Origin of the sequence: Synechococcus sp. UW179B, from assembly GCF_900474245.1 — a bacterium.
GTDB lineage: Bacteria > Cyanobacteriota > Cyanobacteriia > PCC-6307 > Cyanobiaceae > Synechococcus_C.
Genome location: NZ_UCNZ01000019.1, coordinates 57672 through 111570 on the forward strand (window position 1 = coordinate 57672; position 53899 = coordinate 111570).

At 57.5% G+C, this 53899-nt stretch carries 59 protein-coding genes and 1 tRNA gene (2 of these 60 only partly in view); 26 read left to right on the forward strand and 34 right to left on the reverse strand.

Translation table 11 applies throughout. The features are described 5' to 3' along the window. Nucleotides 1-163, reverse strand: partial view of a UDP-N-acetylmuramate--L-alanine ligase gene (gene murC, locus DXY38_RS07670; protein WP_115071135.1) — the beginning only. 1289 nt of this gene lie to the left of the window's left edge; only the first 163 of its 1452 coding nucleotides appear in the window; its start codon is at nucleotides 161-163; the stop codon falls past the left edge of the window. Between the two features lie 167 nt (nucleotides 164-330). On the opposite strand from murC, the gene gap reads away from it, so the two are divergent. Next, the gene (gene gap / locus DXY38_RS07675) at nucleotides 331-1356 is read left to right on the forward strand and encodes a type I glyceraldehyde-3-phosphate dehydrogenase (protein WP_006854984.1); all 1026 of its coding nucleotides are present in this window, start codon (nucleotides 331-333) and stop codon (nucleotides 1354-1356) included. A 65-nt stretch (nucleotides 1357-1421) separates the two neighbouring features. Here gap and thiL read toward each other — a convergent pair whose 3' ends face one another. Both thiL and DXY38_RS07685 read right to left on the reverse strand, forming a co-directional pair. Beyond that, the gene (gene thiL / locus DXY38_RS07680) at nucleotides 1422-2402 is read right to left on the reverse strand and encodes a thiamine-phosphate kinase (RefSeq protein WP_115071136.1); all 981 of its coding nucleotides are present in this window, start codon (nucleotides 2400-2402) and stop codon (nucleotides 1422-1424) included. Between the two features lie 7 nt (nucleotides 2403-2409). Next, a complete protein-coding gene (locus DXY38_RS07685; protein WP_115071137.1) occupies nucleotides 2410-3483 on the reverse strand; it encodes a peptidylprolyl isomerase in 1074 nt (357 codons plus the stop codon). Between the two features lie 65 nt (nucleotides 3484-3548). On the opposite strand from DXY38_RS07685, the gene efp reads away from it, so the two are divergent. Both efp and accB read left to right on the forward strand, forming a co-directional pair. Then, nucleotides 3549-4112: an elongation factor P gene (gene efp, locus DXY38_RS07690; RefSeq protein WP_006854987.1), complete on the forward strand. Its 564-nt coding sequence runs from the start codon at nucleotides 3549-3551 to the stop codon at nucleotides 4110-4112. Nucleotides 4113-4114: 2 nt separating this feature from the next. Then, nucleotides 4115-4594 (forward strand): acetyl-CoA carboxylase biotin carboxyl carrier protein, encoded by a 480-nt coding sequence (gene accB, locus DXY38_RS07695; protein ID WP_115071138.1) that lies wholly within the window; start codon nucleotides 4115-4117, stop codon nucleotides 4592-4594. Here accB and pdxA read toward each other — a convergent pair. After that, entirely contained in the window at nucleotides 4581-5609 is a 1029-nt protein-coding gene (pdxA, locus tag DXY38_RS07700; RefSeq protein WP_115071139.1) for a 4-hydroxythreonine-4-phosphate dehydrogenase PdxA, read from the reverse strand. The genes accB and pdxA overlap by 14 nt on opposite strands. Here pdxA and DXY38_RS07705 point away from each other — a divergent pair. Continuing rightward, on the forward strand, nucleotides 5608-5802 hold the full coding sequence (locus tag DXY38_RS07705) for a hypothetical protein (RefSeq protein ID WP_038014960.1): 195 nt from the start codon (nucleotides 5608-5610) through the stop codon (nucleotides 5800-5802). The genes pdxA and DXY38_RS07705 overlap by 2 nt on opposite strands. Here the strand turns inward: DXY38_RS07705 and DXY38_RS07710 are convergent. After that, a complete protein-coding gene (locus tag DXY38_RS07710; protein WP_115071140.1) occupies nucleotides 5765-6694 on the reverse strand; it encodes an SDR family oxidoreductase in 930 nt (309 codons plus the stop codon). The genes DXY38_RS07705 and DXY38_RS07710 overlap by 38 nt on opposite strands. Nucleotides 6695-6724: 30 nt before the next feature. Here DXY38_RS07710 and DXY38_RS07715 point away from each other — a divergent pair, with 30 nt between their 5' ends. After that, on the forward strand, nucleotides 6725-6958 hold the full coding sequence (locus DXY38_RS07715) for a serine protease inhibitor (protein WP_244279052.1): 234 nt from the start codon (nucleotides 6725-6727) through the stop codon (nucleotides 6956-6958). On the opposite strand, the gene DXY38_RS07720 is transcribed toward DXY38_RS07715, so the two are convergent. Continuing rightward, entirely contained in the window at nucleotides 6959-7390 is a 432-nt protein-coding gene (locus tag DXY38_RS07720; protein ID WP_115071142.1) for an HNH endonuclease, read from the reverse strand. 300 nt (nucleotides 7391-7690) lie between these two features. On the opposite strand from DXY38_RS07720, the gene DXY38_RS07725 reads away from it, so the two are divergent. After that, nucleotides 7691-9199: a DEAD/DEAH box helicase gene (locus DXY38_RS07725; RefSeq protein WP_115071267.1), complete on the forward strand. Its 1509-nt coding sequence runs from the start codon at nucleotides 7691-7693 to the stop codon at nucleotides 9197-9199. Here the strand turns inward: DXY38_RS07725 and DXY38_RS07730 are convergent. The 3 genes from DXY38_RS07730 to DXY38_RS07740 form a co-directional block, all read right to left on the reverse strand. Next, on the reverse strand, nucleotides 9154-9540 hold the full coding sequence (locus tag DXY38_RS07730) for a hypothetical protein (RefSeq protein WP_115071143.1): 387 nt from the start codon (nucleotides 9538-9540) through the stop codon (nucleotides 9154-9156). The two genes, DXY38_RS07725 and DXY38_RS07730, sit on opposite strands and share 46 nt — an antisense overlap. 11 nt (nucleotides 9541-9551) lie before the next feature. After that, nucleotides 9552-9992, reverse strand: coding sequence for a DUF6554 family protein (locus tag DXY38_RS07735; protein ID WP_115071144.1), 441 nt, complete (start codon nucleotides 9990-9992; stop codon nucleotides 9552-9554). Between the two features lie 62 nt (nucleotides 9993-10054). Then, a complete protein-coding gene (locus DXY38_RS07740; RefSeq protein ID WP_006854995.1) occupies nucleotides 10055-10570 on the reverse strand; it encodes an AbrB family transcriptional regulator in 516 nt (171 codons plus the stop codon). 84 nt (nucleotides 10571-10654) lie between these two features. On the opposite strand from DXY38_RS07740, the gene DXY38_RS07745 reads away from it, so the two are divergent. The 3 genes from DXY38_RS07745 to DXY38_RS07755 all read left to right on the forward strand — a co-directional run bounded on the left by DXY38_RS07745 (nucleotide 10655) and on the right by DXY38_RS07755 (nucleotide 11469). Continuing rightward, entirely contained in the window at nucleotides 10655-10945 is a 291-nt protein-coding gene (locus tag DXY38_RS07745; protein ID WP_006854996.1) for a hypothetical protein, read from the forward strand. Between the two features lie 38 nt (nucleotides 10946-10983). Beyond that, nucleotides 10984-11187, forward strand: coding sequence for a hypothetical protein (locus DXY38_RS07750; protein WP_115071145.1), 204 nt, complete (start codon nucleotides 10984-10986; stop codon nucleotides 11185-11187). Between the two features lie 87 nt (nucleotides 11188-11274). Next, nucleotides 11275-11469, forward strand: a complete 195-nt coding sequence (locus DXY38_RS07755) for a hypothetical protein (protein ID WP_006854998.1) — start codon at nucleotides 11275-11277, stop codon at nucleotides 11467-11469. A gap of 3 nt (nucleotides 11470-11472) precedes the next feature. Here the strand turns inward: DXY38_RS07755 and DXY38_RS07760 are convergent. Next, nucleotides 11473-11544: transfer RNA gene (locus DXY38_RS07760), tRNA-Gly, on the reverse strand. A 51-nt stretch (nucleotides 11545-11595) separates the two neighbouring features. Next, complete coding sequence (locus DXY38_RS07765; protein ID WP_115071146.1) at nucleotides 11596-12750, reverse strand: alanine--glyoxylate aminotransferase family protein; 1155 nt, start codon at nucleotides 12748-12750, stop codon at nucleotides 11596-11598. Nucleotides 12751-12804: 54 nt separating this feature from the next. Here DXY38_RS07765 and cbiD point away from each other — a divergent pair, with 54 nt between their 5' ends. From cbiD to mrdA, 5 genes are all read left to right on the forward strand, one after another. Continuing rightward, nucleotides 12805-13995 (forward strand): cobalt-precorrin-5B (C(1))-methyltransferase CbiD, encoded by a 1191-nt coding sequence (cbiD, locus tag DXY38_RS07770; protein ID WP_371410998.1) that lies wholly within the window; start codon nucleotides 12805-12807, stop codon nucleotides 13993-13995. 48 nt (nucleotides 13996-14043) lie between these two features. Beyond that, entirely contained in the window at nucleotides 14044-15630 is a 1587-nt protein-coding gene (guaA, locus tag DXY38_RS07775; protein ID WP_115071148.1) for a glutamine-hydrolyzing GMP synthase, read from the forward strand. Nucleotides 15631-15694: 64 nt separating this feature from the next. After that, on the forward strand, nucleotides 15695-16306 hold the full coding sequence (locus DXY38_RS07780; protein WP_115071268.1) for a hypothetical protein: 612 nt from the start codon (nucleotides 15695-15697) through the stop codon (nucleotides 16304-16306). Between the two features lie 14 nt (nucleotides 16307-16320). Then, nucleotides 16321-16716 carry a hypothetical protein gene (locus tag DXY38_RS07785; RefSeq protein WP_115071149.1) on the forward strand — a complete coding sequence of 132 codons (396 nt, stop codon included), beginning with the start codon at nucleotides 16321-16323 and terminating at the stop codon, nucleotides 16714-16716. A 5-nt stretch (nucleotides 16717-16721) separates the two neighbouring features. Next, nucleotides 16722-18527 carry a penicillin-binding protein 2 gene (mrdA, locus tag DXY38_RS07790; protein WP_115071150.1) on the forward strand — a complete coding sequence of 602 codons (1806 nt, stop codon included), beginning with the start codon at nucleotides 16722-16724 and terminating at the stop codon, nucleotides 18525-18527. A 1-nt stretch (nucleotide 18528) separates the two neighbouring features. On the opposite strand, the gene DXY38_RS07795 is transcribed toward mrdA, so the two are convergent. The 4 genes from DXY38_RS07795 to DXY38_RS07810 all read right to left on the reverse strand — a co-directional run bounded on the left by DXY38_RS07795 (nucleotide 18529) and on the right by DXY38_RS07810 (nucleotide 22079). Then, nucleotides 18529-19674 (reverse strand): glycosyltransferase family 1 protein, encoded by a 1146-nt coding sequence (locus DXY38_RS07795; RefSeq protein ID WP_115071151.1) that lies wholly within the window; start codon nucleotides 19672-19674, stop codon nucleotides 18529-18531. 12 nt (nucleotides 19675-19686) lie between these two features. Continuing rightward, on the reverse strand, nucleotides 19687-20883 hold the full coding sequence (locus tag DXY38_RS07800; RefSeq protein WP_006855006.1) for an NAD-dependent epimerase/dehydratase family protein: 1197 nt from the start codon (nucleotides 20881-20883) through the stop codon (nucleotides 19687-19689). Between the two features lie 58 nt (nucleotides 20884-20941). Beyond that, a complete protein-coding gene (gene psb34, locus DXY38_RS07805) occupies nucleotides 20942-21109 on the reverse strand; it encodes a photosystem II assembly protein Psb34 (protein ID WP_006855007.1) in 168 nt (55 codons plus the stop codon). A gap of 157 nt (nucleotides 21110-21266) precedes the next feature. Further along, a complete protein-coding gene (locus DXY38_RS07810; protein ID WP_115071152.1) occupies nucleotides 21267-22079 on the reverse strand; it encodes a thiazole synthase in 813 nt (270 codons plus the stop codon). 93 nt (nucleotides 22080-22172) lie between these two features. Here DXY38_RS07810 and DXY38_RS07815 point away from each other — a divergent pair, with 93 nt between their 5' ends. Further along, nucleotides 22173-22694: a hypothetical protein gene (locus DXY38_RS07815; protein WP_115071153.1), complete on the forward strand. Its 522-nt coding sequence runs from the start codon at nucleotides 22173-22175 to the stop codon at nucleotides 22692-22694. On the opposite strand, the gene DXY38_RS07820 is transcribed toward DXY38_RS07815, so the two are convergent. From DXY38_RS07820 to rpmI, 3 genes are all read right to left on the reverse strand, one after another. Further along, nucleotides 22662-23237, reverse strand: a complete 576-nt coding sequence (locus DXY38_RS07820; RefSeq protein ID WP_115071154.1) for a hypothetical protein — start codon at nucleotides 23235-23237, stop codon at nucleotides 22662-22664. The two genes, DXY38_RS07815 and DXY38_RS07820, sit on opposite strands and share 33 nt — an antisense overlap. Before the next feature lie 36 nt (nucleotides 23238-23273). Further along, the gene (gene rplT / locus DXY38_RS07825; RefSeq protein WP_006855011.1) at nucleotides 23274-23621 is read right to left on the reverse strand and encodes a 50S ribosomal protein L20; all 348 of its coding nucleotides are present in this window, start codon (nucleotides 23619-23621) and stop codon (nucleotides 23274-23276) included. Between the two features lie 72 nt (nucleotides 23622-23693). After that, nucleotides 23694-23891 (reverse strand): 50S ribosomal protein L35, encoded by a 198-nt coding sequence (gene rpmI / locus DXY38_RS07830; RefSeq protein ID WP_006855012.1) that lies wholly within the window; start codon nucleotides 23889-23891, stop codon nucleotides 23694-23696. A gap of 99 nt (nucleotides 23892-23990) precedes the next feature. Between rpmI and DXY38_RS07835 the strand changes: the two genes are divergently transcribed. Together DXY38_RS07835 and DXY38_RS07840 are read left to right on the forward strand one after the other, a co-directional pair. Then, entirely contained in the window at nucleotides 23991-25580 is a 1590-nt protein-coding gene (locus tag DXY38_RS07835) for a SpoIID/LytB domain-containing protein (RefSeq protein WP_244279053.1), read from the forward strand. 6 nt (nucleotides 25581-25586) lie between these two features. After that, nucleotides 25587-27029: a glycosyltransferase family 2 protein gene (locus tag DXY38_RS07840; protein ID WP_115071155.1), complete on the forward strand. Its 1443-nt coding sequence runs from the start codon at nucleotides 25587-25589 to the stop codon at nucleotides 27027-27029. 11 nt (nucleotides 27030-27040) lie between these two features. Here DXY38_RS07840 and DXY38_RS07845 read toward each other — a convergent pair whose 3' ends face one another. The 5 genes from DXY38_RS07845 to tig all read right to left on the reverse strand — a co-directional run bounded on the left by DXY38_RS07845 (nucleotide 27041) and on the right by tig (nucleotide 33646). Beyond that, nucleotides 27041-28999: a DNA polymerase III subunit gamma/tau gene (locus tag DXY38_RS07845; protein ID WP_115071156.1), complete on the reverse strand. Its 1959-nt coding sequence runs from the start codon at nucleotides 28997-28999 to the stop codon at nucleotides 27041-27043. Between the two features lie 23 nt (nucleotides 29000-29022). Then, entirely contained in the window at nucleotides 29023-29718 is a 696-nt protein-coding gene (locus tag DXY38_RS07850; RefSeq protein WP_115071157.1) for a lecithin retinol acyltransferase family protein, read from the reverse strand. 392 nt (nucleotides 29719-30110) lie between these two features. Beyond that, complete coding sequence (gene clpX, locus DXY38_RS07860) at nucleotides 30111-31472, reverse strand: ATP-dependent protease ATP-binding subunit ClpX (RefSeq protein ID WP_115071159.1); 1362 nt, start codon at nucleotides 31470-31472, stop codon at nucleotides 30111-30113. Between the two features lie 88 nt (nucleotides 31473-31560). Then, nucleotides 31561-32250: an ATP-dependent Clp endopeptidase proteolytic subunit ClpP gene (gene clpP, locus DXY38_RS07865; protein ID WP_006855018.1), complete on the reverse strand. Its 690-nt coding sequence runs from the start codon at nucleotides 32248-32250 to the stop codon at nucleotides 31561-31563. 46 nt (nucleotides 32251-32296) lie between these two features. Further along, nucleotides 32297-33646 carry a trigger factor gene (gene tig / locus DXY38_RS07870; RefSeq protein WP_115071160.1) on the reverse strand — a complete coding sequence of 450 codons (1350 nt, stop codon included), beginning with the start codon at nucleotides 33644-33646 and terminating at the stop codon, nucleotides 32297-32299. Nucleotides 33647-33831: 185 nt separating this feature from the next. Here tig and DXY38_RS07875 point away from each other — a divergent pair, with 185 nt between their 5' ends. From DXY38_RS07875 to DXY38_RS07885, 3 genes are read left to right on the forward strand one after another with little or no spacing between them, the layout of a single operon-like run. After that, nucleotides 33832-34863: an aspartate-semialdehyde dehydrogenase gene (locus tag DXY38_RS07875; protein ID WP_115071161.1), complete on the forward strand. Its 1032-nt coding sequence runs from the start codon at nucleotides 33832-33834 to the stop codon at nucleotides 34861-34863. Between the two features lie 5 nt (nucleotides 34864-34868). Beyond that, nucleotides 34869-35777, forward strand: coding sequence for a 4-hydroxy-tetrahydrodipicolinate synthase (gene dapA, locus DXY38_RS07880; RefSeq protein ID WP_115071162.1), 909 nt, complete (start codon nucleotides 34869-34871; stop codon nucleotides 35775-35777). A gap of 58 nt (nucleotides 35778-35835) precedes the next feature. Further along, nucleotides 35836-37884, forward strand: coding sequence for a ribonuclease J (locus DXY38_RS07885; protein ID WP_115071163.1), 2049 nt, complete (start codon nucleotides 35836-35838; stop codon nucleotides 37882-37884). Here the strand turns inward: DXY38_RS07885 and DXY38_RS07890 are convergent. Both DXY38_RS07890 and tilS read right to left on the reverse strand, forming a co-directional pair. Further along, nucleotides 37870-38712, reverse strand: coding sequence for a hypothetical protein (locus tag DXY38_RS07890; RefSeq protein ID WP_115071164.1), 843 nt, complete (start codon nucleotides 38710-38712; stop codon nucleotides 37870-37872). The genes DXY38_RS07885 and DXY38_RS07890 overlap by 15 nt on opposite strands. A 9-nt stretch (nucleotides 38713-38721) precedes the next feature. Then, entirely contained in the window at nucleotides 38722-39717 is a 996-nt protein-coding gene (gene tilS / locus DXY38_RS07895) for a tRNA lysidine(34) synthetase TilS (protein ID WP_115071165.1), read from the reverse strand. A 99-nt stretch (nucleotides 39718-39816) separates the two neighbouring features. Between tilS and DXY38_RS07900 the strand changes: the two genes are divergently transcribed. Next, nucleotides 39817-40590, forward strand: coding sequence for a DUF561 domain-containing protein (locus DXY38_RS07900; RefSeq protein ID WP_115071270.1), 774 nt, complete (start codon nucleotides 39817-39819; stop codon nucleotides 40588-40590). Between the two features lies 1 nt (nucleotide 40591). On the opposite strand, the gene DXY38_RS07905 is transcribed toward DXY38_RS07900, so the two are convergent. Together DXY38_RS07905 and DXY38_RS07910 are read right to left on the reverse strand one after the other, a co-directional pair. Then, on the reverse strand, nucleotides 40592-41029 hold the full coding sequence (locus DXY38_RS07905; protein WP_115071166.1) for a TA system VapC family ribonuclease toxin: 438 nt from the start codon (nucleotides 41027-41029) through the stop codon (nucleotides 40592-40594). Further along, complete coding sequence (locus tag DXY38_RS07910) at nucleotides 41029-41277, reverse strand: hypothetical protein (RefSeq protein ID WP_115071167.1); 249 nt, start codon at nucleotides 41275-41277, stop codon at nucleotides 41029-41031. Before DXY38_RS07910 ends, DXY38_RS07905 begins: the two co-directional genes overlap by 1 nt. A gap of 105 nt (nucleotides 41278-41382) precedes the next feature. Here DXY38_RS07910 and DXY38_RS07915 point away from each other — a divergent pair, with 105 nt between their 5' ends. The 3 genes from DXY38_RS07915 to DXY38_RS07925 all read left to right on the forward strand — a co-directional run bounded on the left by DXY38_RS07915 (nucleotide 41383) and on the right by DXY38_RS07925 (nucleotide 43248). Beyond that, entirely contained in the window at nucleotides 41383-41805 is a 423-nt protein-coding gene (locus DXY38_RS07915; RefSeq protein WP_115071271.1) for a phage holin family protein, read from the forward strand. Beyond that, complete coding sequence (locus DXY38_RS07920) at nucleotides 41762-42340, forward strand: hypothetical protein (protein ID WP_244279054.1); 579 nt, start codon at nucleotides 41762-41764, stop codon at nucleotides 42338-42340. The genes DXY38_RS07915 and DXY38_RS07920 overlap by 44 nt, the downstream gene beginning before the upstream one ends. Nucleotides 42341-42441: 101 nt before the next feature. After that, nucleotides 42442-43248 (forward strand): hypothetical protein, encoded by an 807-nt coding sequence (locus DXY38_RS07925; protein WP_115071169.1) that lies wholly within the window; start codon nucleotides 42442-42444, stop codon nucleotides 43246-43248. A 131-nt stretch (nucleotides 43249-43379) separates the two neighbouring features. On the opposite strand, the gene DXY38_RS07930 is transcribed toward DXY38_RS07925, so the two are convergent. Continuing rightward, entirely contained in the window at nucleotides 43380-43946 is a 567-nt protein-coding gene (locus tag DXY38_RS07930) for a hypothetical protein (protein ID WP_115071170.1), read from the reverse strand. A 399-nt stretch (nucleotides 43947-44345) separates the two neighbouring features. Here DXY38_RS07930 and uvrB point away from each other — a divergent pair, with 399 nt between their 5' ends. Further along, nucleotides 44346-46385, forward strand: coding sequence for an excinuclease ABC subunit UvrB (gene uvrB / locus DXY38_RS07935; protein WP_115071272.1), 2040 nt, complete (start codon nucleotides 44346-44348; stop codon nucleotides 46383-46385). Between the two features lie 143 nt (nucleotides 46386-46528). Here the strand turns inward: uvrB and DXY38_RS07940 are convergent, their stop codons facing one another. The 3 genes from DXY38_RS07940 to holA all read right to left on the reverse strand — a co-directional run bounded on the left by DXY38_RS07940 (nucleotide 46529) and on the right by holA (nucleotide 50497). Further along, complete coding sequence (locus tag DXY38_RS07940) at nucleotides 46529-47170, reverse strand: hypothetical protein (RefSeq protein ID WP_115071171.1); 642 nt, start codon at nucleotides 47168-47170, stop codon at nucleotides 46529-46531. A 500-nt stretch (nucleotides 47171-47670) separates the two neighbouring features. Further along, nucleotides 47671-49467: an aspartate kinase gene (locus DXY38_RS07945; protein WP_115071172.1), complete on the reverse strand. Its 1797-nt coding sequence runs from the start codon at nucleotides 49465-49467 to the stop codon at nucleotides 47671-47673. Between the two features lie 49 nt (nucleotides 49468-49516). Continuing rightward, nucleotides 49517-50497, reverse strand: coding sequence for a DNA polymerase III subunit delta (gene holA / locus DXY38_RS07950; protein ID WP_115071173.1), 981 nt, complete (start codon nucleotides 50495-50497; stop codon nucleotides 49517-49519). 133 nt (nucleotides 50498-50630) lie between these two features. Between holA and DXY38_RS07955 the strand changes: the two genes are divergently transcribed. After that, a complete protein-coding gene (locus DXY38_RS07955; RefSeq protein ID WP_371410999.1) occupies nucleotides 50631-51233 on the forward strand; it encodes a precorrin-8X methylmutase in 603 nt (200 codons plus the stop codon). Here the strand turns inward: DXY38_RS07955 and DXY38_RS07960 are convergent. The 3 genes from DXY38_RS07960 to mutS all read right to left on the reverse strand — a co-directional run. Continuing rightward, nucleotides 51202-51549 carry a type II toxin-antitoxin system PemK/MazF family toxin gene (locus tag DXY38_RS07960; RefSeq protein ID WP_115071175.1) on the reverse strand — a complete coding sequence of 116 codons (348 nt, stop codon included), beginning with the start codon at nucleotides 51547-51549 and terminating at the stop codon, nucleotides 51202-51204. The genes DXY38_RS07955 and DXY38_RS07960 overlap by 32 nt on opposite strands. Then, nucleotides 51546-51788 (reverse strand): AbrB/MazE/SpoVT family DNA-binding domain-containing protein, encoded by a 243-nt coding sequence (locus DXY38_RS07965; RefSeq protein ID WP_198410371.1) that lies wholly within the window; start codon nucleotides 51786-51788, stop codon nucleotides 51546-51548. The genes DXY38_RS07960 and DXY38_RS07965 overlap by 4 nt, the downstream gene beginning before the upstream one ends. Before the next feature lie 105 nt (nucleotides 51789-51893). Continuing rightward, nucleotides 51894-53899, reverse strand: the 3' portion of a protein-coding gene (gene mutS / locus DXY38_RS07970; RefSeq protein ID WP_244279055.1) for a DNA mismatch repair protein MutS. It continues 421 nt past the right edge of the window; only the last 2006 of its 2427 coding nucleotides appear in the window; its start codon lies off the right edge, out of view; the stop codon is at nucleotides 51894-51896.

The following is a 53899-nucleotide window of genomic DNA, read 5'->3' on the forward strand; positions in this document are numbered from 1 at the left end:
CGAGTGCTTTCCTCTCAAGCGCCTGCATGGCAGGTGTGAGTTTGCGATCGGATCCGCTCACGGAATGACCTCGTTCCGCAAGAATCAGGGCCAAGGCCGACATGCCGATGCCGCCCATCCCAATGAAGTGAATGTGCTTCTGGGATTGGATCGAATCGGCCAAGGGGAGTCAACGTGAGGACAAACGATAATCCAGCTTTTCCTTGTGGCCAACTGCCCGAAGCTCATTCGCTTGAATTTTTTGGCAGATCAATAGGAGGATTTTCCAAATAAATTCTGTATGATCTGCGGCCAAAACCCCCTACGCGGTAAGACCGCTTTATTTCTGCCATGACCTTGCGCGTTGCCATCAATGGATTCGGCCGAATTGGTCGCAATGTGCTGCGAGGTTGGATCAGTCGCGGTGCTGACACTGGTCTGGAAATCGTGGGCATGAACTCCACGTCTGATCCCAAGACCAGCGCACACCTCCTGACCTACGACTCGATCTTGGGTCGTCTGGATCCATCAGTGGACATCAAAACCACCGATGACTCCATGTTCATCAATGGTAAGGAAATCAAATTCTTCGCCGATCGCAACCCCCTCAATTGCCCTTGGAAGGAATGGGGAGTGGATCTGGTGATCGAATCCACCGGTGTGTTCAACACCGATGAGAAGGCCAGCATGCACATCCAGGCTGGTGCCAAGAAGGTGATTCTCACCGCGCCTGGTAAGGGTGCTGGGGTCGGCACATTCGTGGTTGGAGTCAACGACGATCAGTACCGCCACGAAGATTGGGACATCCTTAGCAACGCCAGTTGCACCACCAACTGCTTGGCGCCCATCGTCAAAGTTCTGGATCAGAACTTCGGCATGGAATGGGGTTTGATGACCACCATTCACAGCTACACCGGTGACCAGAGAATCCTGGACAACAGCCACCGCGACTTGCGTCGTGCCCGTGCAGCGGCCCTGAACATGGTGCCAACCACCACCGGCGCAGCCAAGGCTGTTGCCCTGGTTTACCCCGAAGTGAAGGGCAAGCTCACCGGCTTCGCCATGCGCGTTCCCACTCCCAACGTGTCCGCTGTTGACCTCACCTTCGGAACCTCCAAGGGCCCATCGGTTGAAGATGTCAAAGCAGTGATGAAGAGTGCCTCGGAAAATGGCATGAAGGGAATCATCAAGTACAGCGACTTGCCCCTCGTTTCTACCGATTACGCCGGCACCAACGAATCGACCATCTTTGATGCCGATCTCACCTACGCCATGGGTGACAAAGCTGTGAAAATTCTTGCTTGGTACGACAACGAGTGGGGCTACAGCCAGCGCGTCGTCGACTTGGCTGAGGTTGTTGCCAAAGGTTGGAAGTAACCCTCAGCTTCAAGATCGCCTTCATCTCCAGCCCTCCCTTTTGGGAGGGTTTTTTATGCGCCTGATTAGCCGTAATGGGAGAACCCTGATGGCTGGAGCGGCGCACCATCGTCGGCCCAGAGGATCTTGCCTTTGTCGGCCGTGATGGCTCCGAAGCAATGACTTCCAGGCTGATGCTGTGTCCAGGATTCAGCCCACTCAGGAGGCAGGCTCAGCACGAGTTCGAAATCTTCCCCTCCACTGAGGCACCAGCGATCCCATGGGCCGTCACAGGGCCAGGCAGCGGCGCGTGGGAGAGCCTCTCTGCGCAGAACAGCGCCGTAGCCACTGCTTCGACAGAGACCGGTCACGGCAGCAAGCAGGCCATCGCTGCTATCGGTCCCACCGGCTCGCCAGGGAAGGTGGTCGGGTTTGCAGGCGATCAGGGTCTGAAGGGCATCAAACCTTGGCCATGGGCGCTGGTGGCATCGAATCGCTTGCTCTTTCAGCGTGAGTGGAAGGGATTGTGCGCTGGGGAGAGGTGTGTCTTGCAGGATTGCCAGGCCAAGTCGGCTCAGTCCATGGGGGCCGCTGCTCATCAGCAGATCACCCGGTTGGGCCTGTGCTCGATGCAGTCGCAACGGTCCGACCCGTGCAAACGCACTGATGGAGAGCAGTCGTTGGTTGCCGGTGCTGCAGTCACCTCCCAGCAGAGTTCCACCAAAGTGCCCGAGAGCTTCTGAGATGCCTTGATACACCTGTTCGACCCACCACCAGGATGTGGTTCCTGGTGCTACCAAGCCCACCGTGATCCCCTCCACCTGCTCGGAGCCGCTGGCCGCTAGATCAGACAGGTTGGCGACAACGGCACGCCAACCCACATCGGCTGGGGCGGTGGTGGCATCGCTGAAATGAACACCTTCCACCAGGACGTCGGTGTTCACGAGCAGAGCCCTGGAATCAGGTGGCAGCAAGGCTGTGTCGTCGTTGAGCTGGCCGGGGGGAGCAAAGCGGGCCAGACGGTCCAGCAGCTCCGCTTCTCCGAGTTCGGCCAGCGTGATGCTCACGGCAGCATCAGGCGTGATCTTGCAGGCGATCGGCGCCTTCGATCACTTGGATGCGTTTAATTCCATCGTCAACGCCCAGCTCTTCGAGAACGTCAAAGCCATCCACCACGTAGCCAAAGGCGGCATTGCGCCCGTCCACGAGGTTGAGGCCAGCAGGTGTGAGTTCTGCTTCGTAAAGGAACAGGAAGAATTGCGACGACCCATCATCAAGGGCTTGGTCGGAATGGGCCCAGCCCAGAGTCCCGAGGGTGGAAAAAGGAAGCACGGCTGCTGCTTTGAACAGACCAACGTCCTCGAAGGTTTCGTTGTAGAGGGTGTCGGTTTCGCCTGGAACGCGAATTTCTAGGGGAACGTGGCGTTCCTCTTTGGTTTTTGGGTCGACGTAGCCGATGTCTGGACCTTCCGGGTCTCCGGTTTGAAGGATGTAGAAATCTTCAGCGCGGTTGAAAGGGAGACCGTCATAGAAGCCTTTCAGGCTGAGATCGATAAAAGCGCCTGCTGTGAGAGGGGCGTTGTAGCCGTCCACAACGGCGGTGAGGTTTCCCTGGGTGGTTTCGATCACCACGGTTGCCCGACCAGCAAGCCTTGGTAGGGCATCGAATTCGGAGGGGATGTCAGGCAGACGATCGTCGATCAGTAGGGCTTCGAGATCACCGACTCGGCTCAGAGTGTCGCGACGGATCTGGATGAATCCATCTCTGTCGTTGGCATCTGTTTCGTCTTGAAGCTTGATCAGGTCAGCGCGCACCTCATTGAGGAGCAACTCAGCCTGACTGCGTTGCTCGGCAGGAACGGCTTCAAGAATGCTGTTGCCTCTGGTGGCCACCAGTTTCTGGGTGCGGCTCACCGTGCGTCCCAAAGCACTCCAGCGCTTCGCACGTAAATCGTTACTCGTGGATTCCAGCCGATGTTGAAGCTCGCGGAGATCCTCTTGATTCATCGGCAACGAATCGCGCAGGATCGCCGCAGGATCCTGTACGGCATTGCCTTGAGGGAGGTCTGCCCATACCGGTTTGGCAAGCCAGAGGCCAAAGGCGGCTAGCCAGGCAAGAAGCAGAGCGGTCAGACGGCGGTGAGCCAAGGAGAACCCCAGGTGCTATCAGGACTTTGGCACAGCCGTATGATCCACTGAACCGTTCAGCGGGAATGATCTCCAGCAACGACTTTCGCACCGGCACCACGATCGAGCTGGACGGAGCTGTCTGGCGCGTAGTCGAGTTTCTGCACGTCAAGCCAGGCAAGGGATCTGCGTTTGTACGGACCAAGCTCAAGGCTGTCCAAAGCGGCAGTGTGGTGGAGAAAACTTTTCGGGCTGGAGAGATGCTTCCCCAGGCTGTGCTCGAGAAGTCGAAGCTTCAACACACCTACATGGAGGGCGAAGATTTCGTCTTCATGGACATGTCCTCCTATGAAGAGACGCGCCTAACCGCCAAACAGATCGGAGAGAGTCGTAAATATCTCAAGGAGGGCATGGAGGTGAATGTCGTCACCTGGAATGACAAGCCCTTAGAGGTTGAATTGCCGAATTCGGTTGTGTTGGAGATCGCTCAGACCGACCCCGGTGTGAAGGGAGACACGGCAACCGGCGGGACGAAACCTGCCATTTTGGAAACCGGTGCGCAGGTGATGGTTCCCCTGTTTTTATCGATCGGCGAAAAAATTAAGGTTGATACTCGCAACGACACCTATCTGGGACGGGAGAACGGTTAATCATGCAGCTCGACCACGATCAGCTTCACACCCTGCTTGCCGCTCTCGTCGAGAGCGATATCCAGGAATTTCGCCTCGAGGGAGACGACTTCCGTTTGGAAGTGCGTCGCAACCTTCCTGTCACCACGGTGGCTGCACCCCTTGCGCCAGTGGCGTCTGCACCGGTTGCCCCCCCCCAGGACAGTCCTGCTGTTGAGTTACCCGCAGGAACCCCTCCGCCGGCGGCTGGATCTCGCTCAGACCTCTTGGAGGTGACGGCGCCCATGGTTGGCACCTTTTACCGAGCTCCGGCCCCAGGAGAACCTTCTTTCGTTGAGATCGGAACCCGCATCGGTGTAGGCCAAACGATCTGCATCCTTGAGGCCATGAAGCTGATGAACGAGCTCGAATCTGAGCTGGCTGGTGAGGTGGTCGAAATCCTGGTGGAGAACGGCACCCCTGTGGAATTTGGTCAGGTGTTGATGCGCGTTAAACCCGGCTGAGGTCCCAGGCGGCCCGAATCGCTGCCACCATGCTCGTCGATCTGGCTACCCCTTGTCCTGCGATGTCGAAGCCGGTCCCATGATCTGGCGAGGTGCGCAAGAACGACAGTCCCAGAGTGGTGTTGACGGCCTCATCGAAGGCCATCAGCTTCATGGGGATCAAGCCTTGGTCGTGATACAGCGCAAGGATCCCATCGGGTGATTCAGGTTGGCCTCCCCGCTGCCAGGCCATGGCTGCGCTCAGCCAGCAGGTGTCGGGAGGCAGCGGTCCGCTCAGATGGATGTGGGGATGGTTCTGCTGCCACTGGTGGAGTGCTGGGATCAGCCAGGTTGTTTCTTCGCTGCCAAGACGGCCCTGTTCTCCAGCGTGGGGATTCAGGCCAGCGACGAGCAGGCGTGGGTTGGGATTGAACCTCAGGCAGAACGCGCTCAGCACGTCCAGCTTGCGGAGTACGAGCTCGGGAGTGAGCGCAGCGGGAACGTGTTGCAGGGGAATATGCGTTGTGGCGAGAAGGGTGTTCAGCCGCCAGCCATGATTGGGTGAGACGGCTGTGAACAGCATCGAAGCTTGAGGCGCGCCGTCGAGTTCTGCCAGGCGTTCTGTTTGGCCCGGATAGTCATGTCCTGCGGCATGCCAGGCATGTTTTGCAATGGGTGCTGTGACCAGAGCGCTTCGGTGCTCCTGTTTCACACGCGAGACGGCATGGCTCAGCCAGCGAAAACTGGCTGCCCCGCTTTCAGGGCTCGCTGCCCCAGGGGTGATCTCGTCATGGATCGGAAGGTCGTCCATGTCGAGATCGCTGGGATCGATCAGTCGGGGGCACTGTTGGGTTTTCAGCCTGGCGTACGTTTGCTCCAAACTTTTTCGGCAGCCCACAACGAGGGGGTTCAGTTCCTCGGGCAGTCGCGGATCGGCGAGGGCTTTCAAGGTCACCTCCATGCCGATTCCAGCAGGATCACCGAGAGCAATCACCAGGCGGTCGGTAGCGTCAGGGGAGGGTTGAGAGAAGGACATGCTGCGCTGGTTGCTCCTGGGGTTATTGCTTTATGGGTTGGGAACGGCGTTGCGGAAGGGTTGGATTGAAGTGCAATGGCAGCGGTTGTTCGAGGATGCGGGACTTACGGAAACCGATTCAGACAAGCCGATTCCGTTGCACGAATTGCCGATGCTTAAGGCTCCACCTCGGGTTCAGGATTCATCGCGTTGAAGCCTTCCGCATCGAAACAATCCTTGAGCCCGCATGAAAAATCGGGATGCAAAAAGGTGTACCCCAGCTCGTCCCGCAAGAGCGCATTGCTCACTTTGCGGTTGTCTGCCCAGAACGAGAGTGCCATGGGGCTCATGCTGGCTTGGGCTTCTTTGAAGGGGATCGCTGCTGGGAGGGTGCATCCCAAGAGTTCAGCGGCAAACCGTTGAAGCTCGTGCCTGGAGGCGGGTCTGTTGTCGCTGATGTTCACCACCGTTGGTCGCTGTCCTGCTGCGGCGCGATGCATGAGATGCCAGCAGGCTCCAGCGAGGTCATCCACATGGATTCGGCAGAACATCTGCCCTGGTTGATCCACAGGTGTCAGGTTGCCTGAGCGGATGGCAGCTAGGGGGGAGCGGCCAGGCCCATAGATCCCTGGTAGGCGCAGGATCTGGATTGGCAGGCCGCTGTTGCGCCAAAGCTGCTCACACTCCAACCGCTTTTGGCTCCGGAGTTGAGTGGGTTGGGGCTCGTGGGTTTCATCCACCCAGTTGCCATGGCTATTCCCATAGACGCCTGTGGTGGAGAAATAGCCCACCCATTGCAGGGGCAGCTGTTGCAGCTGCTCTCCCAGGCACGACAGCACGGGATCCGTTCCCTCTTTGCTGGGTGGGATGGTGCTGATCAGATGGGTGACGGAGGCGAGCGCGTCGTGGCTTGGCACGATTCCGTTGGCGCTATCAAAGGCCAGATCATCGCTGCCGGATTCTGGGCGGCGGCGCGTGCAGATCACTTTCGTTCCAAGCGCTTTGGACAACTGGGCCAGATGGCCCCCGCTGAATCCAGCGCCGAGGATGCACAACGTGGCATCCGGCGGGAGTGGAACACAACGGTTGACAAGAGCGTTCAGCATCAGTACAAACGTATTAATTGCAGTTTCGTTGTGGCTGATTCTTCCTTTTCACTGGTCCCCTCACGGGATTCCATGCTGCCCCAGAGTCGGCTGTCGCGTCGTGATCGTGCCCAGGCCCAAGACACTCCAAGGCTTCGCACGGCCTCAGCGCTTTTGGCGGCGGCTCTGGTGACAGGCGCCTTCTTGCTGGCTCCAGATCGGCCTGAACAAAGCGCCTCGATCTGTGAGCACTATCACTCTGAGGCGGCCTGTCGGGTGTGGTGATCAGGCTGTACGAAGCCCCCAGTTCTGTTCGTCATCCTCATGGGGGTGGGAGCTTTTTGGCCGTGCAGAGCGGGGTGGGTGGTCGTGTTCAGGCTGAGCCCATTGCAGCAATTTCATGGCGAGGCTCAGATCGCTATCAATCCAGGCACGAATCGCCATGGCGCGGCGAGGATCATAAAAGCGTTGACGCCGGTACCAATCAAAAACATCGGCGTCAGATTTCTGTCCGTTGCACGACAGGCAAGCCGGAACACAATTTTCAGTCACGCTCATCCCCCCACGGCTCAGGGGGAACACATGGTCGATCGATTCAGAAGGTTTGCCGCAATAAATGCAACGGTTGCTGGTGTGGAGATGGATCGATTGACGCCAGCGTCGATTGCGCAGCTTGGGACAGAGATCCTCTAGGAAAACCGCATCCCGGCTGTGCATCCCTATACCTCAGCTATGGGGAGTCTGACGTGAGGGCAGGGTTCGTCAACGTGTCGAACGCTGCATTTTCACGGTCATGCAGTTTTTGATTGATCTATCGACTGTTCAATCGACCAGTGAATAAATCAGTGATCAGTGAGGGTTGTGTCAGCTAGCGCACTTCAGAGCTGTTGAGAGGATTAGCGTCTGAATCCTTGAATCTGAATCACGGCTTCATCACCATCAGCGTGCACGCTGGGATTGACTCCGTCTGGATTGGTGCAGGCTCGTTACCCCTTCGATGCGGTAACCCATGCGGAGATGCGCAGAATTCGTCCCCGCGGCGTATGGCGTGGTTCTCGGCTGGGTTGGGAATTTCCGCTTGCGGCAGCTGAGGCTCTGTTGCAACGGTTTGAACGGCGCTTCCGGGTGGATGAGGAGCTGATGCGTTGGTTGCATTGGCATCGTCATCCGCTCCCCCCTCTGCCGCCTCATCGAGAGCTGATTGCGCACGCTGATCTGGATCAACGCTTGCGTGACGGCCGCTTACCAATGCCTCATCAGCGCTCTGGTGCTCGCTGGTTGCTAGCGCGGCGCGGGGCGGTGCTGGCCGATGAGATGGGTCTCGGTAAAACCCTCACCGTGTTGCTGGCGGCGAGAGCTTTGCTGCGCGCCTTGCCGCTGCGTTTGTTGGTTGTGGCCCCTGTGGGGTTGCATTCGCATTGGCGCCGTGAGGCCGCGGCCCTTGAGCTCATGCCGGAGCTTTGTAGTTGGGCGCGACTTCCGTCTGAGCTCCCGGAGGCGGGCACCTTGCTGCTCGTCGATGAGGCCCATTACGCCCAAACTCTGCGGGCGCAACGCACCCAGGGTTTTTTGCGTCTTGCCCGGCATCCCCGCCTGCGAGCCATTTGGATGCTCACGGGCACACCCATGAAGAACGGCCGGCCTGATCAGCTGTATCCCTTGCTCGCTGCGATGGACCATCCCATTGCTCGGGATCAGCACTCCTATGAGGAATTGTTTTGTCAGGGGCATTTCCGCGAGCAGGGCGGACGGCAGCGTTGGCAAACCGCAGGCGCCAGTCGATTGGACGAGCTGCGACGTTTGACCCGACCGCTGGTTTTGCATCGTCGCAAGCAGCAGGTTTTGGATCTCCCCCCCAAAGAGAGGATGTTTGAAGGGATCGACCTCGACGCTGAGGAGCTGAAGGGTTTTGATTACCGCCTGCGGCTGGTCATCGATGACTATCGCCAGCGGGTGGCGGAGGGATTGGTGCGCTCTGATGCTGAATCGTTGGCGGTTCTAACAGCTTTGCGGCAAATTGCAGCCGAATTCAAGTTGCCGGCTGCGCAACAGTTGATTCAGCGTTTGCGGCAGCAGCACAAGCCGATCGTCTTGTTCAGCAGCTTTGTGGATCCGTTGCTGCTGCTCCACGAACGCCTGGGAGGCGTTTTGTTGACAGGCCGGCAGAAACCTGAGCAGCGGCAGTTGGCTGTCGACCGCTTTCAAGCTGGGGAGACCGACTTACTCCTGGCCACCTTTGCTGCCGGTGGGCTTGGGTTTACGCTCCACCGCGCTCAGCATGTGGTGCTCTTGGAACGATCTTGGACGCCTGGAGACATCGATCAGGCGGAAGATCGTTGCCATCGCATTGGTAAAGAAGGAGGCCTGATCAGCCATTGGCTTCAGCTTGGCCTTGCCGATCAGCTTGTGGACGGTTTGGTGGCTAGCAAAGCGGAACGGATTGAACTGCTGCTGGGTCCGCGTCGCGTCACGCTCGAGCGTCAGCCGTTGCCCACGATGCTGTCCCGTTGTTTGCAGGATTTATGACGCACATTCAGTTCATGCACCACCATCGGATCCGTGGATCGCTTGTTTTGGCGCAGTAGCGCCATGGCTTGGGTCACATCTGCGCAGGCTTGGTCGGTCTTGCCCATCAAGGTGAGCAACAGCGAGCGATCGGCGAGCGCTGCTGGTTTGTCTCCATGCGCGTCCACAACCTCGTTGCAGCGTTGGAGTGCTTGATCAAGCTTGTTCAGATCAAGATCTGACATGCAATCGGCAATGGACGTCTCAGCTGAAACGCTGGAGGGCTTCGGTTCGGATCGGCTGCGGCAGCCCAAACCTGTGAGAAGCAAACCGCCAATCATCAGGATGGGAATGAATCGCATGGAAGGGAAAGTCAATAGCTGTAGCGGTCGTCCTCGCTCCAGTCGGAGGAGGTGGTTGTGTTGGAGGAGCTTGATGGAACGGAAGTGTTGATCCTGCTGTCGATGGTGCTTTGCGGGCCATTCGAACCTTGGGATGAACCAAAGAGATCGCCGAGATATTTGCCGCAATCTGGGTAGGTACCCGGTTCTTTCACCACAGCTTCTGTAATCATCACTGCCGCATGTTCGGGTGATGTCTTGAACATGCCGCTTTTTTGGCGTTTGATCAGGGCATAAGCCGCTTCCCAACTCACTTTGTGACCATTTCCATTGCTGCGCATGAAGCAGTAAATCTGTGCTCCTTTCGCGGCTGAATCAACGGCGCTGGAAGCGGTAGGTGGAGCGATGAAAGTCAGTCCTGCCAGTCCAGCCAGGGGCAGTAAAAGGGCGAGGCGCTGGCGCAGACGAACCATGGCAGAACCAATGAAGCGATCAGGCCAAAGTATCGATTGATAGCGTTCTGTCTAGGTCTTCGTCAGGAATCACCAAGCCCAAGCGGAGTGAGCAATTTCACCACAACAGGGATGACCAGCAAGACCGTGATTAAGCGAACGGCATGCAGGGCAGCAACGGCTGCTCCAACGCCGTAATCAGCTCCCACCAGGCTCATGCCGCTGATTCCTCCAGGCGCTGCACCCAGCAGGGTGACAAGAGGATCAACGCCCAGCAGCCTGCTGCTCCAAAGTCCCACCACAATGCCGGTGAGCACGAGGGTGAGCGTGATCAAGACGGCAGGCTTCCACAACTGCTGCAGTTGATCGAGTGAGGCTTTGGTCAGGCCTGTCCCGATGACGGTGCCAATGGCAATCTCAAGACAGGTCTTTGTGCCTGCTGGCCATTGGGCGACTTCGAGACGCCCACTCATGCTCACCATGGCTGCTCCGATCAGTGCGCCTGCCAGTGGAGCAGCAGGAATTCCGGTGCGAGTGGCCAGCAACCCCATGCTCGTTCCGGCCAAGAGGTAGAGGAGCACCGTTGTGAGTGGGGGCATGAACACCACGCTGCAGATTGATCCTTAGTCTGGTTCGCACGGTTGTGATGTGCTGTTATCGGGGCACAACTGTTTGTTGGGGCGATGACCCAGTCCGTTTCCTTCCGCATTACGCGTACCGCTGAGGACGTGGCGCAGACTCTGAACGCTTTATCGCAACGGCTGATCAAGCTCGAGAATCGGCTGGAGAGCTTGGAGCTGCAGCTGGAACGCCAGTCCTCTGAGGCCAACGCCATGCCCAAAGACGAGTTGGAACGTCTTGATGGGGTGGATCGCTTGCTAACCGACTGCCGAGATCTCTTGCTGCGTTCTGAACCTCAATGGGTGGATCACCCCAACCCTGTTATGTGCTCGGAGCAAGACTTGGCTGCCTAACGCCTTTCATGGGTGGCACAATTTGAATAAAGCCACGTATGGCTCATCCATCTGTCAATTATGCAGCGACTTGCAAAGTCCTGCCGCGCAACCATCAAAGTTTTTTTGAAGGTGGTCACCAGCTTGAAAAGTTGGAATTCGCTCTTGCTATTGCAATCACCCGTGGTGATGCCAGCAGATGTGAGTTGCTTCGAGGTCAGATTGAAGAACTTGGAGGCAACATCGAAGAGCCTGGTACTTGAGTTGAGATTGATGTTGGATTCATTCGTTAGACTCTTGTCATTAAAGTGAAGTTAGTGTTGACTTCGGTCCTCGATAGAACTCCAACGATGGTGCAATCTGCTCCCAATCAAAAACAGGAGCATCTTGCTAAAGCTGATGTGTTATTTCAGCAAGCACAATCTGCAGCTGAAGCCGGCGATGTTTCGTCTTCAGGGTCCTTAATTTTGAAAGCATTAGAACAGGAGCGGCGTGCAGGCACCGTCGGTCCTCAAGTGATGCAATTGATTAAACCAAGATCTTGACCAAGCGGGTGACCGGATTCGAACCGGCGACGTCCAGCTTGGGAAGCTGACATTCTACCGCTGAATTACACCCGCATAGACGTGATTCTATCTCACGCCCGTTGCTGCATCTGATGAATTATTCCTCTAATTATTGCTTAAAACGGCAGATGCAGCACTCAGCCCAGCACCCATCTGGCCCTTATGCAAGCCGAGGGAATGCAACACGGCTTCAATGGCAGCGACGGCCGTCAAGACATCTCGATCGCAGACAAATCCGAGATGGCCAATGCGAAAAACTTTTCCTTTGAGGTGGTCTTGACCGCCAGCTAACAGGATGTCGAAGCGATCTTTGATGGTTTTACGCAGCAATTCCGCATCCATTCCTTCAGGGGCGACTGCCGTAATGGCCGGACTTCCATGTCCTTCGGCTGCAAACAGTGCCAAGCCGATCGCTTTCATGGCCGCTTGTGCTGCATCGCGGTGACGCGCATGGCGGGCAAAAATTGCTTCAAGACCTTCTGCTTGCATCATCTCCAGGGCAGCATCAAGTGCGAAGTACAAATTCACGGCCGGCGTGAACGGATTGCTGTTTTTCGCGGCCGTTTTTCGATAGGGACCCAAATCCAAATAGAATTTGGGCAGATCCGAGCGCTCGTAGGCAGTCCAAGCCCGCTCACTCATGGCGACGAAGCTGAGTCCTGGAGGCATCATGTAGCCCTTTTGGGATCCAGACGCGACCACATCCAGCTTCCAGTCATCCATGGGCACGTTGGTTGCGCCGAGGCTGGTGACGCAGTCGGCGATGGTCAGCGCTGTGCCATGGGCTTGGACATGGCGGCTGATCGTTTCAAGATCGTTGATCACCCCTGTGGAGGTTTCTGAATGGGTCAGGATCACCGCGCGGATCGTTTTGTCGCTGTCGGCTTCCAACGCGGTCCGGAAGTTGTCTGGGTCGAGGGGTTGTCCCCAGTCCGCCTTGATGACGTCCACCTCAAGGCCATAGGCACGCGCCACCTTCACCCAGCGCTCGCCGAACTTGCCGTTGTCGCCACAGATCACCCGATCTCCGCGGCTGAGTGTGTTGATGATTCCAGCTTCCATCGCCGCTGTGCCGCTACCGGTGATCACCAGCACGTCGTTGTTGGTCTGATGCAGCCAGCGCAGTTGAGCCGTTGTTCGTTCCACCACCGCTTGAAACTCACCGCTGCGGTGCCCGATGGGATGGCGTCCCATCGCTTTGAGAACCGTTTCTGGCACCGGGGTGGGTCCGGGGATCATCAGGGTGAGCTTGTCCTGCACGTCCGGAAGAGCGCCAATCGTTCATTCTAAAAAACGATCCGCTTGCAATTCGGTATCACGCAATCCCTCACAGATCCCCCTTCAGGGCTGACTCTCCCCGTCTGGGTTGCCGCTGCAGCTCGCGCGGCCACGCAGGTGTTGTGTGGGCAGACGTTTGAAAATCCACAATCGCTGCAGATTCCAGGTCGCGATCAGGCTCTAGGCGTGCCCGTGCAATCGGCAGCACCCTTGCAAGAGGGTGAGCAAGCGTTGGCGATCAGCCACTGCGACCCAGGTCCAGGTCTTGATCTCACGCGAGATTTAGAAATTTGGGTTCAGGCGCGTTGGCGTCAATCGCAAACAGGTTGCTTAGAGACAGATTGGTTAGAGATCGTGCCTGGGGAGGGGATTGGCCGAAAGGGGCGTGAAGGTGATCTTTGCGCTTCTGACTTTGCCCGCCGTTTGTTGGAGGCAAATCTGCGAGACCTGGTGTCCCCTGGTCAATGTCTGCAGTTGGAAGTTGTGTTTCCGCGTGGCCGCGAGCTTGCCCAGCGCACCAGTAACGCAGCGTTTGGCGTGGTGGATGGTTTGGCTTTGATTGGCACGCAAGCGGAGGTGCAATCGAGTGCATCGCCCGATCAGCTGCGCGCCAGCCTGGATGCTCTTCAGTTGATCGCGGGAGCTTCCGATTTCTGCGGATCGCTCACTTTGGTGATTGGGGAAAATGGGCTTGATCTCGCCCATCAGCTGGGTCTTGCCGATCAACAGCCTTTGCTGAAGACAGGGAACTGGATTGGGCCATTGCTTGTGGCGAGTGCGGAAGCGGGGGTGAGCAACCTGCTGTTGCTCGGTTATCACGGAAAGTTGGTCAAATTGGCTGGCGGGATCTTTCACACCCACCACCATTTGGCGGATGGCCGTTTAGAGGTGCTGGCGGCGATTGCCCTGCAGCAGGGACTCGGTGTGGATCTGATCAAAGAGCTGCTGGGTTGTGCGTCGATGGAATCGGCGCTTCAACAGCTGGAGAAGCGCGATTGCGCCGAGGCGGATCGGGTTTGGCAAGCGATTGCACAGGCGGTTGAAGTGCGAAGCGAGGCCTATCTAAAGCGTTATGGCGCCTGGCCTATGCGGGTCGGTGCGGCGCTCTTTGATCGCCAACGCCAGCTGCGCTGGACAGGCATGACTGGGCACTCCCTTCTCGCGGGTTGCGGACTGGGCATTCATCTGCAAGGGGGAGAGGCCGGTTTTGATCCTTCTCTACGCTGAGGGGACTGAAGGTTTGGAAGGCCGTTCTTTTGACGGTCCTAGAGCGGTATGTCATCAGTCCAGAGCGAAGGTCAGCGCAAACCGGCCATCGTCATTCTTGATTTCGGTTCTCAGTACTCGGAACTGATTGCACGCCGCGTTCGTGAGACGGAGGTCTTCTCCGTGGTGTTGGGCTACAGCACCAGCGCTGAAGAATTACGGGCTTTGTCTCCTCGTGGAATCATCCTCAGCGGAGGCCCAAGTTCGGTTTATGCCGATGAAGCTCCCCTCTGTGATCCAGCGATTTGGGATCTGGGCATCCCGGTGCTGGGGGTCTGCTACGGCATGCAGTTGATGGTTCAGCAGCTCGGTGGTCAGGTGGTGGCGGCCACGGGTAAGGCCGAATACGGCAAGGCTCCGCTCGTGGTGAATGACCCAACAGAACTTCTCACGAATGTGGAGAGTGGCTCCACGATGTGGATGAGTCACGGTGATTCCGTAGAGGCCTTGCCCGACGGCTTTGTGCGTTTGGCGCAAACAGCGAATACGCCTGAGGCCGCGATTGCGAACCACAGTCGACGTTTATATGGCGTTCAATTTCACCCTGAAGTGGTTCATTCCACCGGTGGAATGGTGATGATTCGCAATTTTGTGTATCACATCTGCGGTTGCGACCCGGATTGGACCACGGAGGCTTTCATCGATGAAGCGGTTGCCAATGTTCGTGAGCAGGTTGGCAAAAAGCGCGTGCTGCTTGCCTTGTCAGGCGGTGTGGATTCTTCAACTCTTGCTTTTTTATTGAAGAAAGCGATTGGAGATCAACTCACCTGCATGTTTATTGATCAAGGCTTTATGCGTAAAGGCGAGCCTGAATTCTTGATGGAGTTCTTTGATCGCAAATTCAATATTCATGTGGAGTACATCAATGCTCGCGATCGGTTTATCAAGAAGCTCGATGGCATCACAGACCCAGAGGAGAAGCGCAAAATCATCGGTACGGAATTCATCCGCGTTTTTGAAGAGGAGAGCAAGCGCCTAGGCCCCTTCGATTACCTCGCTCAGGGCACGCTGTATCCGGATGTGATTGAGAGTGCTGGCACCAACGTGGATCCCAAAACCGGCGAGCGTGTGGCAGTGAAGATCAAGAGCCATCACAACGTGGGAGGGCTTCCGAAGGATTTGCGCTTCAAGTTGGTGGAGCCCCTACGCAAACTCTTCAAGGATGAAGTTCGCAAGGTGGGTCGCACACTCGGTTTGCCCGAGGAGATCGTCAGTCGCCATCCTTTCCCTGGTCCTGGACTGGCGATTCGCATTTTGGGCGAAGTCACGGAGGAAAAGCTTGATTGTTTGCGTGATGCCGATCTGATTGTGCGCGAGGAGGTGAATGCGGCGGGGCTGTATCACGAGATTTGGCAAGCGTTTGCGGTGCTTCTTCCTGTGCGCTCCGTGGGTGTGATGGGCGATAAGCGCACCTATGCCTGGCCAATCGTGCTGCGCTGTGTGTCGAGTGAGGACGGCATGACCGCTGATTGGTCGAGGCTTCCCTATGACCTGATGGAAACGATTTCCAATCGGATCGTGAATGAGGTGAAAGGAGTCAATCGTGTGGTGATGGACATCACCAGCAAGCCGCCAGGAACGATTGAGTGGGAATGAGGCTGTTTAAGGGGCTGGTGAACAGGCCTCAGCGTCGATAACCTTGGCGCCCGGCATCAATCCCTTGACCGCTGCTCAAGAGCAGGACCTCCAGCTTCAGCGCCGTCTTCAGCAAGACAGCATCCTGTTGGCAGGGAAAACGATCTACATCAATCCGTTTTTGTATTGGCGTCGCTTCGACAGCAATACGGATCGTTGGTTGCGCGAACCGGGCCAGCTCCCGGAAGAGCAAATTGCTGTGAATCGCAGTCGCTTCTATCCAGAGCTCGACTGGACCTTGCTGAACGATTCCGATCGGGAGATCAAGGACGGAGCCGTGGAGATGTTCCTCAAAAGCTTGGAACTGATTGGGACGTTTCACCCCGAGCTCAGCTCCGGCCATCTGCTGGAGGTGGAGCGCAAGATGGCGATCACTAAAAAGCGGTCGTTCGAGCGTTGGGTCGAGAAGTCATATCGCAGACGCGCCAAGCAGGAAACCTGGGAACGCCGTCGCTTCGTTCGTGACCGTTTTTGGCGCTCGTGGGGGGAATGGCTTTCCTTAGAAGCCACCCATCACGCCTTGGCTCCTGCGGTGGCGTTGTTGGTGATCACAGGCGTGGGTGGCTGGTGGCTTGGGTCGTCTAATTCAAGTTGTCCGACACTTTTGCCTCCTCCGGAGCAGACTGGAGTGCGCTGAGTTCGGGTCTGCTCATGGCTGACAACCAACCGTTTGACTCCCTGAGATTGGCATTGATGCAGGACGTGCTGCCTGTGGGGCTTGCTTTGGTGGAGCGGGCTCGCGCTGGGGGTCCTGCCAAGGTGGTGGAATCGTTCACTTCAGGGGCGCCAGATCCGTTGCGCGAGTTGCGCGATGAAGGTGAAACGGCTGCGAAGGGTGTGCGTGAACGACTGGATCAAGTGAGTCCTGGGCTCGGTAATCCGGTGATGCCTGTGCAAGTGGCTGTGGAGGAGCCTTCAGCTGAGGTGGTCGACGTTTTGGAAGAAGGCAGGTCACCGGAAGAGGAAGAACAGCAGTTGCATGAGGTTCTGGCAAGGATTACGCAGCGGCTGCAGGCCTTGGAAGCTCAGCTCGAGCAAGAGAGCTAAGGGGCATGACGCGCTCTGCTTCTCCCCAAAGGGACGCTCAGCGTCAAAGTGGATTGCGCCAGCAGCCCCTGGTCATGTTCGGATTGGTGCTGTTGTTTTGCAGCGCCATGGTTGCTCGCTTGGTCTGGCTCCAGGTGTTGGAGGGCCCCCGCTACCGGCAGTTGGCGGATGAAAATCGCATTCGCTTGGTACCCAGATCGCCAACGCGTGGCCGTCTGCTTGATCGCAAAGGGCGTGTTTTGGCCTCCAGCAAGCTCACCTATTCGCTGTATGTGGAGCCGCGCTTGGTGGATGATGCCGCCTGGCCGGCCTTGCGCGACCGGCTTGCCAGTCTTCTCGATCTCAACCCGTCAACCCTGGATCGTCGGCGCCAGTCGGGCCCAGACCGCAATGGTTACCGCATCAATTTGGCCAGTGAACTCAGCCCTGAGCAGGTGCTGCGTTTCCGGGAGCAATCCCTCGGCCTGAAGGGAGCTCAAGTGGATGTGGACATTCTTCGTGCCTATCCCCACGGAACGCTGGCAGCCCATACCCTCGGCTACACCCAGCCGATCACGGAGGAGGAGTACACCGCCCTGGCTGATCGGGGCTACAAAATTCGAGATCGGATTGGTCGCATCGGCGTCGAGGCGGCCTACGAGTCCCATTTACGGGGCGAATGGGGTGGTCAAATGCTTGAAGTGAATGCCATGGGTGAGGTGCAAAGGCACTTGGGCGATCGTCCCTCCGTGGCGGGCAAAGACCTCACCCTCACGCTCGATCTTGATCTTCAGAAGGTGGCTGAACAGGTTTTGGCTGATAAGCCTGGCGGCGCAATCGTGGCCATGGACCCTCGCAACGGAGCGATCTTGGCGCTTGCGAGCAAACCGAATTTTGACCCCAATTTTTTCTCGAAACTGGTCACTACGCAGAAGGAGTACGACGCGCTGTTTTCCAATCCCAAAAAGCCGCTGTTGAGCCGTGCCATGAATGCCTATGACCCTGGTAGCACGTGGAAGCCTGTGACAGCGATGGCAGGAATGGCGTCAGGCAAATTTCCGCCTGAGGTCAAGTTGAACACCACCGCTTGCATCACCTACGGCGGTCATTGTTTCCCTGATCACAATGGCGCTGGCTTTGGCCGGATTGGCTACGCCGATGCCCTGCGCTTCTCCAGCAACACGTTCTTTTATCAAGTGGGTGTGGGTTCGGGTTCGCTTGCTCTCAAGAAGGCGGCCACCCAGCTTGGCTTTGGGCGCAAGACGGGGATTGAGATTGGTTGGGAGGAAAATGTGGGTCTCGTGGGAGATGAAGCCTGGGCGAAGGAGGGCCGCGGCTGGGCGGAGCCTGGGTCCACGCCTTGGATTCCAGAGGACATGGCCTCTGCGTCGATTGGCCAGTCCGTGGTGCAGATCACCCCTCTTCAATTGGCACGGGCTTACTGCGTGTTTGCCAATGGTGGCTGGCTCGTCACCCCCCATCTGGCCGACCAAGGCTTGGATTGGACGGCTCCATCGCGGCGTACCAAGGTGCCGATCAAGCCAGCAACCCTGGCCAAGATCCGTCAAGGTTTGCGCAAGGTGGTGGAGGACGGTACCGGCTACGGCCTGAACGGAGAGGGCATTCCTCCTGCGGCCGGTAAGACCGGTACGGCGGAGGACAGCACGGGCGGCCCAGATCATGCCTGGTTTGCCAGTTATGCCCCTTACCCGAACGGCGAGATTGTCGTGGTGGCCTTCGCTCAAAACACGCCTGGTGGTGGGTCAGTGCATGCGCTGCCGATGGCCAAAAAAGTGATTGAGGTCTGGAACCGCAACCGCAAACAGACTTGAATTAGGCCGCTGAGGTGAGGTCTGCGGAAAGCACCTGGCGGTAGTAGCCACGGAGCTGTTCCGTTGCCCCGGCCCAGCCCCAACGTTCGGCTTCCGAACGGGCGGCATTGCGCAGGGCTTGACGCTCGAGGTCATTGCCGAGCAGTTTGCCGGTGGCTTCGATCAAGCTCCCAGCCCCAGCATCTGCACCGTCCGGTTCGTAGAGACAACCGTTAACGCCGTCGCTGATGATGTCTGGAATGCCGCCGCGATTGGCTCCAACCACGGGGCATCCAGCGGCCATCGCTTCCAGCAATACAAGGCCAAGGGTTTCTGTGCTCGAGGGGAAGAGGAAGGCATCACCGCTGGCATAGGCCCCAGCAAGTTCTTCCCCAGCCAGATAGCCCACAAAGGTGGTGGCCGTTCCCTCGAAATGTTTCTCCAATTGCTGCCTGTGGGGTCCGTCGCCGACGAGCGCCAGTCGCGCATCGGGCAACGCCTCGAGCACGGGGCGGATTCGTTCGATCTGTTTTTCTGCGGAGAGCCGACCGACATACAGCAGAAGTGCTCCGCGGTCGTCGTATTCACCAAGTAAGCGCTGACGTAGCTCTGGGCTACGCAACTCGGGCCGGAACATCTCCGTATCCACGCCCCGCTGCCATAGGGCGGTGTGCTGGATGCCCTTATCGCTGAGCTCTTGCACCATCGCAGTGGAGGTGCAGAGATTCAGCAAAGCTTGGTTATGAGCCGCTTTTAGAAGTTCCCACAACAAGGGTTCGAGCATGCCCATGCCGTAGTGCTCGAGATACTTCGGCAGGTGTGTGTGATAACTGGCGATCAGGGGGATGGATTTGGTCTTGGCGAGCCAAATGCCTCCCAAGCCCAGAACCGCAGGATTCACCACGTGGATCAGGTCTGGCTGGAAGGCATCAATCGCTTCGGAGACAGCCGGGCGTGGCAAAGCGAGCTTCAGCTCTGGGTAGAGCGGCAAGGGCATGGCGGGAACGCCCACCACCTTGGCTCCCATGTAATTGCTGGGTGCGCCCTCTGGACAAAACACCACCACGTCGTCTCCTGCATCCACCAGATGCTTCACCGTTTTGGTGAGCCGGGTGACGATGCCGTCGACTTTGGGGAGGAAGGTTTCTGTAAAAAAGGCGATTTTCAAGGTTCGTCTCGATCAGGAGGCGTTGCCAATGGCTTGGGCCTGCGTCTTGGTCCAGGCGGATGTGCAAAGAATGCGATTGCGGTCGCAACGATCCGCATAACGAGTGGCGATTTCCACCACCTCCTTCAACAGGCCGTCATCCAGCGTGGTGGGTTTGAGCCCCAGCTCAATGAAGCAGCGGTTGTCCACGATCAGATCGTTTTCAACGGCTTCGTTGCGTGGATTAGGAAGATTGTTGACCTGAGCGCCCGTTAAGGCAGCCACCTTTTTGGCCAATTCGCCCACTTGGTGGCTCTCGGTCATTTGATTGAAGATCTTGACCCGTTCGCCTTTTTCAGGCCGGTTTTCGAGTGCGAGCTGGACGCAACGCACCGAGTCACGGATGTGGATGAAGGCGCGGGTTTGACCGCCGGTGCCATGCACGGTGAGGGGATATCCGATCGCGGCTTGCATCAGGAAGCGGTTCAGCACCGTTCCGTAGTCACCGTCGTAATCAAAGCGGTTGGTGAGACGCGGATCACGATCCGTGGCCTCCGTGTTGGTGCCCCAAACAATCCCTTGGTGAAGGTCCGTAATCCTGACCTTGTCGTTCTTGTTGTAGTAGAGGAACAGCAGCTGATCGAGCGTCTTGGTCATGTGATAAACGCTGCCAGGACTAGCTGGATGAAGAATTTCCTCCTCAAAACGGCTGCCATCAGGCTGGGGCACTTCCACTTTGAGGTAGCCCTCAGGAATGGTGGCGCCACGGTGGGAGCCATAGCCATACACCCCCATCGTGCCCAGGTGCACCACGTGGATGTCTTGGCCCGATTCCACGATCGCGGCCAGCAGGTTGTGGGTGCCGTTCACGTTGTTGTCAACGGTGTAGCGCTTGGTGGCGCTGCTCTTCATCGAGTAGGGAGCGGCGCGCTGCTCGGCGAAGTGCACCACCGAGTCGGGTTTCTCTTCGATGATCAGGTCGAGGAGCCGTTGGTACTCGTGGGCGATGTCCATATGGATGAATCGCATCGGCTTGCCGCCAATGCTTTCCCAGACGTTGAGGCGTTCACCGATGCTCACGATCGGCGTTAACGATTCCACCTCAAGGTCGATGTCGATCTTGCGACGGCTGAGGTTGTCCACAATCACAACATCGTGATTTTGGTCCGCCAAATTCACCGCACAAGGCCAGCCGCAGAAGCCGTCACCACCTAAAACGAGAACTTTCACCCCAAACTCCTGCTGAAGCGAGCAAGCCGCTGATTTCTGGCAAGCTACTACAGGCTTTTTAGCTGACGGCTACGGACAGAGCCATGAGGGCGATCACAAGCACTGCGCCGGAGATGATCAGCAGCCGAGAGCCGTTGCTGAGAGAGGCTCCGTCGCTGATCACTTCCATGCGAGGTTCCTTCGCGAAGGCGTTGAGGCGACCGCCATCTTCTTGAGTGACCTGCATGGATTGAGCTGCAACTGAACGGGACCTTATGGAGTTGATGGTGGGTGCGCTTTGATTCGCCATGCTCCTTCATGGCCTGAGATGTGCTGTTACATCCAGGCGGTGTACGCGGCGCCGTACGAGGTGGTGAACGAGGTGGCGAGTGCGTTGTGCGTGGCTAGCTGTTGATGCGTCCGCTGGTGGGGGAGCTTGGAGAGGCTTCTGCGCGGGTTGGTAACCGGCCAGCCAGCAAGGATTGGCGTCCTGCCTGCACGGCGGAGGCCATCGCTTCTGCCATCAGGGGCGGTTGTCCCGCGAGGGCGATGGCGCTGTTGATGAGAACGGCATCGGCGCCCATCTCCATCGCTTGGGCTGCATCACTTGGCACGCCGATTCCCGCATCAACCACCACCGGCACCTTGGCGTTCTCAATGATCAGGCGGATGTTGGCGGCATTGCGCAAGCCCTGACCTGATCCGATGGGGGATCCCAAGGGCATCACGGTGGCGCAGCCCACGTCCTCTAAGCGCTTGGCCAAGAGGGGGTCGGCATTGATGTAGGGCAGCACGGTGAAGTTCTCCTTCACCAGCATTTCTGCTGCTTCCAAGGTCCCAAAGGGGTCGGGCAGTAAGTGACGACTGTCTGGGATGACCTCCAATTTCACAAAGTTGTTGTTTTCCTGACCCGCCAGCTTGGCGAGCTCCCTGCCAAGCCGGGCCACTCGCACGGCTTCCTCGGCGTTGGTGCACCCCGCCGTATTGGGAAGCATCCAGATGCGTGACCAGTCAATGGCTTCCATGAGGCCTGCATGCCCCTCAGCGACCGCCTGGACGCGTCGAACGGCAACTGTGACCATTTCACAGCCAGACCGCTCCAGGCTGAGCTGCATGGCCTCCAGGTTTGGGTATTTGCCTGTCCCGGTGATCAGTCTGCAGTTGAAGCTGCGCCCTCCGATTTGGAGTGCATCGTCGTGAGAGTGGGTCGGATCCATTGTGGTCAGTTGCGGTTTGGTTGGAGAACCGGATCGTGATGCGGTCAAGCAGGCCGCAACCGCCCTACCCTGCGCCAATCATCTACTGGTTGCATGCCCGTTCCTCCCGTCATAGACATACCGGTTGAGATTCAGGCACCGTTTGAGTCTTCCCAATCGTTTGATAGTTCACAACTAGCCATACCTCTTGAACTTGAGGGGTCTGTTGAGAGTTTTGATCCTGTCGCGCGTGCTGGTGATCTCGCGGCAACCCTGCCTCGCCAGTGGTGCGGAAATTACACCTCCTTTGAGTCGAATTCCACCGTGGATGTGGAATTAACCCTGACCAGCTTGAAGCCCATGGGACAGATGGTGGATTTGCGTGGAGACATGCGCATAGGCGCGATTTCTACGCCTGTTCAGGGCAATCTCAATGCCAAATCTGATCAGCTTGACCTTCTGCCCTTGTCTCCTGAGCTCAGCAATGACCTGGAAATTGGCGGAAGGTTTTTAGGATTGCAAGGCTTTTCTTTGGCTGGGTGGGATGCTCCAAGACTGACGAACCCTGGTGGTCGTCTGGACCTTTCGGGCAGCTGTGCTGTTTCAGAATCCGCGCCCATCCGGGCTCTTTGGTGACGCTTGATCAGAGTTCTTGCCTTTCGTCGTGGCGCGTTCTAAGCGGTTTAACCGCTTACGCGCTGTTTTGTTTTTAGGGTCAAGAACGAGTGCTCGGCGATAAAGATCACAGGCTTCTTCGTTTTCTAGGAGTCGCTCTTGGGCAAAGGCGAGATTATTGATGGCTACCGGATAGTCCTCTTTGGCTCGGAGAGCAGCCTTGTAATGGCGTACGGCGGTCGTGAAATCCTTCTCGGCAGCTAACGCATAGCCGAGGGCGTTCTCAATCAGAGCGCGCGCTTCATCGGGCTCGTCATTGAGCCTTTTAACGGCCTGGCGCAAGGTCACAATGGCCTGCGGATAAAGGCGCTTGCGCAATTGAACGGACGCCAGCTCATAGAGAGCGCCTGCGTCTTTGGAGGACGCAACCTTCTCTTGCTCCATCTTGAGCAAGCTTTGTTCGTCGCGACGAACCCGTAAAAATTGGCGACCGCCGACAACAGCGACGATCGCCAAGAGGCCAATCAGCCCCAATAAATAGGTCTGAGGCAGCAAGGAATTCATGTCAGACCCAAGAAACGTCCCGTTGGGGACTGATCGTTAACCCTGAGTGGCATTCACAACGTTGGCGAAACTCGCAGGATCGACAACAGCCATCTGGGCCAACATTTTGCGGTTGATCCGCACATCAGCTTTCTTGAGACCGCCAATCAAACGGCTATAGCTCACGCCATTCATGCGTGCTGCTGCATTGATCCGTGCAATCCAGAGACGGCGGAAATCACGTTTGCGACGACGACGGTCGCGGTAGGCATTGCAAAGCGCCTTCATGACGCGTTGATTTGCCGTACGGAAAAGTGTTCCGTTGCTGCCGCGGAAACCACGGGCTAAACGGAGGATTTTATTGCGGCGTTTACGGGCAACATTGCCTCTCTTGACGCGTGCCATGAATCAGATGTGGAGAAGTTGAGGGAAGAATGTCCTGCGTGGATGACCACCTGGCAGGACTCAGGACTGAGCTCAGGCGTAGGGCATCATCAGCGTGACGCGTTCCTCGTCGGTGCGATCCACCACAGCCTTGGTCTTCAAATGACGCTTCTGTTTTGGCGATTTGTGATCGAGAAGGTGATTATGAAAGGCGCGGCGACGCATGAACTTGCCAGTGCCTGTTGCTTTGAACCGCTTGGCGGCTGCTTTGCGGGTCTTGAGCTTGGGCATGGGTCTGGCTGCACGCGGCATAAGCGACAACCATAGAACGTTGCCTTCCTGAAAGCCAATCAATTCAAGCCGCGTCATGCTGAATCAGTTGCAGCGGACGTGTCCTTGACTCCTCCCTTTGGCTGGCTGAAGCGCCGGGTCGTTGTTCCGTTGGCGTTGGTGAGTGCGATCGCTTGCAGCTGCCGCGCGCAAGAAGCGACGATCGAACCCGGCCCTGCTGCCGTTGAGACCCATCGATCGGTTCCTTTGCCGCCGAAGGCCCATGAAGCGCCCTTATGGGTGGCCCTGGACGATCACCTCGGCCGCGGCACCACCACGCAACGGTCCGGGCCTTTGCTCACCTTGGAGAGTGCTGGAGAGCAGTCCCTGCGCTTGAGGGATGGATCTGGAGCTCAGGTTGCTGAAGCAACGTCGCTGCGTCTCAGCTGGCGACTGGCTCCTCTGGCTGTTCCTGTGGAGGTGGCCCGCAAGATTGCCGGTCCCTACGCCAGTTTTGAATCAGCGGAACGGATTGCGAACCGATGGCGTGATCAAGGCGTGGTCGCCCGTGTTGCCCATCCCAGCAACTGGGAGGTGTGGATACCGATGGATGCTGAGCCTCTGGATGGGGTCCCTGTGCGGACCTTGATGCGCACGCTCACAACGGAGATGAAAGCTGTCTTGGAGGGCCCTTCGGGTGGTCGCACCCTCCAGGGTCCGCTGATGCTGGAGGCTCCGAACGGTCTGCTCTGGCAGGGAGGCGTGCTGCGCGGCCCGTTTCGTCTGCAGCCGGATGCCTATGGCAGTTGGACGTTGTTGGAACAAGTTCCGCTTGAGCGTTATTTAGAGGGGGTGGTTCCCCACGAGATCGGCGCTGGATCGCCAAAGGCGGCGTTAGAGGCGCAAGCGGTCTTGGCGCGCACCTGGGCCTTGGCGAATAGTCATCGGTTTGCGATCGATGGCTATCACCTTTGCAGTGATACGCAGTGCCAGGTGTACAGCGATCCCCGTCACGCCAGCGCTACGGTGCGACAGGCGATTCGTGCGACGTCTGGACAGGTGTTGGCGTGGAACGGCGAGCCGATTCAAGCTTGGTATCACGCCAGTAACGGTGGGGTGATGGCTGGAGCAGAAGAGGCTTGGGCGATGGACTCCCTTCCTTACGTTCAGGCTCGTGCCGATGGATCAGCGGCATGGATCAAGGGCCTGGCGTTGCCGCTCAAGGACCCCATCTCTGTGAGTGGCTTGCTCTCTCGCGGCGATGGTGCCTATGGCACGAATCACCCTCGTTTTCGTTGGTCGCGTACCTACAGCGCTGCTCAGGTTGCCCAGGCTCTACGGGCGGCTGGTCTGCCTGCTGGTGTCCCCAGTGCTCTCAACGTGCAGACGAGAGGGGCGAGTGGACGGGTGCTGGCCCTCGGCATCCAGATGACGGGGAACGGGGAGCCGGTGATGTTGCGGCTGGATGGCATCCGTCGCACCTTGCGCCGCCTCCCAAGCACCTTGTTTGTGATTGAGACCCTTGGGCCCGATCGATGGCGTTTTAAGGGTGGAGGATTTGGCCATGGAGTGGGCCTCTCGCAAGCTGGTGCCATTGATCTGGCGGCTCGAGGTTGGAGCTTTGAGCGGATTCTCAGTCACTACTACCCAGGAACAACATTGACCACGGTCCAACCGCCTTCCAGTTCCATACCCGGTCAGGCCCCTTAAAGTCCCATGACTTCGAACGGTGACAGGGTGTTGGCCGCAGGGACAGGCGATCGCCGACGCGGCAAGACAGCCTTGTTTGTGGTGGCTTGCGGTTGCGCGGGAGCAGCACCCCATTGGCTCGACCCCTCCAGGAGTCTCATCCCTTCGCTCACGCTGGCGCTCGTGCTTGGTGGGTATTCCCTCAGCACGACGCTACGAGGCTCTGATGAGAGCGCGAGTCCCGCGAACAGCAGGCCTGCCACCGATGCAACCGATGGGGATGGGACATCTCTCAAGGGAACATCGATCACGGAGACATCCACTCCTGGGACAGCCCTGGCTGCGGAGCCTGCTGTCGTCGAGAGCTTGGTCTCTTGGCCCAACGTGGACGTGGTGGTGGCGGCCAGGGATGAGGAAGCTGTGGTGGCTCGTCTCATGGAGCGCCTCGGAGCACTTCGCTATCCAGCTGACCAGCTCACGACCTGGATCGTTGATGACGGCAGCGAAGACAAAACGCCAGATCTTCTGGATGAACTGAAGCCTCAATATCCCAACCTGAATGTGATTCGCAGGCAGCGCAACGCAGGCGGAGGCAAGTCAGGTGCCTTGAATGCGGCGTTGGCTCAAAGCAGTGGGGAGTGGATTCTCGTGCTGGATGCCGATGGTCAAATCAGTGATGACCAGCTCGAACGGTTGATTCCGATCGCCGTGATGGGTGATTGGTCTGGCGTGCAGATGCGCAAAGCGGTGACGAACGCCGATACCAACCTGCTGACGCGGGTCCAGGCCATGGAGATGGCGTTTGATGCGCTGATTCAGCAGGGGCGCCTGTTGGGGGGAGGGGTGTCTGAACTGCGCGGGAACGGGCAGTTGCTGCGGCGTGATGTGTTGGAAGCCTGCGGCGGATTTAATGAGGACACGGTCACGGACGACCTGGACCTGAGTTTTCGTTTTTTGCTCCAAGGTGCTCGCACAACCTTGCTTTGGAATCCACCGGTGCGAGAAGAGGCGGTGGAGACGATTTCGGCGCTTTGGAAGCAACGACAACGATGGGCAGAAGGGGGGTTGCAGCGCTTCTTTGATTACTGGCCTGGGCTGCTTTCCAATCGCTTAACGGTCGGCCAGCGTCGTGACCTGGCTTGTTTTTTCTTGCTCCAGTACGCCCTGCCTGTGCTCTCCTTTGCCGATCTGGTGACCAGTGTGTTCACGCGAACCTCTCCGGTGTACTGGCCCTTATCGATTGTGGCTTTTGGCGTGTCAGGCGTGGCGTATTGGAGGGGGTGCCGCCGCTTCAGTGAAGGCCCTGCCTTGCCTCAACCCAATCCGTTTTCATTGCTTTTGGGGATTGCCTATCTGAGCCATTGGTTCTTTGTCATTCCCTGGGTCACGCTGCGGATGGCGGTGCTTCCCAAGCGCTTGGTTTGGGCAAAAACCACCCACCGTGGCCATGAGGAGACGGTCAAAGCCTGAGCGCTGATCCCTCAACCGTTTTCGTCATGGTCCAGTTCCACATCCAGGACCTGACCGTTAAAAAAGTCGGCAAAGCGCTTCACCTTTTCATCCATGATTGAAGGGGGACTCACCTCCGCAGGTGAGGGCGGAGTCGGCGAGCCTATGGATTGGGCACCCGGCCCAGGGACCTCTGCTGAAAGGACGCTGGGAGCTGCTGAGCTTGCCGCTGAGGTTGTCGCTGTGGTTGCACCTGACGATCTTGCTGGTGGTGAGCTGGTTGTGGCCTCTGCGACCGGAGTGATGGGCGGTGCTTGCACAGCTGGCATCACGACGGGCGATGGAGATGCTGGTGTTGGTTGAGACGGCTTTGGTTGAGGAGGGGTTGGTTGAGACGGTGTTGCTGGTGCAGCGGAGGGCGTCGAGGCCATCGGGGCTGCACCGCCATGGTTTTCCAAGACCAGTTGCCGATTTCCGCCAATCGAACGTTTGATCGCTTGCTCCAGCAAGCTGGCCCGGCTTTGCACCATGCCCATCCAATTTCCAGCCACCTGCACCACAGCGCGATGGGGATCGAGACGGACGAGTTGCGCTTGCTGTGACAGCAGCATCCGGGTGGAGGGGAGCTCGAGACTGGCGAGAATCTGTTGCCACAGTTCAGGCAGATTGTGACTGTCAGGGGCCGGCTCTGGCTCTGATGGGGGCGCTGAGGCTGGCGTAGGAGCAGCTTCTGAGCTGACGACCGGTTGGGGGCTTGTATTCGGAAGGCTGATGGGTGGTGCTGGTGCTTTAGCGGCTGGAGCTGTGCTGGCCACCGGGGGAGTGCTGACGACGGCAGCGCTACTTGTTGGCCTGCTCACCGCCGCCACAGACGGGGCTTTGGCAATGGGGAGCTCGGCGTCAGCAAGCAGGCCTAGGAGCAACACTTCCAGCCACAACCTTGGTTGCACGCTTTGACGCAGTTGCTGTTCGCTGCCCTTGAGTTGGGCTTGCCAGTGCAGGAGTCGCTGCCGGCCTAGGCGTTGTGCGAGGGCAGGCAACTGCTCTCGAAATTGCGGGGAGACCCCGGTGAGCTCTGGGCGGTCCGGTGCAACAGCCATCAACACCAGGTCGCGCAAAATGCCTGCCAACCCTTGCAGCACGGCTCCGGGATCCCGGCCACGATCCAGCAGGCGTCTGCTCGCCTCGAGCAGCGTGAGAGGCTCTCCCTCCGCAAGCGCCTCAGCGAGGTTGAGAAGCTCTTGCTCTGGAACTGCTCCTAATAGGTCCCAGACCGCATCGGCTTTGATCGGTCCTGGAAGGAGACTGAGCTGATCGAGAAGACTTTCTGCGTCGCGCAGGCCGCCTTGGGCGCGTTGGGCCACCACATGCAGCGCCTCTTGTTGGATCGGAATCGACTCCTGTTCGGCAATCCAGGCCAGGTGCTTGTTCAAAGCCTCCAGTGGAATGCGCCTGAAGTCAAAGCGTTGGCAGCGACTCAGGATCGTGGGCAGGACCCGTTGGGGATCGGTTGTGGCCAACACGAACACCACCTGTGGCGGTGGTTCTTCCAAGGTTTTAAGCAGCGCATTAAACGCTGCTGTGGAGAGCATGTGGCACTCATCCACCACGTACACCTTCCAGCGCGCTTGCACAGGGGCGAACCTGGAGCGTTCAATCAGATCGCGAATGTTGTCGACACCGGTGTTGGAGGCGGCATCGATCTCGATCACATCGAGCGCCGTGCCTCGCGCAATCGTTGTGCAGAGCTCACAAGTCCCGCAGGGCTGGGGTGTTGGGCCGTCGTGGCTCAGACAGTTGAGTGAGCGCGCCAGAATCCTGGCGCTGGAAGTTTTGCCGGTTCCGCGTGGGCCGCTGAATAAGTAGGCCGGGGCAATGCGTCCGGAGGTGAGGGCATGGCCGAGTGTGGCGGCAATCGCCTCCTGGCCTACCAGCTGGTCAAAACGTTGAGGACGGTATTTGTGATGCAGCGGCTGATAGGCCTGACTCATGCACTACCCGCAAGACGTTGAGGCTACTCAGCTTGATCGCTGATGGAAGGCCCATGTTGCTCGTTGAGCAAATCGCTGATCCGTTGCTCGAGTTCTTCCACGGCTGCGAGTTCATCGGCGAGGCTTTGCCCAGCTTTGAGCAGCTTTCGGCCCTGTCCTCCATAGCGATCGCTGGCGCCACTGTTAGGGCCGCCGCGAATCCACCCCTCTGCCTGCTCAAGAGTCCCCTCCAGTTGGTTGAGCAAGCTTTGACGAAGCTTTTTGAGCTGCAAAAGGCCGCGGCGAGCGCGATCTCGAGACTGTTCATTGACCAACCCCCGCTTGAGGAGCAATCGGAGTCCTGTGAGAAGCGCTGCGGGCATCATCTGGCCTAAGGCCAGAGCGCCGAGGCTGGTGGTGTGCAGGAAGTTTTCCACTTGTCCGCTCTGATGACGGCCGGTTTTGCACCAGCTGGCGAAGTGTTCGCAGTTGTTGAAGAGCAGGTTGTAGCGCTGTTCGCCGATGCGACTCATCGCGCGCCTCAACGTGACGCCTGCTGGAGATGGATGGTCGTGCTCAACAACGCTGGTTTCTAACCCGCGTTTGAACTCCTCCAACGGACTGCGCAGAATTTCACGTCCCTCGAGGTAATGGGCGATGGTGCCATCTCCCAGATCGATGCCGTGATGCAGAAATAGACCGTGTTGGCGTGGAACTGAAAGATGGTCAGCGGCAGCCATTCACTACGAGACAACATCAATTTGTTTTATCGCAATAACAGGGAAATCAGGGAGGTTGGCACCAGGGAGTTCAGGGAGTTCAGGAAGTTGAGGAAGTTCAGGGAAGCCAGGAATAGCCATGGGAAGGGTTTGCAGGATTTGGAGTGTTTGCTGGGACTGTTGTGTCCGCTGAACCCAAGATGTTCTGAAAAGAGGAATGAGTTGTTGATCGAGATCTCAAATAGCTGTGAGATTGATCACAGGTGAAGAGGAGTGTTTGTTTTGAGAGGTGTTTCAAGTGAATTGAAGTGAATTGGGATCGGGATGTGAGATGTATTTGCAAGCAATAAAAAAGCCCCACCTGAGGAGGAGGGGCAGAGGGGATGGATGAGGTGTTTGTTGTCGGGGTTAGTTCAAGCCGACTCTTTCTGTTTGTGCTGATTGGTGCCGGGGAGGGGAAGAACTTTGCCACCGGTGTGTTCTTCGACCATCGCTTTGGTGATCGTGAAAGCAGTCACGGTTTGATCGGAGGGCAGCTCGTACATCAGGTCTAGCATCAACTCCTCCACGATGCCGCGCAGGGCGCGGGCGCCGGTTTTGCGCCGGTGGGCTTCTTTGGCGATTGCCTCAACGGCCTGGGATTCGAAGTCCAGTTGCACGTTGTCCATGCTCAAGAGCGTGCTGAATTGCTTCACCAGGGCATCGCGTGGCTCGGTGAGGATCGATTCGAGTGCGTGCTCGTCTAGGGGTTCGAGCACAGCGCTCACCGGCATGCGCCCAATGAACTCGGGGATGAGGCCGTACTTAACCAGGTCATCGGGTTCGAGATGACGCAGCACCTGGGCCGCTTGGATATCGCGGGTGGCGCGGTTGCGACCTCGTCCATCATTCGGCACAAAGCCGATCGCATTGCGGCCCATGCGCTTCTGCACTACGTCATCCAGGCCGACGAAGGCTCCACCACAAATGAACAGGATTTGGCTCGTATCGATTTGGATGCAGTCCTGGTAGGGATGCTTGCGTCCGCCTTGAGGGGGCACGTTGGCCACGGTGCCTTCCAGCATTTTCAGAAGGGCTTGTTGAACGCCTTCCCCAGACACATCGCGGGTGATCGAGGGGTTTTCGCTTTTGCGAGCGATTTTGTCGATTTCATCGATGTAGATGATCCCTCGCTGGGCCTGTTCCACATCCATATCGGCTTTCTGCAGCAGCCTTAGCAGGATGTTTTCAACGTCTTCTCCGACGTAACCAGCCTCGGTGAGGGTGGTGGCATCGGCAACGGCGAAGGGCACATCCAGCATTTCTGCCAGGGTCTGGGCCAGCAGGGTTTTGCCGCAGCCGGTGGGGCCGATGAGCAGGATGTTGCTCTTGTGCAGCCGGGTGGCGGTTTGGGCGGCTTCGCCTTGACCATCGCCCTGCCAGGCAAGGCGTTTGTAGTGGTTGTAGACGGCGACAGACATCACTTTCTTGGCCGCCTCCTGACCGACGACTTGTTCGTCGAGGAAGCCTTTGATCTCTTGGGGTTTGGGGATCGTGGCCAGGGTTGGAGCCGGTTTGCTGGTTTTGCGCGTGCCGCCGGCAGCTGCTTTCTTAGAAGGCTCGGCGCCGTGGCGGGGATTGCCCTGCGCGTCGATCAGCTCTTCATCAAGAATCTCGTTACAGAGATCGATGCATTCATCACAGATATAAACGCCAGGACCCGCGATTAGTTTGCGCACCTGCTCCTGGGACTTTCCGCAGAAAGAGCACTTCAGATGGGCGTCAAATTTGGCCATCGGGCTCTGGACACATCAAACGAAAAGACAGAACCGGTCGGAGTGGGATCGGACTGGATACGTAGGATCGTGGGGAAAGTGGGCTGTGTCAGCCCCCCGTAATGATTCCTTCGCCTCCGAGGTTGTCCACAACGCGATCGATCAAGCCGTATTCAACCGCTTCTGCTGGAGAAAGGAAGTAGTCCCGTTCAGTGTCTTCGGTGATTTTCGCGAGCGGCTGGCCGGTATGGTCCGCCATCAGGCCGTTCAGGGTTTCCTTAAGAAATAAAATTTCCTGCGCCATGATCTCGATGTCCACGGCCTGACCTTGAGCACCACCCAAGGGTTGGTGAATCATGATCCTGGCGTTGGGAAGGGCGAGGCGCTTGCCTTTGCAGCCTCCGCTCAGCAGAAACGCTCCCATGGAGGCGGCGAGTCCGTAGCAGATGGTGACCACGTCTGGCGCTACTTGCTGCATGGTGTCGTAGATCGCCAACCCTGCAGTGATCGAGCCACCAGGTGAATTGATGTACACCTGAATATCTTTTTCAGGATCTTCCGCTTCTAGAAACAGAAGTTGAGCCACCAGAGCATCCGCTACCTGGTCGTTCACGTCGGTTCCGAGAAAGATGATTCTCTCCCTGAGTAGACGGGAATAAATATCAAAGGAGCGTTCACCCCTCCCGGACTGCTCCACCACCGTGGGAACCCCAGGAGAGGCCAATGGGGTGTGAGCTGAAACGGGAAGGGTTCCTCGCCAGCGGTTTTCGATCGGGTGGTGGCTGCGGGCGTTGATCACGCGGCGGCGGGCAGGAGGACAGATGAATGCAATCTATGGGCGCCGATCAGGCATCGGTGGCGCTTGGCTTGTCCTTTTCAGGTGCCTTTTCGCTCACGGTGCTGTTTTCTTCCAGCCAGCCGAGCAGTTTTTCTTGAAGAAGATCCTCGATCACGGCTTGACGGAGACGGTTGGGGTCGATGTCGCGCTCACCGGACAGTTGGGCGGTGACCTCCTTCACTTTGGCGTCAATCTCTGGATCCTCGAGCTTGAGGCTTTCCGCTTCTGCCAGGGCCGAGAGGGCAAGACTGCGGCGCAAGCGCTCCTCCGCTTCTGGGCGTGAGGTTTCCATCAAGTTGCGGACGAGGTCAGGAGTGAACAGGGATTTCACATCCATGCCCTGTTGGGAGAATTGCGCTGCGGTTTGTTCCACCAGGTTGCGCACCTCCTGTTGCACCAGGGTTTCGGGCAGTTCCACCTCGAGTTGCTCGACGAGAGCAGCGAGCAGGGCGTCGCGTCGATTGCTGGTGGTACGCCGCTCAGCGTCGTCCTTTAAACGCTTTTCAAGGTCAGAGCGGAGCTCGGCCAAGGTTTCCTGCTCGCTGGCCTGTTTCGCGAAGTCGTCATTCAGGTCGGGCAGTTCCCTGGTCTTGAGATCCTTCAGTTCGATTTCGAAGCTGGCCTTGCGTCCGCGCGCATCCTCTTTGGGGTAGTCATCAGGAAAATTGCAGGCCACTGTTTTGCTGTCACCCACCTTCATGCCCACAACGCCTTCGATGAAGCCGGGGATCATGCGGCCGTGCTCGAGATCCACATCCATCGACTCGGAGCTGCCACCTTCAATCTCGCTGCCGTCGTCGCTGTAGGTGCCTTTAAAACCCACCACAGCGATGTCGCCTTCTGCAGCCTTGCGGCCCTCAACTGGCACCACGGTGGCGAGTTGTCGACGCGACTGCTCGAGCATTTCATCCACTTTTGAGGCATCGAAGCTGACGCTTTCCGCTTCCGCTTTCAGCCCCTTGGTGGTTTTCAGGGTTGGAGTGGGAGCAACATCGGCTTCAAAGGTGACCGAGAGGGGCTTTCCAGGCTCAAAGGACTCCAGCAAGGCTTCGTAGCCGCCATCAACTTCGGGTTGGCCAAGGGCTTCAATCGTCTCCTGTTTGATGGTGTCCCGCCAGATGCCGTCCACGAGGTTCTCGAGCGCTGTGGCGCGAATGCGCAGTCCGCCCAGTTGTTGCACGAGAACGGAGCGAGGCACCTTGCCTTTGCGGAATCCAGGCAAATTCACGCTGCGGCTCAGCTGTGAGATCGCCGCTTCGTAACTGGCCTTGCAGCGTTCGGCAGGAATCGCTACCTCAACGGCCAGACGGCTGCCTGGGCGGGCTGTGGAGGTGACCTTCAGGCTGGCGGCACTCATCGGCGAGGTTTAAGAGCAGACCCAACACCTTAATTAAGTGCGAGACCTTTGCCATCCGCGTAAGGTGGTTGGATCGCTATAGCAACTCCCTGAGACGTCACGACGTCATTACAAGGTCAGGGATCGATGCATTGAGTGGCATGTAGCCACGGCTAACACCAGATTTCGTTCCAGTTTTCATTCGTTTGATTTCCGCCGCGCCATTTCCCAACCGACCACTCACCGTTGCGGTGCTGGGTGCCAGTGGTGCCGTGGGTCAAGAGCTTCTTCAGCTTCTTGAAGAACGGAATTTTCCGGTCTCTGAACTGCGTCTTCTAGCGTCCGCTCGCTCTGCTGGCAGTCGCTGCTCGTGGAAGGGGCAGGAGCTTGTGGTCCAAGAGACCACAGCCCAAGCCTTCGAGGGCGTTGATTTGGTGCTTGCCTCGGCAGGCGGCTCGGTGTCAAAGGCTTGGCGCGACGCCATTGTGGCGTCGGGAGCCGTGATGGTGGACAACTCGAGCGCGTTTCGGATGGAAGACGGTGTGCCTCTTGTGGTTCCCGAGGTGAATCCAAGTGCAGCGCATCAGCATCAAGGCGTGATCGCGAATCCCAACTGCACCACCATTCTGTTGAGCTTGGCGTTGGCGCCGCTGGCGTCGCGCCGACCCCTGCGTCGCGTGGTGGTGAGCACCTATCAATCGGCGAGTGGTGCCGGTGCCCGGGCCATGGATGAGCTTCGCGATCTCTCCCGGGTGGTGCTGGATGGAGGCACCCCTACCAGTGAGGTGTTGCCCCATTCGCTTGCGTTCAATCTTTTTCTGCACAACTCCCCTCTGCAGCCCAATGGCTACTGCGAAGAGGAGCTGAAGATGGTGAATGAAACCCGCAAGATCATGGGGATCCCTGATTTGCGCTTTACAGCGACGTGCGTGCGGGTCCCTGTGTTGCGCGCTCACTCAGAAGCGGTCAATGTGGAATTCCATGAGCCGTTCTCTGTAGAGGAGGCCCGTTCACTGCTGGCTTCTGCTCCTGGTGTTGAGTTACTCGACGATTCCGCCCACAACCGCTTCCCCATGCCCACCGATGTAACCGGTCGAGACCCGGTGATGGTGGGGCGGATTCGTCAGGACATCAGTGAGCCGAACGCGCTCGAGTTTTGGCTATGTGGTGATCAGATTCGTAAAGGTGCCGCTCTGAACGCCATTCAAATCGCCGAATTGCTTCTTCCTTCTGTTTGACCTGTATGAGCACTGCTGCTGAACTTTCTCCCACTCCATTTGGCCGACTGTTGACGGCCATGGTGACCCCTTTCGATGCTGAGGGACGCGTGGATTTGGCCTTGGCAGGTCGTTTGGCTCGTCACCTTGTTGAGGAAGGTTCAGAGGGACTGGTGGTTTGTGGCACCACGGGTGAATCGCCAACCCTGAGCTGGCAGGAGCAAGTGAAGATGCTGGAGGCGGTTCGTCAAGCCGTTGGACCTGGCGTGAAGGTGCTTGCAGGCACGGGCAGTAACAGCACCAGTGAAGCGGTGAAGGCCACGCGAGAAGCGGCCGAGGCTGGCGCTGACGGTGCTCTCGTGGTTGTGCCCTACTACAACAAGCCTCCCCAAGATGGCTTGGAAGCGCATTTTCGAGCAATTGCGACGGCGGCTCCCGAGCTACCGCTGATGCTTTACAACGTGCCTGGACGGACTGGAACGAGCCTGGCTCCAGCGACGGCCGCTCAATTGATGGACTGCGCCAATGTGGTGAGCTTCAAGGCAGCCAGCGGTTCGATTGAAGAAATCACCGAGCTGCGCTTGGCCTGTGGACCTCGCCTCGCCGTCTATAGCGGTGATGACGGCTTGCTCTTGCCGATGTTGTCCGCTGGTGCTGTCGGCGTGGTGAGTGTGGCCAGCCATGTTGTTGGCAGGCGTTTGCGCCACATGATTGATGCCTTTCTCAGCGGTCAGAACGCTGTTGCCCTTGGTCAACACGAGCAGTTAACGCCGCTCTTCCAGGCCCTCTTTGCCACCTCCAACCCCATCCCTGTGAAAGCTGCACTCGAGCTGAGTGGATGGCCCGTCGGTGCTCCTCGTCTTCCCCTACTCCCCCTTAATTCAGCCATGCGCGATTCCTTAGCCGACCTTCTCACTGCCCTGCGTCAGACCTGACGCTCCGGCTGCCAATTCAGATTTTTCCCTTTTTTAAATTCCTTCGCGAGATCTATTGATGACATCCACTCTCTCTAAAACCAAGCAGGCCTGTCTCCGTGTGATTCCACTCGGTGGCTTGCATGAAATCGGCAAGAACACCTGCGTGTTCGAGTACGGCGATGACCTGATGCTGGTGGATGCCGGCTTGGCATTCCCCAGTGATGGCATGCATGGGGTAAATGTGGTGATGCCTGACACCAGCTTCCTGCGTGAAAACCAGAGCCGGATTCGGGGCATGATCGTCACCCACGGCCACGAAGATCACATCGGTGGCATCGCGCACCATCTCAAGAATTTCGATATTCCAGTGATTTATGGGCCGCGTCTGGCCCTATCCATGCTCACCGGAAAAATGGATGAGGCCGGTGTGACCGATCGCACCACCCTTCAGACCGTGGGTCCCAGAGACGTCGTGAAGGTGGGTCAGCACTTCTCGGTGGAGTTCATTCGCAACACCCACTCGATGGCCGACAGCTTTTCGCTGGCGATCACCACTCCGGTGGGCACTGTGATTTTCACCGGTGATTTCAAGTTTGATCACACCCCTGTGGATGGCGAGCACTTCGACTTGGCCCGGCTAGCCCATTACGGCGATCAGGGTGTGCTGTGCCTGTTTAGTGACTCCACCAATGCGGAGGTTCCTGGTTATTGCCCTCCTGAACGATCGGTGTTCCCCAACCTGGATCGCCACATCGCGGAAGCGGAAGGACGGGTGATCATCACCACGTTCGCCAGTTCGATTCATCGGGTGTCGATGATTCTTGAGCTGGCGCTCAAAAATGGCCGCAAGGTGGGTCTGCTTGGGCGTTCCATGCTCAACGTGATCGCTAAAGCCCGTGAACTCGGCTACATGCGTGCCCCGGACGAGCTGTTTGTGCCGATCAAACAGATCAACGATGTGCCTGATCGCGAGACGCTGTTGCTGATGACCGGAAGCCAGGGAGAGCCCCTTGCTGCTTTGAGCCGGATTTCACGGGGTGATCACCCTCAAGTGAAGGTGAAGACCTCAGACACGATCATCTTTTCTGCGAGCCCGATCCCGGGCAACACCATCTCCGTGGTGAACACGATCGATAAGTTGATGATCTTGGGCGCCAAGGTGGTCTACGGCAAAGGCGAAGGCATTCATGTGTCAGGCCATGGCTTCCAGGAAGATCAGAAGCTGATGTTGGCGCTCACCCGTCCGAAATATTTCGTGCCTGTGCATGGTGAGCACCGCATGTTGGTGAAGCATGCCCGCACTGGCCATTCCATGGGTGTGCCAGAAGACAACACGCTGATCATCAACAACGGAGATGTCGTTGAGCTCACTCCGGATTCCATGCGCAAAGGCGATCCTGTGAAAGCAGGCATCGAGCTGCTTGATCAGTCCCGCAATGGCATCGTTGATGCGCGCGTGCTGAAGGAGCGTCAACAGCTTGCCGTGGATGGCATCGTGACGATCCTCGCGGCGATCAGTACCGATGGGGCGATGGTGGCTCCACCACGGGTCAACTTGCGGGGTGTCGTGACCACCGCGGATGCGCGCAAGATGTCGCTGTGGACGGAACGCGAAATCAAGTGGGTGCTTGAAAATCGCTGGAAGCAGCTCTGCCGCAATGTGGAAGGCTCTTCTCCTGAAGTGGATTGGATGGGCGTTCAGCGCGAAGTGGAAGTGGGCCTAGGTCGGCGCATGCGCCGTGAGATGCAAGTGGAGCCCTTGATTCTTTGTCTGGTTCAACCGGCACCTGGTGGCACACCGGTGTACAAGGGCCGCGCTGATGCAGAGCCTGACACCCGTCCGTCATCCCGCGGGCGCGGTGCTCGTCATGGCGGTCCCGGCCGCGACAGTGGCAATGGCCATGTTCGGCGTGATCGCAATGCGGCACCGGCTCGGGTGGTGCCCTCCCGTGTGATTGGAACACCAGCCCCTGCAGCGGCAGGGTCAGCTCCAGCAGCAGTGACTCCAGCACCGGCTCCAGCTCCCGCGAAAGAGCCTGTTGCAGCGGCAGTGGTTGTGACCAGTGCTCCAGAGCCGGAGATGCCAGCTGGACGCACCCGTCGTCGTCGTTCAGCGGCGGCTTAGGGAACGCCAGGCCATCGCCAATCGCTTCTGCAAGGGGAGCGATGTTGGCTGGTCGTCATCAGCGGCTTGTGCTGATGACGACCCAAGTTGGCGACTTTGCTTTAGGTGCACGCGCAGCAGTCCGGCCTCCAAGCGCTTTGGGTTGGAATCAAAGGCTCCTGAAAGCGATGGCGTTAAAGCCTGCGCTGGAGCTTCTTCCAAGCTCACTGGCTGTTCAGATCGCTCTTGAGCGCTGTCCAGCTCCCTTCGCGGCGGCGCATTTGTTTTCGTAGCCGTCTTTGTCTTTGTCTTCAGCCAGGGCATGGCCGTTTCGACTGGTTTAGCTGCTGGCTTTTCAGCTGCTGGTTTCTCTGCTGCTGCGCGTTGATCTCCCGCCGCGGGCGTTGAGCTGGTGTTCAAAAAGGGATCACGGATGAGAGCGTCGCTGGCTGGCTGGCTTGATTGGTTTTCAAAGGGCACGGATGCCGGCTCTTCTTCTGCAGCAGCAGGCGCCGACACAGCAACATCAATGACAGGTGAGCGCTCCAGGGATTCGTTGAGGCCTTGTTGAGCAAGTTCGCGCAGTGTGTCTGGCGGTTCGCTGGCGAGCACAAGCCGGTAAAACTCTGCGCTCTGGCCCACATCATCCTTTCCATAAAGGTGAATGTGACCGAGCAACAGGGCCACAAAGGCTCTCCAGGCCAGGGTTGCATCCCGTTCCGCCCCTGAGGCGGGAAGCGGCTCCAGTTTTCCCAGCAGGGGACGCGCCAAGTCGTCGGCTTTGTCGAACTCACTGGCGCTGTAGGCCTGCTCAGCGGCGACGTATTGCTCCTGAAAATCAGCGTCCAAACGAGGTTGTTATGGCTTGTTCACCAGTTGTACCGAGTCGCGGGTCCATTGCAGAGTCTTGTGCCCTGGCAAAGAGCGGCTCCCGGGGGGGCGGCCAGGGCCAATGGCCCAACTCAGGGTGTCGAGTTGGCTGGCGGAGAGGCTGTCAACGCCTTGTTGTTGCAACCAATGATGGAGCAAGAGCCGACGGCTGGCTTCTGGCAACACCTTGAGTGCGTTGCGTTTCAGGCCGCATTCACAACGCAGCTGTTCAAGGGCCAATGTGGCGAGGGTGTGTTGGTTGTCCTCTACTTGAGACACGCGCTCGCTGAGTTGGGAGATGCGTTGGCTGCAGCCTGGATGCAACTCCTCCAGTACCGGAAGCACCTCGTTGCGGATGCGGTTGCGGCTGAAGTCCGGATTGGTATTCGATGGATCAAGCCAAATGGGCAGTTTCAAGTCCTGGCAGATCTGGGCGGTGTCGTTTCGGCTGAAGCTCAAAAGGGGGCGCACTAGCCGAGGGCCGCTGGGGTCATTGTTTTGGAGTGGTCTGATCGGCCGCAAGCTGCCAAGGCCGGCGAGATCCGTTCCTCGGGCCAACTGCAAGAGCAATGTTTCAGCGCGGTCGCTTGCGGTGTGAGCGGTCAGAACCGTGAAGCAGCGCAGCTGCTGGCTGAGGGCGGCAAGTTCTTGGTAACGCCAAGAGCGGGCGCTGGCCTCTGTTTGCGTGTTGTTCTTTGTGTTGCGGCTGATCTGAAGATCCAGCTCCTGGCCTTGGCACCATGCCTTGAGTTCGGAGGCCATGGTTGCTGATTGATCGTGCCAACCATGGTCGCCGTGCCATAGCTGCAAGTGCCAATGGTGCAGATGTTGAAGCCCCTGAAGCAGGCCGAGTAAGGCCATCGAGTCCTGACCGCCGGAGAGGGCAATCAGCAAGGTTGTCCCATCTGGCAGCAGCGTTGGCTGCCTCAGCAGTTGGCGGTGAAGCGTGTCGTGCCAAGCCAACCAGGATGAGCAGGCAGCCATGGTGTGGCCAGCGCGTGAAACAACTCAGAATTGATCTTGCCCGTTCTCAGGCGGGATCACACGTGCGGTGTGAGAATGATGGAACCTGATTTCGCTGGGATGACCCGCCTTTCTCTGCTGCCCGCTGAGCTTCGCCGCAGCCTGGAGCAGCGTTGCGCACTCAAGGTGATCGCCGGTTTGATGAATTTCGATCCAGCCAAGGTGGCGATGGTGGCGGCTGCCGCTGGTCGCGGTGGTGCCGATTTGATTGATGTGGCCTGCGATGCGGAGCTTGTCAAACTGGCGATCGAGGCCTCCGCTGGCGTGCCTGTGTGTGTGTCTGCGGTGGATCCCGAGCTGTTTCCTGCCGCTGTGGCTGCTGGTGCGGCCATGGTGGAGATTGGCAACTACGACGCCTTTTATCCCCACGGCCGCATCTTTGATGCCGCTGAAGTGCTGGCGATCACCCGCCGAACCCGCGAGCTGCTTCCCGACGTGGTGATGAGCGTGACCGTGCCCCATGTGCTGCCGCTGGATCAGCAAGAGCAGTTGGCTGTGGATTTAGTGGCAGCTGGTGCTGATCTGATCCAAACCGAAGGCGGCACCAGCGCCAAGCCATTCAGCGCTGGCAGCCTTGGTTTGATTGAGAAAGCAGCTCCCACCTTGGCCGCCTCCCACAGCATTCGTGCTGCCTTGCATCAGGCCGAGTGCCCTGTGCCCGTGCTCTGCGCCTCTGGATTGTCTGCCGTCACCGTGCCGATGGCGATTGCATCTGGCGCTTCTGGTGTGGGAGTGGGATCGGCGGTGAATCGCCTCAACGATGAGCTGGCGATGACCGCTATGGTGTGCGCTCTGCGCGAAGCCCTTGGCAGCCCGATTGCCAGTCGCGTTTGATTTAGGCGGAGCCGATTACCACGATCTGGTGCTTTGAGGCCCTTGGCACCAGATCATGTGTGATCCTTCGGTCAAATGTCACCAGGCAGCCGTCGTTGGCAACGGCGACGGCGAGGAGGTAGGCGTCTGTGATTTGTCTTGGACCAAGCAAGCTCGCCCAGTCCAAATGGTTGGAGTCCAACAGGCTGATTCCTCCTTCCCAGAATTGATGGCTGGGATGGGAGCACGCCTCCGCAAGCCTCGCTGCAATTGCAGCTGTTGTTTGATGGTTAGGGAAAGAAGGTTGGGACATGATCCTGATTACGCCGTTTTGAGTGACAGGACAACTGGCCCAGCCATCGGCTTGATGCTGGGCGAGCCAGGTGCATGCTGCCCCGTTCATGGCGTGCTTGGCGTCAAGCAGAGCGATGATCACGTTGATGTCAAGAAGGGCGCGCATCAGACCCCAAATTGATCACGCAGTTGATTCACTTGGTCATTGCTCACGACCTGAGAATCTGTGTTGCTGAAGGGCCGAAACCCACAGGGGGAGGTATGGATTGATTGGGCGTCTTGAGGCGAATGGCCTTGGGTGAGGGCCTGGCGGAGCAGGCTCGAGACCACCTGCCCTGCCGTAGTTTTCTGTTGACGAGCGAGGTCTTTTGCGGCTTGCAACAGATCGTCGTCAATTTCGAGAGTGGTTCGCATCAGATGATGTGATGTAAGCGCATCACATCATTTTAAGGGTTGCTCCTTGGGTTGAGCACAGCTTCTGGGAGTTCCTACTTTGTTTTTAGTGATGCACTGATCGTGATGGGAACGCTTGGCTGGTTGCTGCAATGGCCGATTCGAGCCCTCGTGTTGCTTGTCGTGGCAGCACTACCCCTTGGAGTGGAACTGGCCAGCTTTGGTACGGCTCTTTGGGCAGCGGTGCTCATTGGCTTGTTGGGCACGCTGCTGATCCTGCCGCTCAAGTTGGTGTTGGGGCCTGTTTGGGCGATTACCTCGCTGGGTGGTTTGATCTCGCCGGTGTCGTTTCTGTTCAACTGGATCATCGCGGTCATCTTGTTTGGCTTAGCCGCTTGGCTGATTCAAGGCTTTCGCCTCAAGAACGGTTTGATCAGTGCTGTTTTGGGTGCCGTTGTGTACAGCGTGATTAGTGCTGTGGTTTTGCGTGCCCTTGGCATCGCTGATGTGGACTTCACTCGCGCCGCTTTGCTCGGATCCTTTGCGTAAGTTGTTGCCTTTTTTGTTCCCTCTCAGCGTGTTGCTGATCGGAGGCTGGCGCCTGAGTGTGAGCTCTGATTCCACACGGCCAGCGCTTAACCAGGTTGCTGTGCCAAACGAGCTGGGCGCCCTGCCTGATTACAGCGCTGCTCCTCCAGGTGACCGGATCACCTGTAAGCAGAATCCCAAGCTGGATCAAGCCCTTTTGCTTGAGGGACAGAGGCTCGGCATCCGCGTGGTGGCCGGTCAGCCGGAACTGGTAGGAAAAGATGCCACCTACCGCGCCGAGCATGGCCGCCTTGGCACCATCACCTTGAAGCAACGGCCGATGAGCGCTGAGGTGCGTTGCATGTTGATTAGCCATGAATTCATTCACGTGCTCCAGCACCTATCTGCGGATCTAAAGGGAGTGCCGCCTTTGGGGTGGGATGTGTCACCCCAGGGGATCCAGCGCTTTGGATCGATTCAGGAGGCGGAGGCCTATCGCCATCAAAATCATGCCGGTCATGTGCTCCAGTTGCTTCGAGCAACGCCAGTACCTTGATCAACCCCCAGGGACTTCTAGACGGCTAATCCCTTTGCGAACGTTCGCAAAAAAGCCAATGCATTGGAGTCGTAATCTGTACGCATTATTCTTTGTGCCACATGTACTCGGTACCCGATTCTGCTCCGCAAGAAGATAAGGCAATCTGTGAATTGATGAATCGAGGATTTGATCCTCAGAAGTTATTTAGAGCTGCTTATACTTTTTATGGCTTCAGTCTGGAACAGAAGATGTCCGCAGGTTTGCCAGTTGTCGTTCGTTCTGGACTGTTTGAAGGAATGACTCTATATCCAAAGTCATTGGCGTCTCAGTTGCTTCCTAAGTGCCAGGGAACTTATGAGAAAGAGGTTCAAGATTTTTTGCATGAGTACTGCTCAGATTCTGATGTTTTTATTGATATTGGCTGTGCGGAAGGGTTTTATCTTTCAGGAGTGGCTCGCTGGGCCAAGATCCCATGTATGGGGATTGATATTGATCCAAGATCAGCAGAAGCAGTACGTTTTGTGGCAGAGGCCAATGGCGTTGCTGAGTTGGTGTCGTTTTCGCCTGATATGAATAATCTTATGCCCTTTCTGAGGGGCTCAATTGCTTGTCTTGTCGATGTGGATGGTTCCGAAATCCCAGTATTGAAATCGCTTTTGTCGCTGATGTCGGTATCAAGTACACTTTCAACTGTTAATCTTTTGGTTGAAACTGATAATCAGGGATCGGGTGTACAAAATACACCTGAATTGGTAAAACTTCTTTGCCAGCAAGGCTTTAGCGTTCAGTCTATTTTAAAGCAAAATCCAGCTAATCGATTCGTCGGAGTTCAGTCTGAAATGTCGTTTATGGAGCAGGTAGTGCGAGGGGCCGAGGGACGTCCGGGAGGGCAAGCTTGGATTTTTGCAACACGGCGATTTAGCTAGGTGTGATGGCCTACGAAGCATTTTTATCCGTCTGCTTGGCGTCCTCTTTTGTATTGTTGATCATGAATAAGTAGGCGTTTGCCTATTGATGAGGAGTCGCGAGCGATTGCCGAACATTATGCATGCTCTTGTTAAAAGGGCTTAATCGCTTTGATTGTGATTTGCAGCTCTTTGACGACATTCCACTTCTCGTGTGAATACACTGAAAGTTCCTCGTCGCTAATACTGCCGTTTTCTTTTTTTTGCGCCCAATGGTTGTCGTAGACCTGTATCGCTTTGATGACTTCCAAATTAACATTCATGTCATAGGCGATCATTGAATAATTTGCCCTTTTCTTGATCCATTCATCGTTTTGGGCTTTTGACATCATCTGAAAGGTTAATAATGTGAATGCACGCACATGTGTTGGATCACTCCAGAAGGTGTCGTGCCTGAAGTGCGGGATATGAATTTCGATAGTTCCTTGATTTGCAGTGATTCTGTAAAGCTCTTGCATAATTGCTTTAAAGCTGCTGTAGCTCTGACCCACATGCTCTAAAACGTGTTTTAGTAAAATGTGTTGATATGCGTTATCTCTAAATGCCCAGGGTGTTTCTTCGATATTGATTAAGACATCTGGCTTGCATGCTTGGAAGCTATCGGCGTTGAGATACCCATCTCGATGGTCAAATCCGCAGCCAAGATTGAGTTTGTTCACTGGTTTGCAGCATTAAGTCTCAACAATAGCTTTCTTCCTGCTGCTTAATGATCCTTGGCCTCGTGTTGAGTGGAAGTTGTTCTCTTGTTAGGGCTGTCATTTTAAAGATCAGATGTATAAATAAATCAGTTGTGTTTTGGCGCCTGAGGGGGTTGCTGCAGCTTTAGTCCTGCTGAAGAGGCATGCAGTACTTGCTTTTAGCGATTCGAGAAAAGCGGCCTAGAGCACAGCGCATTGTGAGCTTCTGCTTTCAAGTGGTTCGGCAAATTGTCATTGGTTTTAGCCCATTGTCTGTTCAAGCCAGGCCAGTCATAGCGGCCTGGTTCAGAAAGGGTGCGCATTAGTGCAACAGCAACCCTCTTCCCGGCCATATGCTGAAGCGCCAGCGTGTGGCATGTGATCCCTCATTACAAGCTCACGGCTCCCTACGAGCCGAAAGGGGATCAACCCACAGCGATCGCCAAATTGGTAGAGGGCGTGAATGGAGGAGAGCGTTATCAAACGCTTCTAGGCGCCACGGGTACGGGTAAGACATTCACGATGGCCAATGTGATCGCCCAAACCGGCCGCCCGGCTTTGGTATTGGCCCACAACAAAACGTTGGCAGCCCAGCTTTGCAATGAGCTGCGGGAGTTTTTCCCGCATAATGCTGTTGAATATTTTATCTCCTATTACGACTACTACCAGCCGGAAGCCTATGTTCCGGTGAGTGATACCTATATCGCTAAAACAGCATCAATTAACGAAGAAATCGACATGCTGCGTCACTCTGCAACGCGGTCTCTGTTTGAACGTCGCGACGTAATTGTGGTGGCTTCAATTAGTTGTATTTATGGGCTCGGAATTCCAAGCGAATATCTCAAGGCGGCGGTGCCGTTCAAGGTGGGAGAAAACTTAGATTTACGCGGATCATTGCGCGATTTGGTGAACAACCAGTACAGCCGCAACGACACGGAAGCTGGCCGTGGACGGTTTCGTGTTAAAGGAGACGTGCTCGAAATCGGTCCGGCCTATGACGATCGCTTGGTGCGGATTGAATTGTTTGGTGATGAGGTGGAGGCCATTCGCTATGTGGATCCAACCACCGGTGAAATTCTTCAAAGCTTGGAGGCTATTAGCATTTATCCGGCTAAACACTTTGTGACACCAAAAGAGCGTCTGAATGATGCTGTGAAGGCTATTCGTGGTGAGCTGAAAGAGCGGCTGGAGTTTTTAAATGGAGAAGGCAAGTTGCTCGAGGCTCAACGCTTAGAACAACGCGCTACCTATGACCTGGAGATGTTGCAACAAATCGGTTATTGCAATGGAGTTGAGAACTACGCCCGTCATTTGGCTGGCCGTGAGCCTGGATCTGCGCCGGAATGCCTGATTGATTACTTCCCAGATGATTGGTTGTTAATCGTGGATGAAAGCCACGTGACCTGCTCCCAACTTCTGGCGATGTACAACGGTGACCAGGCCCGTAAAAAGGTATTGATTGACCATGGTTTTCGACTGCCCAGTGCTGCCGACAACCGTCCACTCAAGTCTGAGGAATTTTGGAGCAAGGCTAAGCAGACCGTGTTTGTGAGTGCGACCCCTGGAAACTGGGAAATGGAGGTCAGTGAGGGCCAGATCGCAGAACAGGTGATCCGCCCTACGGGTGTGCTGGACCCGATCGTGGAGGTGCGGCCTACCACTGGACAAGTGGATGATTTGTTGGGAGAGATTCGTGAGCGTGCGTCCAAGAACCAGCGGGTGCTGGTGACGACGCTCACCAAGCGGATGGCGGAAGACCTGACGGATTACTTGGCTGAAAATAAAGTTCGCGTGCGCTACCTGCACTCCGAGATTCACTCGATTGAACGGATCGAGATCATTCAGGATCTACGCCTGGGTGAATACGACGTGCTCGTTGGCGTGAATTTGTTGCGCGAAGGATTGGATTTGCCCGAGGTTTCGTTGGTGGCGATTCTTGATGCCGATAAAGAAGGCTTCCTGCGGGCTCAGCGCTCCTTGATTCAAACGATCGGCCGTGCAGCCCGGCATGTGGAAGGTAAAGCCTTGCTTTATGCCGAGAACATGACCGACTCCATGGCTAAGGCGATTGAAGAAACCGAGCGCCGCCGCACCATTCAGCACATCTACAACGAAAAGCACGGGATTACCCCCACCGCTGCAGGCAAGAAAGCCAGCAATTCCATTCTCAGTTTTCTGGAGCTGTCACGCAAACTCAAAGCTGATGGCCCGGATGCAGATTTGGTGAAAGTGGCTGGAAAGGCGGTTCAAGCCTTAGAGGAAGACAGCGATGGCTTGGCACTCGATGCCCTTCCTGAGCTCATCGATCAACTTGAGCTGAAGATGAAAGAGTCAGCCAAGAAGCTCGACTTTGAGGAAGCGGCCAACTTGCGAGACCGGATCAAGAAGTTGCGTCAGAAACTGGTGGGTAGCAACAGATGATCAAGCTCCAGAAAATTAGGCCTCAAGGGGAGATTCTGTGCACTGCGCTGGATGGCAGGCATCACAGCGCCAAAGATGGGATTAAGAGCATGTCGATTTATTGATAGTTTCGAGCAGGCTGAAAGTGAGCTCCAAGGCTGAGTTTAAAAAGTTTTCTTGATCTCGTTCATTGCTTTTTCAAGAGGTTGGCTCCAATCGTATAAAAAGTCTTGGCTGAATATTGTTGGCGAACTGGGACTTTTAGAAGTGCTTATCCACCTGCCATCAGGGAATTTTGGGCAAAGCATGAGAGGTTTGCGATTGAACCACTGTGCAACGTGGATCAAGGATGTGTCGATGCTAACAATTAGCTTGGAAATCTGCATAAGTTGGACAGTGTCGTTCAAAGACTTAAGCTGATCGCTTGCAAGGTATAAACTATTTTTGAATTTTGATAGCTGCTGTATTTCTGCATGATTGTATTTTGTGATATCAATTATCTTGATTTGGTTGGCTTGAGCCCAAGGAATGAGTTCTTGGTAAAAAGATTGAATGATGGGGAAAGGAATAGATCTAAGGTAGGCCCATAGCTTTTCGCCTTTATCTATTTTGCTTTTCCAGCAAAAGAGGATTCCCTTGGTTTCTTGATCGTCTGGGGAGATGGAAGAAACTGGCGCTGGAGGCTGAAGGCGTCCGTGCTCTGCCATCAATGCCAGGAAAGGCATCATTTCTAAATATGGTCTGGGATGAATCAATGGGGCTCTGTTTTGGTCGATACGCCAGGGGGCATCTCCTTGGGCCACCATTTTTCAAAAAAAGTTGCATTGCCGTAGCAGTGCTTTCAGGGATAACAATTTCTAATCTGGGTAATAGATCTGAGTTTATTAGGCATGGTTTAATCCGAGTAAGCATTTCTAGTTGGTCGCCAATTCCTCCGCTAAGCCAAAGATCTACGGTGGCATCGGAATTGAGAATATTTAAGCAATTAACACGGAATTGATCTTTATGCGCAGGTGGAGCAAGGGCTATCCATGGGTTTGGGTGGTTGTTGTTTTGGTCAACGCGCAACTGAGCGGCTCTTGCATAAGTATGATTAAAAAAAGAATTTCTCTCTAGTATTAAGTATGTCTCGATGCTTTTGGGATCGGTGATGTAAGTCAGCAGGTGAAGAAGGCCCGCCCGTTCGTGCTCTTCATTGCAGTCTTTCAGTTCTTTGAATAATTGAATGGCGGCTATTTCTGGGTCATTCCCGAATAGATAGGGGTAATTTTTTCTCGGCATAATATTGCTTAATGCTTATTTTTCTCTAAGGCGGAGATTCTGTGCCTTGCGCTTGATGGCATTCAGATCCACCAAGTTGGAAGCCGGCATGCACCGCTTCTAAGGCCTTGATGCCATCGGATTCGGCGACCACGCAGCTGGTACGGATCTCGCTGGTGGCGATCAATTCAATGTTTACGCCCGCTTCGGCAAGGAAGCGGAACATGCGTCCTGCCGTTCCTGCGGTGGCAGGCATGCCAGCACCAATCGCGCTGACACGGGCAATCGCAGGACCATCTTCGAGTACGGCACCTGGCCATTGGGCCAAGAGTGGTGCGAGCGCTTGATCAGAGGCTGCCCGGTCTTCCCGTTTCACGATGAAGCTGATGTCACGGCTGCCATCGCTGTGCTGCCGTTCGGATTGGACGATCGCATCAAGGCTGATGCCAGCATCCGCGAGCGCTGAACAGAGGGACCCTGCCATTCCTGGTCGGTCAGGCACGTGGCGCACGCTCAGTTGTGCCTGATCGCGATCCAGGGCGACGCCCCTCACCTCGGGTTCTCCTTCCCCGCTGACAGGAGGGTTGATGTGTTGCTGCTCGGTGCTGAGTTCAAAGGCCTGTTGCGCAGCTTGCAAGGCTTTGCTGCCCATGGAGGCATCCACCACGCAGCTCACCTTCACCTCGCTGGTGGCGATCAAACGCAGGTTGATGCCCTCCCTCGAGAGCGTGTCAAATAATCCAGCTGCAATGCCAGGGCGGCCCATGATCCCAGCGCCCCTGATGCTCAGCTTGCTCATGCCTCCGTTAGAGCTGAGGTTGCCGCCGATGCTGTCCACGAGCGTGGTGCAAATGCTGCGGGCCTGGTCGAGATCGGCGTCGGCCACGGTGAAGGTGATGTCGTTGCTACTGCCCTCATGGGTGGCCTGAATGATCAGATCCACGTTCACACCGCCTGCAGACAGGCTTTCGAACAGGCGGGCAGCCACCCCTGGCTGATCAGGCACGTGGGAGAGGGCCAGCACGGCTTGATCTTCGAGGAGCTCCACGCCGTCCACAGGACGACCCAGTTCCAACCCTTCGCGGCCGATCGGTCTGGCATTGCGGCTGGTGAGCGTGGTGCCTGGTGCATCGCTCCAGCTGGAGCGCACCACCATCTTCACGCCGTAGTTGCGGGCGATTTCCACGGCACGGGGGTGGAGCACCGCCGCCCCCAGACTGGCCAGTTCGAGCATTTCATCGCAGCTCACTTGCGGCATCAGTTGGGCATTGGCCACCTTGCGCGGATCGGTGGTGAGCACCCCTGGTACATCGGTGAAGATCTCGCAGGCATCGGCACCCAGGGCTGCGGCTAGAGCCACGGCTGAGGTATCAGAGCCGCCCCGGCCCAAGGTGGTGATTTCGGCGGTTCCACCCCGGCTGAGGCTGGTGCCTTGGAAGCCAGCAACGACCACCACCTGCCCTTCTGCAAGCCGGGCGCGCAGCCGGTCGGTGCGCACATCAAGGATGCGGGCCCGGCCATGGGCGGATTCGGTCACGATCCCCACTTGAGCTCCAGTCATCGAAACCGCTGACACGCCCAGTTCATGGAGTGCCATCGAGAGCAGGGCGATCGAGACCTGTTCGCCGGTGGAGAGCAACATGTCCATCTCCCGCTGCGGGGGGGCGGCGCTGATCGCTTTGGCCTTGGCGGTGAGCTCGTCGGTGGTGTGGCCCATCGCCGACACCACAATCACCAGATCATTGCCGTCTTCTTTGCAGCCGGCGATACGACGGGCGACGGCCTGCAGGCGTTCCACGCTGCCGACGGACGTGCCGCCGAACTTCTGCACCAGCAGTGCCATCAACGCCGTCCAATTGGACTTTGATTATTTCAGCTCATCTGAGTTGGGCTCAGCCGAGGAGGCCATCGCGAAAAGCATCACCAGGTTGTGCCCCGCGTTTGAGGGCTGCTTCCACGTTTAGCAAGCGGCCCAGCAAGCTGAGGCAGCGCTGCGAGCTGCGGCCATGCAATTGCTTGCGCATCACGTAAATCCGCTTTGGATTGCCGATGCCGGCCGCTTTGGCAATCACGGCCACATCACGCTCACCCTGTTGTTCCAGCAGCAACACCCAAAGCCAGCCACGGATTTGTCCGGTGAGGGTGGCAACGATGCGCAGAGCGGGTTCACCCGCATCGATCAGGGCGTCCAGGAGTCCAATGGCCCCGCCTGCATCGCCTTCCAGTAAGGCATCGCCCACGGCTAAGGCGTTGGTGGCTTGGCCCTCAATCAGGCTCTGCACGGCGTTTGCGCTGATGCGCTCGTGCCCATGGCTTTCGGCGTGGAGTGCCAGTTTTTGAATCTCCATGCTGAGGCGTGCGCTGTCATTGCCGATGGCATCCACGAGGGCGGAGACGGCCTCTGCGTCCATGGTCACGTTGAGATCCGCGGCTGTGCGCTCCACCAGTTGGCGTTGGCCGGCCCCATCCCAGATCGCTGGGAGTTGAAATGTTTGTTCGCTGGCGAGCCCCTGCTTGATCCGTTTCTGCAGAGCCTTCGTGGTGCGTAAGCGTCCGTCTGGCTTGGCTGGGTTGGTGAGCACCAGCTGGGTGCTGTCTGGAATCAGCTCGAGGGCCGCTTCAAAGCGATCGGCCAGTTCGCTTGGACAGGCATTGCAGAAGGGCGAGCGTTGCAGCAACACCACGCGCATGCCTGCGCCAAAGGGGGGAGTTCGGGCTTCCTCTAGGGCCTGTTGCGCTTGGCCGGCTTCGCTGCCATCGAGGCGGCTGAGGTTGATGCTGCTCCAGGTGGGGTCAATCGCCTCCTCGATCAGGGCTGTAACGGCACGGTCGCGGGCCGCACTGTCGTCACCCCAGAGCAGATGGATTGGCATGGAGAGGCGGGAAGCTCAAGGGGCGGCGTTGGGTCGATGATGCCGGAGTTGCGTCTGGATTTCTCTGAACCGCGATCATCCAATCTTTACTGAAAGCATTCGCCGTATTCGGGCCCTGCTGGGTGACACCGGTCTGGACCCCTTGCCGCAAGACGTGCTGGAACGGCTGGTGCATAGCAGTGGGGATCCCTCCCTGGCGGCCCTCCTGCAATTCAGCCCCGGTGCCTGCGAGGCAGGACGGCAGGCTCTTCAGCAAGGTGCCGTGATCCTCACGGACACGGCGATGGCGGCAGCGGCGGTGAGGCCGATGGCGGCACGGACCGCGGGCAATCAGGTGCGCTGTCTGCTCGATTGGGCCCCGGCTCAGTCACCGCAGGGATCCACTCGTTCGGCGGCGGCGATGGCCCGCGCTTGGCCGGAGCTGATTCAGGCCGCTGAGATGGCAGGTCAGCCCTTGCCGCTGGTGCTCATTGGCAGTGCTCCAACGGCCTTGGAGCAACTCTTGGATCAACTGGAGGCGGGAGCAGCCGCTCCCAGCCTGGTGATTGGAATGCCGGTGGGGTTTGTGGGTGTTCCGGAAAGCAAGCGCCGCTTGGCGCAGACCTCCTTGGAGCAGATCCGCTTGGACAGCACCCGGGGCGGGGCAGGCTTGGTGGCCGCAGCCGTGAATGCGTTGCTGCGTCAGGTGGCTATTCCCTATGGCGTCAGCATTGAGGCTCAGCAAGAACTGCCTTGAGTTGATCACACACGCCTTGTTGATCCAAAGCTGAGAGTTGTCCGAGTTGGTTGAGGATCAGCCTTTGATCGAGGCTGAACAGCTTCAGGCGTATGAGGCATGGCTTGGAGAGGCCGGTGCCCTCGAGCTCCTTGATGTGCCAATCAAAAAGCCAGCTGGAGTGTTCAGCAGAAGTGATCATCGCCAGGAGGATATGACCTGCCGATTGCTGATATTTCGCAACGGAGATCACCAGGGCTGGTCGACGTTTTGTCGCGAGACGATCGCTAAAAGGAAAGGGAACGCTGACGATCGCAAAACCTGGAAATAGGGTCACAGATCAGCAAAGGCTTCGTCGTCGGCTGTGCTGGCCCATTCCGATAGGTGTGTCTCGATTCCTGTCAGGTAAGCGAGATCCAAAGGCGTGATCAGGCGAACTGTGACGCATCCATCATCAAGCTCCCAGCTCAATTGATCGCCTTGGCGCAGCCCCAGGGCATCGCGGACGGGCTTTGGAATGGTGACCTGCCCTTTGGCGGTCAGCGTTGCCATTTCTAAGGACATCGATTTGTCCATGACTTCTATGCCAATCTTACTTCCTTGATTCCTTACCGAAGGTCACTCCTTCTTGCGATCTCGATTTGCGTTCAAGGTGGGCAGTGTCATCACCCTCGTTGAGCGTTAGCTCGTGAGTTGATCCAACACTTGGCGGGCGCGCTGCACCACGGAGGCTGGTACTCCGGCTAAGCGGGCGGCTTCGATGCCGTAGCTGCGGCTGGCGCCACCGGCCTGCACCTGGTGGAGAAACACCAGATCGTCGCCGGTTTCCTCCACCATCACTTGGAAGTTGGCCACGTTGGGCCGCTCGTCCGCCATGTTGTTGAGCTCGTGATAGTGGGTGGCAAACACAGTGCGGGCCTGGAGATCCCCGGCCAGATGTTCACTGACGGCCCAGGCGATCGAGAGGCCGTCAAAGGTGGCGGTGCCCCGGCCGATCTCATCGAGGAGCACCAGTGAGCGATCACTGGCGTGGTGAAGGATGTTGGCGGTTTCCGCCATCTCCACCATGAAGGTGGACTGGCCGGCCGCCAGATCATCCACTGCTCCCACGCGCGTGAAGATGCGATCGGCTAGGCCAATCTGCGCCGAGCTGGCTGGCACCCAGCTTCCGATCTGCGCCAGCAGTTGGATCACCCCGATCTGGCGCAGATAGCAGCTCTTGCCGCTGGCATTGGGGCCGGTGAGCACGATCAAGTCGGTGCCGCTGCCCAGCTTCAGGTTGTTGGGGGTGAAGGCTCTCTCCACTAGCAACTGCTCCACGACGGGATGGCGGCCGCTCTGGATCTGCAGGCTGCGTTCGTCGCTCAGTTCCGGCGCGCACCAGGCTCTGGTGGCGGCGGTGTCGGCCAGGGCGGAGAGGGCATCGAGGCTGGCGATGGCGCGGGCGGCTTCCCGGATCGGTGCTGCCATCACCCCCACCTGCTCGCGCAGCTGGCAGAACAGTTCGTATTCGCGCTGGTAGGCGCGGGCGCGCAACTGGAAAATCTGACCTTCGCGTTCCTTGAGCTCTGGGGTAATGAAGCGTTCTGCATTGGCGAGGGTCTGGCGACGGATCCAGTGATCCGGTACGGCGGACGCCTTGGCTTTGCTCACCTCCAGGAAATACCCGAAGGTGCGGTGGTATTGCAGGCGCAGATTGCTGTTGCCGCTCCGCTCCCGTTCCCGGCGCTCCTGTTCGGCCAGCCAGGCGTTCTGATCATCGAGCTGGTTGCGTAGGCCATCGAGCAGGGGGTCCACGCCATCGTGGATCAGGCCCCCTTCGCTGAGCGACAGCGGGGGGGCGTCTACCAGGGCATGACGGATCTTGCTGGCCAGATCGTTGAGCTCCGGCTTCGCCATCAGCTGTGGTTCCAATCCCTGGGGCCAGCGCTCCAGGCTGCCCTCGAGCCGTGCAGACAGTTGCGGCAACCGTTCCAGGCCATCGGCGATCGCCACCAGATCGCGGGCGCTGGCATGGCCCGCGCCGGCCCGGCCGGCGAGCCGTTCCAGATCGCCCATGGGCCGCAGCAGCCGGCGCAGCGCTTGGCGCAGGGAGCGCTTCTTCACCAGCAGACTGACGACTCCCTGCCGCAGCTGGATTGCTTCCAGGTCCATCAGGGGGGCTTCTAGCCAGCGGCGCAGGCAGCGCCCGCCCATGGCGGTGAGGGTTTGGTCAATGGCCCAGAGCAGGGAGCCCTGCAGTTGGCCGTCCCGTTGGGTGGCGGTGAGTTCCAGATTTCGGCGGGTCTGGGCATCGAGCACCAGCGCATCGCCGGCCTGCACGATCTGGGGTACGTCCAGGGGGACGCGCGTCTCCTCGTCGAGGGGTTGGGTGTCGTTGACGTATTGAAGGAGGCCGCCGAAGGCGCGCAGGGCTAGGGGCAGCTCCTGCAGGCCCAGGCCATCCAGACCCGCCAGGCGGTAGTGCGTTTTCAGGACCTGTTCGGCTTGAGGTGCGCTGAAGGGCGTGCGCGCCATCGGGCTGAGCCGCAGGCGATCGGGGCACCAGCTGGGTTTCCTTTCACCGGAATCGTTGCTCGCGGCCCAGAGCAGTTCCGAGGCCTCCAGCTGGGCCAGCTGTTGATTCAGCGCGTCGCTGCCGCTGCGCTCCATCACCAGCACATCTCCGGTGCTCACATCGGCGCTGG

What these genes read in the sequence shown, in the direction of transcription:
- efp (WP_006854987.1), top strand. Translation starts at nt 3,549, where the DNA reads ATGATCTCCAGCAACGACTTTCGCACCGGCACCACGATCGAGCTGGAC.
- rplT (WP_006855011.1), bottom strand. Translation starts at nt 23,621, where the DNA reads ATGGCACGCGTCAAGAGAGGCAATGTTGCCCGTAAACGCCGCAATAAA.
- DXY38_RS07725 (WP_115071267.1), top strand. Translation starts at nt 7,691, where the DNA reads ATGCGCAGAATTCGTCCCCGCGGCGTATGGCGTGGTTCTCGGCTGGGT.
- DXY38_RS07705 (WP_038014960.1), top strand. Translation starts at nt 5,608, where the DNA reads ATGCTGCGCTGGTTGCTCCTGGGGTTATTGCTTTATGGGTTGGGAACG.
- DXY38_RS07905 (WP_115071166.1), bottom strand. Translation starts at nt 41,029, where the DNA reads ATGCGCGCCCTTCTTGACATCAACGTGATCATCGCTCTGCTTGACGCC.
- clpX (WP_115071159.1), bottom strand. Translation starts at nt 31,472, where the DNA reads ATGGCCAAATTTGACGCCCATCTGAAGTGCTCTTTCTGCGGAAAGTCC.
- accB (WP_115071138.1), top strand. Translation starts at nt 4,115, where the DNA reads ATGCAGCTCGACCACGATCAGCTTCACACCCTGCTTGCCGCTCTCGTC.
- DXY38_RS07900 (WP_115071270.1), top strand. Translation starts at nt 39,817, where the DNA reads ATGACCCGCCTTTCTCTGCTGCCCGCTGAGCTTCGCCGCAGCCTGGAG.
- pdxA (WP_115071139.1), bottom strand. Translation starts at nt 5,609, where the DNA reads ATGTCCTTCTCTCAACCCTCCCCTGACGCTACCGACCGCCTGGTGATT.
- DXY38_RS07850 (WP_115071157.1), bottom strand. Translation starts at nt 29,718, where the DNA reads ATGGCTGCCGCTGACCATCTTTCAGTTCCACGCCAACACGGTCTATTT.
- guaA (WP_115071148.1), top strand. Translation starts at nt 14,044, where the DNA reads ATGTCATCAGTCCAGAGCGAAGGTCAGCGCAAACCGGCCATCGTCATT.
- DXY38_RS07815 (WP_115071153.1), top strand. Translation starts at nt 22,173, where the DNA reads ATGCCCGTTCCTCCCGTCATAGACATACCGGTTGAGATTCAGGCACCG.
- DXY38_RS07910 (WP_115071167.1), bottom strand. Translation starts at nt 41,277, where the DNA reads ATGCGAACCACTCTCGAAATTGACGACGATCTGTTGCAAGCCGCAAAA.
- mrdA (WP_115071150.1), top strand. Translation starts at nt 16,722, where the DNA reads ATGACGCGCTCTGCTTCTCCCCAAAGGGACGCTCAGCGTCAAAGTGGA.
- tig (WP_115071160.1), bottom strand. Translation starts at nt 33,646, where the DNA reads ATGAGTGCCGCCAGCCTGAAGGTCACCTCCACAGCCCGCCCAGGCAGC.
- DXY38_RS07940 (WP_115071171.1), bottom strand. Translation starts at nt 47,170, where the DNA reads ATGGTGGCCCAAGGAGATGCCCCCTGGCGTATCGACCAAAACAGAGCC.
- DXY38_RS07840 (WP_115071155.1), top strand. Translation starts at nt 25,587, where the DNA reads ATGACTTCGAACGGTGACAGGGTGTTGGCCGCAGGGACAGGCGATCGC.
- rpmI (WP_006855012.1), bottom strand. Translation starts at nt 23,891, where the DNA reads ATGCCCAAGCTCAAGACCCGCAAAGCAGCCGCCAAGCGGTTCAAAGCA.
- psb34 (WP_006855007.1), bottom strand. Translation starts at nt 21,109, where the DNA reads ATGCAGGTCACTCAAGAAGATGGCGGTCGCCTCAACGCCTTCGCGAAG.
- tilS (WP_115071165.1), bottom strand. Translation starts at nt 39,717, where the DNA reads ATGGCTGCCTGCTCATCCTGGTTGGCTTGGCACGACACGCTTCACCGC.
- DXY38_RS07820 (WP_115071154.1), bottom strand. Translation starts at nt 23,237, where the DNA reads ATGAATTCCTTGCTGCCTCAGACCTATTTATTGGGGCTGATTGGCCTC.
- DXY38_RS07885 (WP_115071163.1), top strand. Translation starts at nt 35,836, where the DNA reads ATGACATCCACTCTCTCTAAAACCAAGCAGGCCTGTCTCCGTGTGATT.
- DXY38_RS07915 (WP_115071271.1), top strand. Translation starts at nt 41,383, where the DNA reads ATGGGAACGCTTGGCTGGTTGCTGCAATGGCCGATTCGAGCCCTCGTG.
- DXY38_RS07710 (WP_115071140.1), bottom strand. Translation starts at nt 6,694, where the DNA reads ATGCTGAACGCTCTTGTCAACCGTTGTGTTCCACTCCCGCCGGATGCC.
- DXY38_RS07730 (WP_115071143.1), bottom strand. Translation starts at nt 9,540, where the DNA reads ATGCGATTCATTCCCATCCTGATGATTGGCGGTTTGCTTCTCACAGGT.
- DXY38_RS07720 (WP_115071142.1), bottom strand. Translation starts at nt 7,390, where the DNA reads ATGCACAGCCGGGATGCGGTTTTCCTAGAGGATCTCTGTCCCAAGCTG.
- DXY38_RS07745 (WP_006854996.1), top strand. Translation starts at nt 10,655, where the DNA reads ATGACCCAGTCCGTTTCCTTCCGCATTACGCGTACCGCTGAGGACGTG.
- holA (WP_115071173.1), bottom strand. Translation starts at nt 50,497, where the DNA reads ATGCCAATCCATCTGCTCTGGGGTGACGACAGTGCGGCCCGCGACCGT.
- DXY38_RS07810 (WP_115071152.1), bottom strand. Translation starts at nt 22,079, where the DNA reads ATGGATCCGACCCACTCTCACGACGATGCACTCCAAATCGGAGGGCGC.
- DXY38_RS07965 (WP_198410371.1), bottom strand. Translation starts at nt 51,788, where the DNA reads ATGGACAAATCGATGTCCTTAGAAATGGCAACGCTGACCGCCAAAGGG.
- DXY38_RS07750 (WP_115071145.1), top strand. Translation starts at nt 10,984, where the DNA reads ATGGCTCATCCATCTGTCAATTATGCAGCGACTTGCAAAGTCCTGCCG.
- DXY38_RS07755 (WP_006854998.1), top strand. Translation starts at nt 11,275, where the DNA reads ATGGTGCAATCTGCTCCCAATCAAAAACAGGAGCATCTTGCTAAAGCT.
- DXY38_RS07845 (WP_115071156.1), bottom strand. Translation starts at nt 28,999, where the DNA reads ATGAGTCAGGCCTATCAGCCGCTGCATCACAAATACCGTCCTCAACGT.
- DXY38_RS07945 (WP_115071172.1), bottom strand. Translation starts at nt 49,467, where the DNA reads ATGGCACTGCTGGTGCAGAAGTTCGGCGGCACGTCCGTCGGCAGCGTG.
- DXY38_RS07920 (WP_244279054.1), top strand. Translation starts at nt 41,762, where the DNA reads ATGTGGACTTCACTCGCGCCGCTTTGCTCGGATCCTTTGCGTAAGTTG.
- DXY38_RS07735 (WP_115071144.1), bottom strand. Translation starts at nt 9,992, where the DNA reads ATGGTTCGTCTGCGCCAGCGCCTCGCCCTTTTACTGCCCCTGGCTGGA.
- DXY38_RS07740 (WP_006854995.1), bottom strand. Translation starts at nt 10,570, where the DNA reads ATGCCCCCACTCACAACGGTGCTCCTCTACCTCTTGGCCGGAACGAGC.
- gap (WP_006854984.1), top strand. Translation starts at nt 331, where the DNA reads ATGACCTTGCGCGTTGCCATCAATGGATTCGGCCGAATTGGTCGCAAT.
- dapA (WP_115071162.1), top strand. Translation starts at nt 34,869, where the DNA reads ATGAGCACTGCTGCTGAACTTTCTCCCACTCCATTTGGCCGACTGTTG.
- DXY38_RS07925 (WP_115071169.1), top strand. Translation starts at nt 42,442, where the DNA reads ATGTACTCGGTACCCGATTCTGCTCCGCAAGAAGATAAGGCAATCTGT.
- DXY38_RS07785 (WP_115071149.1), top strand. Translation starts at nt 16,321, where the DNA reads ATGGCTGACAACCAACCGTTTGACTCCCTGAGATTGGCATTGATGCAG.